The sequence below is a fragment of the Micromonospora sp. NPDC092111 genome, assembly GCF_044755745.1.
GTDB lineage: Bacteria > Actinomycetota > Actinomycetes > Mycobacteriales > Micromonosporaceae > Micromonospora.
The window spans coordinates 1-57,671 of record NZ_JBIVRQ010000009.1; the positions used below are offsets into that span (position 1 = coordinate 1).

Annotated in this window: 31 protein-coding genes and 2 pseudogenes (1 of these 33 running past the window's edge); 11 read left to right on the forward strand and 22 right to left on the reverse strand. The window is 74.5% G+C overall.

Annotation, left to right across the window (positions count from 1 at the left end):
- Positions 1–115: 115 nt before the first annotated feature.
- From ACIQG9_RS18685 to ACIQG9_RS18740, 12 genes and pseudogenes are all read right to left on the reverse strand, one after another.
- Positions 116–5,698, reverse strand: coding sequence for an amino acid adenylation domain-containing protein (locus ACIQG9_RS18685; protein WP_400403831.1), 5,583 nt, complete (start codon positions 5,696–5,698; stop codon positions 116–118).
- Complete coding sequence (locus ACIQG9_RS18690) at positions 5,695–8,814, reverse strand: amino acid adenylation domain-containing protein (protein ID WP_400403834.1); 3,120 nt, start codon at positions 8,812–8,814, stop codon at positions 5,695–5,697. The genes ACIQG9_RS18685 and ACIQG9_RS18690 overlap by 4 nt, the downstream gene beginning before the upstream one ends.
- Positions 8,811–8,999: an MbtH family protein gene (locus tag ACIQG9_RS18695; protein ID WP_400403837.1), complete on the reverse strand. Its 189-nt coding sequence runs from the start codon at positions 8,997–8,999 to the stop codon at positions 8,811–8,813. Before ACIQG9_RS18695 ends, ACIQG9_RS18690 begins: the two co-directional genes overlap by 4 nt.
- Entirely contained in the window at positions 8,999–9,952 is a 954-nt protein-coding gene (locus ACIQG9_RS18700; protein WP_400403840.1) for a TauD/TfdA family dioxygenase, read from the reverse strand. The genes ACIQG9_RS18695 and ACIQG9_RS18700 overlap by 1 nt, the downstream gene beginning before the upstream one ends.
- 26 nt (positions 9,953–9,978) lie before the next feature.
- On the reverse strand, positions 9,979–15,450 hold the full coding sequence (locus tag ACIQG9_RS18705) for an SDR family NAD(P)-dependent oxidoreductase (RefSeq protein WP_400403843.1): 5,472 nt from the start codon (positions 15,448–15,450) through the stop codon (positions 9,979–9,981).
- Between the two features lie 11 nt (positions 15,451–15,461).
- Entirely contained in the window at positions 15,462–18,983 is a 3,522-nt protein-coding gene (locus ACIQG9_RS18710; RefSeq protein WP_400403846.1) for an amino acid adenylation domain-containing protein, read from the reverse strand.
- Positions 18,980–21,280 (reverse strand): lantibiotic dehydratase, encoded by a 2,301-nt coding sequence (locus tag ACIQG9_RS18715; protein WP_400403849.1) that lies wholly within the window; start codon positions 21,278–21,280, stop codon positions 18,980–18,982. Before ACIQG9_RS18715 ends, ACIQG9_RS18710 begins: the two co-directional genes overlap by 4 nt.
- A complete protein-coding gene (locus tag ACIQG9_RS18720; RefSeq protein WP_400403852.1) occupies positions 21,277–24,369 on the reverse strand; it encodes a thioesterase domain-containing protein in 3,093 nt (1,030 codons plus the stop codon). The genes ACIQG9_RS18715 and ACIQG9_RS18720 overlap by 4 nt, the downstream gene beginning before the upstream one ends.
- Positions 24,366–27,845 (reverse strand): AMP-binding protein, encoded by a 3,480-nt coding sequence (locus ACIQG9_RS18725; protein WP_400403854.1) that lies wholly within the window; start codon positions 27,843–27,845, stop codon positions 24,366–24,368. The genes ACIQG9_RS18720 and ACIQG9_RS18725 overlap by 4 nt, the downstream gene beginning before the upstream one ends.
- A gap of 329 nt (positions 27,846–28,174) precedes the next feature.
- Positions 28,175–28,627: a DUF2267 domain-containing protein gene (locus tag ACIQG9_RS18730; RefSeq protein ID WP_400403857.1), complete on the reverse strand. Its 453-nt coding sequence runs from the start codon at positions 28,625–28,627 to the stop codon at positions 28,175–28,177.
- Positions 28,628–28,745: 118 nt separating this feature from the next.
- Positions 28,746–28,946 (reverse strand): annotated as a pseudogene (locus ACIQG9_RS18735) (MGH1-like glycoside hydrolase domain-containing protein); the annotation flags it as partial.
- 10 nt (positions 28,947–28,956) lie between these two features.
- Positions 28,957–29,775 (reverse strand): TIM barrel protein, encoded by an 819-nt coding sequence (locus ACIQG9_RS18740; protein WP_400403860.1) that lies wholly within the window; start codon positions 29,773–29,775, stop codon positions 28,957–28,959.
- 438 nt (positions 29,776–30,213) lie between these two features.
- Between ACIQG9_RS18740 and ACIQG9_RS18745 the strand changes: the two genes are divergently transcribed.
- Together ACIQG9_RS18745 and ACIQG9_RS18750 are read left to right on the forward strand one after the other, a co-directional pair.
- Positions 30,214–30,828: a methyltransferase domain-containing protein gene (locus ACIQG9_RS18745; protein WP_400403862.1), complete on the forward strand. Its 615-nt coding sequence runs from the start codon at positions 30,214–30,216 to the stop codon at positions 30,826–30,828.
- A gap of 40 nt (positions 30,829–30,868) precedes the next feature.
- The gene (locus ACIQG9_RS18750) at positions 30,869–31,474 is read left to right on the forward strand and encodes a class I SAM-dependent methyltransferase (protein ID WP_400403865.1); all 606 of its coding nucleotides are present in this window, start codon (positions 30,869–30,871) and stop codon (positions 31,472–31,474) included.
- A gap of 24 nt (positions 31,475–31,498) precedes the next feature.
- Here ACIQG9_RS18750 and ACIQG9_RS18755 read toward each other — a convergent pair whose 3' ends face one another.
- Together ACIQG9_RS18755 and eccB are read right to left on the reverse strand one after the other, a co-directional pair.
- A complete protein-coding gene (locus ACIQG9_RS18755) occupies positions 31,499–31,909 on the reverse strand; it encodes a hypothetical protein (RefSeq protein ID WP_400403867.1) in 411 nt (136 codons plus the stop codon).
- A gap of 286 nt (positions 31,910–32,195) precedes the next feature.
- The gene (gene eccB, locus ACIQG9_RS18760) at positions 32,196–33,581 is read right to left on the reverse strand and encodes a type VII secretion protein EccB (RefSeq protein ID WP_400403870.1); all 1,386 of its coding nucleotides are present in this window, start codon (positions 33,579–33,581) and stop codon (positions 32,196–32,198) included.
- 40 nt (positions 33,582–33,621) lie between these two features.
- Between eccB and ACIQG9_RS18765 the strand changes: the two are divergent.
- From ACIQG9_RS18765 to ACIQG9_RS18775, 3 genes and pseudogenes are all read left to right on the forward strand, one after another.
- Positions 33,622–33,966 (forward strand): annotated as a pseudogene (locus ACIQG9_RS18765) (response regulator transcription factor); the annotation flags it as partial.
- Positions 33,967–34,074: 108 nt separating this feature from the next.
- Complete coding sequence (locus ACIQG9_RS18770; RefSeq protein ID WP_400403872.1) at positions 34,075–34,788, forward strand: spermidine synthase; 714 nt, start codon at positions 34,075–34,077, stop codon at positions 34,786–34,788.
- Between the two features lie 125 nt (positions 34,789–34,913).
- Positions 34,914–35,093, forward strand: coding sequence for a hypothetical protein (locus ACIQG9_RS18775; protein WP_400403875.1), 180 nt, complete (start codon positions 34,914–34,916; stop codon positions 35,091–35,093).
- 42 nt (positions 35,094–35,135) lie between these two features.
- Here ACIQG9_RS18775 and ACIQG9_RS18780 read toward each other — a convergent pair whose 3' ends face one another.
- Complete coding sequence (locus ACIQG9_RS18780) at positions 35,136–35,456, reverse strand: DMT family transporter (RefSeq protein ID WP_400403878.1); 321 nt, start codon at positions 35,454–35,456, stop codon at positions 35,136–35,138.
- A 228-nt stretch (positions 35,457–35,684) separates the two neighbouring features.
- Here ACIQG9_RS18780 and ACIQG9_RS18785 point away from each other — a divergent pair, with 228 nt between their 5' ends.
- Positions 35,685–37,367, forward strand: coding sequence for a long-chain-fatty-acid--CoA ligase (locus ACIQG9_RS18785; RefSeq protein ID WP_400403880.1), 1,683 nt, complete (start codon positions 35,685–35,687; stop codon positions 37,365–37,367).
- A gap of 19 nt (positions 37,368–37,386) precedes the next feature.
- Here the strand turns inward: ACIQG9_RS18785 and ACIQG9_RS18790 are convergent, their stop codons facing one another.
- The 3 genes from ACIQG9_RS18790 to ACIQG9_RS18800 form a co-directional block, all read right to left on the reverse strand.
- On the reverse strand, positions 37,387–39,210 hold the full coding sequence (locus tag ACIQG9_RS18790) for an acyl-CoA dehydrogenase (protein ID WP_400403882.1): 1,824 nt from the start codon (positions 39,208–39,210) through the stop codon (positions 37,387–37,389).
- 162 nt (positions 39,211–39,372) lie between these two features.
- Positions 39,373–40,518, reverse strand: coding sequence for a fatty acid desaturase family protein (locus ACIQG9_RS18795; RefSeq protein ID WP_400403884.1), 1,146 nt, complete (start codon positions 40,516–40,518; stop codon positions 39,373–39,375).
- A gap of 14 nt (positions 40,519–40,532) precedes the next feature.
- Positions 40,533–41,624, reverse strand: a complete 1,092-nt coding sequence (locus tag ACIQG9_RS18800) for a ferredoxin reductase (RefSeq protein ID WP_400403887.1) — start codon at positions 41,622–41,624, stop codon at positions 40,533–40,535.
- 83 nt (positions 41,625–41,707) lie between these two features.
- Between ACIQG9_RS18800 and ACIQG9_RS18805 the strand changes: the two genes are divergently transcribed.
- Positions 41,708–42,931, forward strand: coding sequence for a PucR family transcriptional regulator (locus ACIQG9_RS18805; RefSeq protein WP_400403890.1), 1,224 nt, complete (start codon positions 41,708–41,710; stop codon positions 42,929–42,931).
- 108 nt (positions 42,932–43,039) lie between these two features.
- On the opposite strand, the gene ACIQG9_RS18810 is transcribed toward ACIQG9_RS18805, so the two are convergent.
- Positions 43,040–43,792, reverse strand: coding sequence for a dienelactone hydrolase family protein (locus tag ACIQG9_RS18810; RefSeq protein WP_400403893.1), 753 nt, complete (start codon positions 43,790–43,792; stop codon positions 43,040–43,042).
- A gap of 424 nt (positions 43,793–44,216) precedes the next feature.
- Here ACIQG9_RS18810 and ACIQG9_RS18815 point away from each other — a divergent pair, with 424 nt between their 5' ends.
- The 3 genes from ACIQG9_RS18815 (at position 44,217) to ACIQG9_RS18825 (ending at position 51,920) form a co-directional block, all read left to right on the forward strand.
- Entirely contained in the window at positions 44,217–46,529 is a 2,313-nt protein-coding gene (locus ACIQG9_RS18815) for an AbfB domain-containing protein (protein ID WP_400403895.1), read from the forward strand.
- Between the two features lie 429 nt (positions 46,530–46,958).
- Positions 46,959–48,344: a DUF1996 domain-containing protein gene (locus tag ACIQG9_RS18820; protein ID WP_400403898.1), complete on the forward strand. Its 1,386-nt coding sequence runs from the start codon at positions 46,959–46,961 to the stop codon at positions 48,342–48,344.
- A gap of 192 nt (positions 48,345–48,536) precedes the next feature.
- Entirely contained in the window at positions 48,537–51,920 is a 3,384-nt protein-coding gene (locus ACIQG9_RS18825) for a discoidin domain-containing protein (RefSeq protein ID WP_400403901.1), read from the forward strand.
- Positions 51,921–52,008: 88 nt separating this feature from the next.
- Here ACIQG9_RS18825 and ACIQG9_RS18830 read toward each other — a convergent pair whose 3' ends face one another.
- Complete coding sequence (locus ACIQG9_RS18830; RefSeq protein WP_400403904.1) at positions 52,009–53,418, reverse strand: GH1 family beta-glucosidase; 1,410 nt, start codon at positions 53,416–53,418, stop codon at positions 52,009–52,011.
- A gap of 196 nt (positions 53,419–53,614) precedes the next feature.
- Between ACIQG9_RS18830 and ACIQG9_RS18835 the strand changes: the two genes are divergently transcribed.
- Positions 53,615–54,712 carry a LacI family DNA-binding transcriptional regulator gene (locus ACIQG9_RS18835; protein WP_400403907.1) on the forward strand — a complete coding sequence of 366 codons (1,098 nt, stop codon included), beginning with the start codon at positions 53,615–53,617 and terminating at the stop codon, positions 54,710–54,712.
- A 101-nt stretch (positions 54,713–54,813) separates the two neighbouring features.
- Here the strand turns inward: ACIQG9_RS18835 and ACIQG9_RS18840 are convergent, their stop codons facing one another.
- Both ACIQG9_RS18840 and ACIQG9_RS18845 read right to left on the reverse strand, forming a co-directional pair.
- The gene (locus ACIQG9_RS18840; RefSeq protein ID WP_400404228.1) at positions 54,814–56,685 is read right to left on the reverse strand and encodes a transketolase; all 1,872 of its coding nucleotides are present in this window, start codon (positions 56,683–56,685) and stop codon (positions 54,814–54,816) included.
- Between the two features lie 179 nt (positions 56,686–56,864).
- Positions 56,865–57,671, reverse strand: partial view of a zinc-dependent alcohol dehydrogenase family protein gene (locus ACIQG9_RS18845; protein ID WP_400403910.1) — the 3' portion only. It continues 183 nt past the right edge of the window; only the last 807 of its 990 coding nucleotides appear in the window; the start codon falls outside the window, past its right edge — the gene reads right to left on this strand; it ends in the stop codon at positions 56,865–56,867.

A 57,671-nucleotide genomic window follows, 5' to 3' on the forward strand; every position in this document is an offset into this window, starting at 1 on the left:
GGGGCGGGGGGGGGGGGGGGGGGGGGGGGGGGGGGGGCCGGGGGGGGGGGGGGGGGGGGGGGGGGGGGGGGGGGGGGGGGGGGGCCGCCCCCCCCCCCCCCCCCCCGCCCCACACTCAGCCGGCGACCGGCTGCGGTTCCTTGCTCGCCGCCCGTTCGGCCAGCCGCCGCTGCCGCTCCTGCGCCCCGATCAGGTCGTCGGGGAGCGAGTCCGGCACCTCGATGTCGAACCGGCGCAGCATCCGGATCGCGAAGCCACCGAGGGTGATCAGCACCAGGGCCAGCCCGAAGCAGACGTACGCGAAGCCGATGCCCCGGCCCGGACCGGTGCCGATCACCGCGCCCACCGACTCGGCCAGCGCCCCGCCGGGGGCGAGCATCGGCTCGAACAGCGCGGTCGCGCCCGGGGCGAGCAGCGCGAACCCGATCGGCAGGGTCGACCAGGAGAGGGTCTGGTTCAGGCTGAACACCCGGCCGTGGAACCGCTGCGGCACCTTGACCTGGACGATCGTGGCGTAGATCGACTGGGCCGTGGTCATCGCCAGGGCCAGCCAGAACGCCCCGAAACAGATCATGGTCACCGAGGCGTCCAGGCCGATCAGCAGACAGCCGACCGCGGTGCCGAGGTTACCGACCAGCACCCCGATCATGCGCCGGTGCCGGGGCCCACCCCACAGCGACATCAGCACCCCACCGACCACCGCGCCGACCGCCTCGGCCAGCGCCACCTGCGCCACCTGGGTCGCCGTGCCGAACGACAGCACCAGCGGCGTGGTGAGCACCAGCGCCGGAGCCAGGAAGATGTTGCCCAGCGCGAAGTAGCCGAGCATCAACCGGAAGCCCCGGTGCTGCCAGGAGTAGCGCAGGCCGTTGGCGATGGCCACCAGCAGCCGCTCCCGGGGTCGCCAGCCGAGCAGATCGGGGAAGCGCACCACGGCCAGGGTCAGCACCGCCACCAGGTAACTCGCCACATCGATGATCAGGATGCCCTTCAGGTCGATCGCGGCGAGCAGACCCGCCGCGAAGACCGGCATCAGCAGCATGGCGAAGCCGCTGGAGAGCTGGGTGATGCCCATCGCGTGACCCAGGTAGCGCTTCGGCACGAGCTGCGGCACCGCCGACTGGAACGCGATCCGCTGGAACGACGAGGCCACCTGACTCAACGCCACCAGCCCGTAGATGTGCCACAGGGCGAGATTGTCGGTCCACAGCAGCGCGGCCAGGACCAACTGGATCGAACCGGAGACCGCGCTGGCGATCATCATGATCCGCCGCCGGCTGATCCGGTCGGTGATCGCCCCGGCCACCGGCAGCATCAGCACGCCGCAGATCAGCGCCAGCGCCCAGAGCATCCCCAGGTTGGCCACCGAACCGGTCCGGGTGAACAACCAGATCGGCAGGGCGAACGCGGTCAACGCCGAACCGGTGGTGGAGACCAACTGCCCGGCGGTGACCGCGACGAACCGGGCCATGCTCGGCTTGACCACCGTCCGCGCCGCGTCGGCCTCGACGCCGATCCGCTGCTGGTCGGCGACCACCCAGCCGGCGTCCTCGCCGCGCGCCGCCGCGTCCAGCGCGGAGATGTCCCCGGCCCGGACCGCCGGGTGGACCCGGGTGACGATCTCGGCCAGCTCCTCCGCCCGGTACTTGAGGAAGAAGTGGCCGGCCTGGTCCAGCACCACCAGCCCGAGGGTGTCGCTGAGGAACTGCCACTCCGCGTACCGCTCGGCGTGGTAGTCGGTCACCGGATCCTCGGAGCCGACCACCGAGACGATCGGCGCGCGCAGCTTCACCGCGCCCCGGTCGAGCAGCCCGGTGAAGTACTCCTCCGAGGCGCGGGAGTCGGCCCGCATGTTGCTGATGATCCGGTCGGCCTGCTCCGGCTCCAGCTCGTCGGTGTCCACCCCCATGCTCTTGAGCCAGCTCGCGTAGTGCCGGTTGCTGCTGAGCTGCTCCAGCCGGTTACGCACCGCCGCGAAGGCGCCCTTCGGACGGGCGAACGGGAACATCGCCCCGATGTAGACGACCTCCAGCTCCCGGCCGGCGGCCTCCACCTTGCGGGCCACCTCGGCGATGATCGCGCTGCCCACCCCGCAGTGGCCGTAGAGGGCCAGCGGACCCTCGATCCGTTCCACGATCTCGGCGGCCACCCGGCTGGTCAGCTCGTCGAACGGCACCGCGTCCTCGGTCAGGCCGACGTCGTGGCCGGGGATCGCCAGCGACCACAGGGCATGCCCGGCCGGCAGGGCGTCGGCCAACGGCTGGTAGACGATGGCGCTGCCGCCGCCGTACGGCACACAGACGTAGCTGAGCACCCGCCGGCCCGCCGGGATCGGCTTGGTCAGCTCGTAGAGCAGCCGGCGGGGACCGGCCGCCTCGGCGTCGCCGGTCATGAACGCGGCCAGCTCGCGGATGGTCCGCTGCTGGAACAGGTCCATCACGCCGACCGCGTGCCCGCCGTGCTCCGCCTTGCGGATCTTCGCGACCACCTGGGTGGCGAGCATCGAGTGCCCACCCAGGTCGAAGAAGTCGTCGTCGATGCCGAGCGTCGGCACGCCCAGCACCTCCGACCAGATCCCGGCGAGCAGCCGTTCGGTGTCGTCGCGCGGCTCCACCAGCGCCACCGACGCCTCCCGGCTGACCACCGGCGCGGGCAGCGCCCGGCGGTCGAGCTTGCCGTTCGGGGTCAACGGCAACGCGTCCAGGGTGACGAACGCCGCCGGCACCATGTACTCCGGCAGGGTCTCCTTCAGCGCCGCCTTCAACGCGGCGTGCTCGGCCCCACCCACCAGGTAGGCGGTGAGCCGCTTGTCCCCCGGGGTGTCCTCCCGGACGATCACCGCCGCCTCGGTCACCGCCGGCTGCTCACGCAGCGCGCTCTCGATCTCGCCCAGCTCGATCCGCAGGCCGCGCAGCTTCACCTGGTGGTCGATCCGGCCCAGGAACTCGATCACGCCGGCCGGGTCACCGCCGGCGTCCGCGCCGCGCCCGGCCACCGGGGCCGATGCGGTGGTCGACGGGTCGGCCGACCCGGTGGGTACGCCGGCAGCCGCCGGGTCGAGCACCCAACGGGCCAGGTCACCGGTGCGATACAACCGGGCGCCCGGCTCACCGGAGAACGGGTCCGGCACGAACCGCTCGGCGGTCAACGCCGGCCGGCGGTGGTAGCCCCGGGCCAGCCCGACGCCGCCGAGATGCAGCTCCCCGGCCACCCCGACCGGGCACTCCCGGCCGGCCGGATCGAGCACGTGCAGCCGCAGGTTGGCGATCGGCGCACCGATCGGCACGCCGGTCAGCCCGGCCAGCACCACGGGGTCGCACGGCCAGGCGGTGACGTCGATCGCCGCCTCGGTCGGCCCGTACAGGTTGTGCAGCCCGCACCAGGGCAGCCGGGCGGTGAACTCCACCGCCGAGGCCAGCGGCAGCTCCTCGCCGGAGCAGATCACCCGGCGCAGCGCCGCCGCCGCCTCCACGCCGTCCTCGGCCAGGAACACCGTCAGCATGGACGGCACGAAGTGGGCGGTGGTGACCCGCTCGGCGACCAGCAGGTCCCGCAGGTAGCCGGCGTCCTTGTGCCCGCCGGGCTTCGCCAGCACCAGCCGGGCACCCTCGCGCAGCGGCCAGAAGAACTCCCACACCGACACGTCGAAGCTGGCCGGGGTCTTCTGCAGCACCGCGTCGTCGGCCCCGAGCCGGTACGTCTTCTGCATCCAGTCGAGCCGGTTGACGATGCCCCGGTGGGTATTCGGCACCCCCTTCGGCCGGCCCGTCGACCCGGAGGTGTAGATGACGTACGCCAGGTGCGCCGGCCCGGCCAGCGGGGCCGGGTCGGTGTCGGGCTGGCCGGCCCAGACGTCCGCGTCGTCCAGGGCCAGCACGGTCGCCTCGACGGCCGGCAGCACGTCGCGCAGGTGCTCCTGCACCAGCACCACCGGAGCCGCCGCGTCGGCCAGCATGAAGGCGAGCCGGTCGGCCGGATACTCCGGATCCAGCGGCAGGTACGCGCCGCCGGCCTTGAGCACCCCGAGCAGCCCGGCGACCAGCTCCACCGAGCGTTCCGCGCAGACCCCGACCAGGGTCTCCGGCCCGACACCGGCCGCCCGCAGCCGGTGCGCCACCCGGTTCGCGGCGGCGTTCAGCTCGGCGTACGTCGCCGACCGGCCCTCGATGGTCACCGCCACCGCGTCCGGGGTGGCCCCGGCCCGCTCCTCGATCGGCCCGTGCAGGGTCTGGGTGGCCGGGAAGTCGGCGGCGGTGTCGTTCCAGGACGCCAGCAGCGCCCGCTCGTCGGCGGGGAGCAGCTCCAGCGCCGACACCCGGGTGTCCGGGGCGGCGACCACGGCGCGCAGCAGGGCACACCAGCGGCGGGCCATCCGCTGCACGGTGTCCCGGGTGAACAGGTCGGTGTTGAACACCAACTTGCCCCAGAGCCCGTCGGCCGTCTCCACCGCGTGCAGCTCGAAGTCGAACCGGGTGGCCCGCAGCTCCATCGGGGTCCAGTCGAACGTCACGTCGGTGGCGTCGGAGACCTCGGTGAACCGGCCCATCTCGTAGTTCTGCAACACGAACATGGCCTGGAACACCGGCGACCGGCTGACGTCGCGGGGCAGGCCCAGCTCGTGGACCACCTTCGCGAACGGCACCTCGGCGTGCTCGAAGCCGTCCAGCACACTGCGCCGGGTGCGCTCCAGCAGCTCGGTGAAGGTCGGGTCGCCGGCCAGCTCGGCGCGCAGCGGCAGCATGTTGATGAACATGCCGACCAGGTTCTCCAGCTCCGGGGCGGACCGGCCGGCCACCGAGGCGCCGACCGCGAAGTCCTCCTGACCGGCGTGCCGGGCCAGCAGCACCTGGTACGCCGCGAGCAGCGTCATGAACAGGGTGCCGCCGGCGGCCCGGGTCAGCGCGGTCAGCCGCTCGGTCTCCGCCGGGGTGAGCCGGAACTCGACGAAGTCGCCCCGGTAGGTCTGGGTGGCCGGGCGGGGCCGGTCCAGCGGCAGCTCCAGCGGGGTGATCCCGGCCAGCCGGGACTTCCACCAGTCCAGGTGGCCCAGGGCCGCCGGCCCGGCCAGCTCCCGGGCCTCCCAGACGGCGAAGTCGCCGTACTGCACCGGCAGGGTGGGCAGCTCACCGCCCCGGTAGAGGGTGATCAGGTCGCGCAGCAGCACGTCCACCGACCAGCCGTCGCCGACGATGTGGTGCTTGCTGAGGAACAGCACGTGGTCGTCGGGGGCGAGGCGGATCAGCAGGGCGCGCAGCAGCGGCCCCTCGGCCAGGTCGAACGGCTCGACCGAGGCCGCCTCCACCAACGCCTGCGCGGCAAGCTCGTCCGGGGCGTCCACGACGGTCAGCGGCACCTCGACGGAGTCGGCGAGGACCACCGTGGGCCGGCCGTCGGAGTCGGCCGGGAACCGGGTACGCAGCGACTCGTGCCGGGCGGTCAGCGCGGCGAGGGCGGCGCGCAGCGCCGTGCCGTCGAGCGGGCCACGCACCCGCAACGGCACCGCGATGTGGTACGCCGCCTCGCCCGGGGCGAGCTGGTCCATGAACCAGACCCGCTCCTGGGCGTACGACAGCGGCACCTCGGCGCCCTCGGGCCTCGGCGTGACGCGGGCGGCGGGGGTGGCCTGCCGTCGGCGCAGCCGTTGGGCGATCAACGCCGCCCGGGCGGCTTCCCGGGCGGGATCCTTCAGGTCCGTCATGCGGGGCTGTCCTTCTCCGTCGCCAGCAGGGCGGCGACCTCGGTCTCGGAAAGCTCGTCCAGCTCGGCGGCGATGTGCTGCTCGATCTGGGCGGCCAGGTCGGCCACCACGGGGCTGCTGAACAGCGCCCGCATCGGCAGGTCGACGTCCACCTCGGCGCGGATCCGGGCCATCGCCCGCATGCCGCGCAGCGAGTTGCCACCGAGGGCGAAGAAGTCGTCCAACGCGCCGACCTTCTCCACCTGGAGGATCTCGGCGTACACCTCGGCCACCAACGTCTCGGCGTCGGTGCGCGGGGGGACGTAACCATCCCCGGCGGTCGTCTCCGGCGGGGCGGGCAACGCCGCCCGGTCCAGCTTGCCGTTCGGGGTGAGCGGCAGCGCGTCGAGCCGCACGAACGTGGTCGGCACCAGGTGCGCCGGCAGCTCCCGGGCCAGTTCGGCGGCGAGGTGCGCCTCCTCGGCGGTGCCGACGTGGTAGCCGACCAGCGTCGGCTCCCCCGAGTCGGTGCGGACGGCCACCACCGCCTCGCGGACCTCCGGGTGCTCCCGCATCGCCGACTCGATCTCGCCCAGCTCGATCCGCATCCCGCGCACCTTGACCTGGTCGTCGCGGCGGCCCAGGTAGTCCAGCGTGCCGTCGGCCCGCCACCGGGCCAGGTCGCCGGTGCGGTACATCCGCCGCCCCGGCGGCCCGTACGGGCAGGGCAGGAACCGCTCGGCGGTCAGGCCGGGCCGGCCCAGGTAGCCCCGGGCGAGCTGGTCGCCGGCGACGTACAGCTCACCGACCACCCCCGGCGGCACCGGCTGGAACGCGGCGTCCAGCAGGTACACCCGGGCGGTGGCGGTGGGCCGGCCGATCCGCACCGGACCGGCCGGCACCGGCTGCCCCGGCCCGATCCGCTCGGCCACGCAGCCGACCGTCGCCTCGGTCGGGCCGTACTCGTTGACCACCGCCACGTCCGGGTGCGCGGCCCGCCAGTCGGCGAGCTGCTCGCCGGTGAGCGCCTCGCCGCCGATCACCAGGTCGGTGGTGGGCGACAGGTCCGCGTCGAGCAGCGGCAGGTGACTCGGGGTGACCTTGAGGAAGGTGGGCCGGCCCCCCACCCGGGCGGCCGGCTCGTCGATCCCGGCCAGCCGCACCGTGCCACCCGCGGTGAGCGGGCCGAGCAGCCCGGTCACCGTGAGGTCGAAGGAGACCGGGGAGTGCAGCAGCGCGGTGCCGGCCAACCCCGGGTAGGTGTCCCGAGCCCAGGCCAGGTACGCGGTGACCGCCCGGTGCTCCACCACCACGCCCTTGGGGCGACCGGTCGACCCGGAGGTGTACAGCACGTAGGCGGGATGCGCCGGGCCCAGCGGGGCGACCCGGTCGGCGTCGGTGAGGTCACCGTCGGCCTGGTCGGCGCCCAGCTCGCCGTCGAGCAGCAGCGCGCCCGCCGGCACCAGCGCGGCGGTCTGCGGCACGGCCAGCACCAGCGCCGGCGCGGCGTCGGCCAGCAGGTAGGCGATCCGGCCGGCCGGGTAGCCGGTGTCCACCGGGACGTACCCGGCGCCGGACTTGAGCACCGCGAGGATCGCCACCAGCAGCTCGGGGCCGCGCGGCAGGGCCAGCGCGACCCGGACCTCCGGGCCGGCCCCCCGGGCCACCAGCACCCGGGCCAGCCGGTTGGCGGCGGCGTTGAGCTGCCGGTACGACAGGCTGACGCCGTCGCAGACCAGGGCGGTGGCGTCCGGGGTGGCCGCCACCTGCCGCTGCACCTCGTCGACCACGGTGGACGCCGGCCCGGCCGCCACCGCACCGGCCCAGCCGCCCAGCACCAGGTCCCGTTCGGCGTCGTCGAGCAGCGGCAGCGCGGAGACCGGCAGCTCCGGCTCGGCCACCGCCGCGGTGAGCAGCCGCAGGTAACGGGCGACGACCGCCTCGGCGGTGGCCCGGTCGAACAGGTCGGTCCGGTAGACCAGCCGGCACTCGCCCACGGCGATGTCGAAGGCCAGGTCGTCCTTGGTGGTACCCAGCTCCACCGGGTCGAGCCCGGAGTCGGGGATGAAGTTCAGCGCGGTCTGGAAGATCGGCTGCACCGACGGGTCCCGGCCCGGGGCGACCGCCTCGACGATCCGCTGGAACGGGGTCTGCCCGTGCTCCAGGGCGTCGACCAGCCCGTCCCGGACCCGGCCGAGCAGCTCGGTGAACCGGGGGTCGCCCGACAGGTCGCAGCGCAGCGCCACCGGGTTGACGAACATGCCGATCAGCGGGGTCAGCTCGGCGGTGTCCCGGCCGGCGGTGGAGACCCCCACCACCACGTCGGTCTCGCCGGCGACCCGGGACAGCAGCGCCGCGAAGCCGGCCAGCAGCACCATGTACGGGGTGGCCGCCGACCCGGCGGCGAGCCGCCCGGCCCGGTCGAGCAGCCCGTCGGGCAGGTCGAAGCGAACCTCGTCGCCGGCGAAGCCGAGCTGGGCCGGGCGGGGCCGGTCCAGCGGCAGGCCGGTGACCGCCGGCGCGCCGGCCAGGTGCCCGGTCCAGAAGGCGAGCTGCCGGTCCAGCTCCGCGCCGACGAGCTGGCCACGCTGCCAGACCGCGAAGTCGGCGTACTGGATGGGCAGCTCGGGCACGGCGGCGGGCGCGCCGGTCAGCGCCGCCTCGGCGAACGCGGCGATCTCGGCGTTGAACAGCACCGCCGAGTGGCTGTCGAAGACGGCGTGGTGCACCACCAGCAGCAGCGTCCACGCCTCGCCGAGGCGGATCAGCCGGGCCCGCCACAACGGCGGCGCGTCCAACGGGATCGGGGTGCGGGCCAGCTCGGCCCGCAGCGCCGCGTGCCGCGCGGCGCGCTCCGGGGCGGGCAGGTCCCGCAGGTCGTCGACGGCGAGCCGGACCGGCTCGGCTTCCCGTACCACCTGCACCAGGGCCCCGTCGTCGACCCGCAGGTGGGTGCGGAGCGCCTCGTGCCGGGCGACGACCCGGTGGAACACCTCGGTCGCCGCGTCGGCGTCCAGGCCGGCCGGCAGGCGGCACGGGAGCGAGACGTTGTAGACCGGGGAGGCCGGGTCGAGCTGGTTGGCGATCCAGACCCGCTCCTGGGCGAAGGAGGCCGGGAAGGTCCACTCGCGGGTCATGACGCCTGCTCGCGTACCGAACGCGGACGCATGTCGGTCCACACCTCGTCGACGTGGGCCAGGCACTCCTCGCGGCTGCCGGCGAAGCCCGCGTCGTGCCAGCCGGCGGGCAGGTCGCGGTCGGCCGCCCAGATCGAGTACTGCTCCTCGTCGTTGCGCACGACCAGGAATCGGGGTTCGGCCATCAGTTCGCTCCAGCGGTCTCGGGGGTGTGCGGTTCGGCCATCGCGACAGCGATCTTGCGGGGGCCGGTGAACGGCTCCCGACCGTGCGCGGCGGTCATGTTGTCGACCACCAGCACGTCGTCGCGCTGGTAGTCGAAGCGGACGCTGGCCGCCCGGTACGCGGCCCGCAGGTGGTCCAGCACGTCGACGGGGATCTCCCCGCCGTCGCCGTAGTAGGTGTTCGCCGGCAGCCCCTCGGCGCCGAACATGGCGAGCAGCCCCTCCTGGTAATCCTTCGGCAGGGTGCTCACGTGGAAGAAGGTGGCGTGGTTGAACCAGCGCGGGACGTCCGAGCCGGGCCGGTGGTGCACCGCGTCCCGCACCGCACGGGTCCGCAGCCCGTCCTTGCCGACCCACTCCAGGTCGATCCGGTTCGCCGCCGCGTACGCCTGCACCTGCGTCCGGTCGTCGGTGCCGAAGACGTCCTGCCAGCGGGTGCCGAAGTCGGCGTGGAAGTTACGCACCAGCATCCAGCGCCGCCGGACGAACTCCTCCCGTACCGCCGGGTCGATCTCGGCGTACACCCGGCGCACGTCGGCCAGCGGGGTCGCGCCGAGGGTCTGCGGCGCGGTGATGCAGTAGAAGAACAACGTCAGCGGCCAGCGCGCCTGGTACGAGTTCTCGTTGTGCAGGAAGATCTCCTCGTCCGGCGGGTAGTCGGTCGAGGTGTAGACCTTCCCCTTGATGGCGTGCCGGGGTGAGGACCGCTCGGTGTAGGTCAGCGGTTCGCCGGACAACGCCCGGACGACTCCGTCGAAGCCGTCCACCCCGCCCACGTCGAAGCCGCGGAACAGCAGCCCGCCGTGTTCGACGAGGCTGGCGCGCAGCTCGGCCCGACGCCGGTCGATCAGCTCGGTCAGCGGTGTGCCGTCGTTCTCGACGACCACCGGCAGCATGGCGATCGTGTCGCTCATTGCGTGGTCACTCCTGTTTCTCGACGTCAGGCGCGGGGTAGCCGCGGGATGGCGGGGATGGTCGCCGGTGCGGCCGGCTCGTCGGCGGAGGCGGTGGCCCGCAACTCCTCGATGCGGGCCGCCAGGCCGGCGACGGTGGGGGTCTCGAAGAGGCTGCGCATCGGCAGCCGGACCCCGGTCGCCTTGCGCATCGAGGCGATCAACTGCACCGCCACCAGCGAGTTGCCGCCGAGGGCGAAGAAGTCGTCGTCCACGCCGACCTCGGCCACCCCCAGCCCGTCCCGCCAGACCCCGGCGATGGTGATCTCCAGTTCGGTGCGGGGCGCGGCGGAGCCGCCACCGCCGGTCGCCGCGGCGGCGGTCGCCGGCTCCGGGTCGTCGGCCAGCCGGTCCGTGGTGACCCGGGAGGCCCGCCGCCGGATGTCGGCCACCGTCCGGGTGGCGATGACGACCTGCGCGCCGAGGCCGGCGGTCAGGCTCCGGCGGAACGCCTCCGCGCCGTCGACCGGCCGGATGTCCTCGGTGACCGCGCCGGCCACCGGGGCGGCCGGCTCGGCGCTCGCCAGCCCACCGGTCACCGCGCCCTGGTCGACCCGGCGGAGCACGAAGTCGCCGACCGCGACGAGTTCCCGGCCGTCGGCGTCCACCAGGCTGAGGTCGGCGGCGACCACCTCGTCGGTGGTGCTGGGCCGGTGCCGCAGGTGGCTGTGGAACACCGCCGGCAGTGGCCCGCGCACCACGATCCGCCCGTACGACAGCGGCAGGTAGGTGCCGTCGCCCTGCCCCCGGCCGAACGCGGTGGCCACGTCCAGCAGCGCCGGGTGCAGCCCCCACGACGGCAGGTCGCCGACCACCTCGGCGGGCGCCTCGACCCGGGCCAGCTCCTCGCCGGCACCGAGCTGGTGCTCGGCCAGCGACGCCCACCTCGGCCCGAAGGTGAGCATGCTGGTGCGGCCCCGGCCGAACGAGGCGTCGTCGTCGACCCGCCGGCCGGCGACCGTCGGGACCCGCGCCGGCGGGGCGGGCTCGACCGTCCAGCCGGCGGAGCCGCGCACGTGGGTGCGCTCCTGCCCGGCGGCCAGGCTGCGCACCGCGAAGTCGGCGCCCTCGTCGGTGGGGGTCAGCTCCACCCGGTACTGCGCGACGGTGCCGTCCGGCACCGCGAACGGCTCCAGGAAGACCACGTCGCGCAGCTCCACCGCCGCCGCCCCGGCCGGGGCGGGCAGTGCGGCGACCACGGCGGCGCGCACCGACTCCAGGTGGGCGGTGCCGGGCACCACCGGCACCCCGCCGATGCGGTGCTCGTCGAGCAGCCAGTGGGTGGTGGCGGAGACCAGCCCGTGCAGCACGGTCGACTCCGGGCCGGTGACCTTCGTGGTGAGCACCGGGTGGTCCACCGGGCTGGTCGTGGTGTCCCGGCCGGCGGCCCGGAACCCGGCCGGGGCGGCCGTCTCCACCGCCATGCCGACCTCGGCCCAGCCACCCCAGTTCTGCGACAGCACCGGGGCCCGGAAGCCCGCGCCGGAGCGGGCGAACGCGTCGAGGAAGGCGTTCGCCGCGCAGTAGTCGACCTGGCCGAAGCCGCCGATCACCGCGGTGATCGACGAGCAGAGCACCACGAAGTCCAGCGGCAGGTCGCCGAAGACCTGGGCCAGGGCGAGGGTGCCGGTGAGTTTCGGGGCGAGCACCCGCTCCGCCTCGGCCCGTTCCTTGACCTCCGCCATCCCGCCGCCGGGCAGCCCGGCCGCGTGCACGATGCCGTCGATCCCGCCGAACTCGGCCTCGGCGGCGGCCCGCACCCGGCGCAGGTCGGCCGGGTCGGTGACGTCGGCGGCGAGGACCAGCACGGACGCGCCGGCCGCCTCCATCCGCCGGATCGCCGCGATGGCCCGGCCGGCGCGGTCCGCACCGCCGTGCACCGCCAGGTGGTCGTCCCACTGCTCGCGCGGCGGCAGCCCGGAGCGGGCCAGCAGCACCAGCTTCGCCCCCGCCCGCCGGGCGAAGTCCTCGGCGAGGGTGACGCCGATGCCACCGAGACCGCCGGTGACCAGGTACCGGCCGCCGTCACGCAGCACACCCGGGTCGGTCTCGCCGGCCACGGTGACCTGCTCGTAGTCGGTGATCCAGCGGCGCGGGCCCCGCAGGGTGACCTCGGCACGCGCCGGGTCGACCGGGCGGCGCAGCTCGGCGGCGAGCGCGTCGACGCCGGTGCCGGCCGGGTCGGCGTCGACCAGCCGGACGGTCAGCCCGGGCAGCTCCACCGGCAGCACCCGGGCCAGGCCGGCGAGGGTGGCGTGCTCGGGACGGACCAGGTCGGCACCGGTCACGTCGCCGACACCGGAGGTGACCAGGTCGAGGGTGAGTGCCCGGTCCTCGGCGGTCAGCCCCGCCCCGGCGAGCGCCTGTACCAGGTGCAGCGCGTCGAAGAAGCCGCGCTGCTGGGCGGCCCAGGCGGCGACGGGGTCGGTGCCGGCCGGTACGCCGTCCAGGGCGAAGGCGTGCACCAGGCGGGCCGGCAGCCCGTCGGCGGCCAGTGCCGCGACCAGCGCGTCGTGGTCCTCCCGGTGGCCGGGGCGCAGCCGGTAGCCACCGTCGACCGCCGCGAACGCGTCCCCGACACCGACCACGACCGGCTCGTCACCGGCCGCCCGCAGCGCCGCGACCAGGGCGTCGCCGCGCGGGCCGTCGGTGAGGACCAGGCAGCGGCCGGCCGGCGCGGACGTCGGGTCGGCGGCGGCCTGCCGCCACACCGGCACCGCGAACCACTCCGGCAGCGGGCGCGGGCCGGTCTCCACCGGCCCGGCGACCGCCTGCTCCACCGGGTCCGGGTCCACCCAGTAGCGGCGGCGTTCGAACGGATACGTCGGCAGCGGCACCCGCCGGGCCGCCGGGTCGGCGTCCAGCCGGACGCCGATCCCGGCGCACCACAACGCGGCGGCGCTGGTCAGCAGGGTGGACAGGTCACCGGTCGGCTCGCCGGGGCCGGGCAGGCTGCCCAGCGGGGCCAACGCCCGCTGCGCCGGGGAGCCCTTGGCGACCTGCATCCGGGCCAGGTTGGCGAGCTGCTTGCCGGGGCCGCACTCCAGCAGCGCCCAGGTGCCCTCGGCGAGCAGGGTCGCCACGCAGGCACCGAAACGCACCGGCTGGCGCAGGTGCGCCGCCCAGTACGCCGGGTCGGTGGCCTGCTCCGCGGTGATCCAGGTGCCGGTCACGTTGGACAGGAACGGGATGACCGGTGGCCGCAGCGGCACCGTCGCCATCAACGCGGTGAACTCGGCCAGGATCGGGTCCATCATCGGCGAGTGGAAGGCGTGCGAGGTGCGCAGGGCCTTGCTCTTGCCCTTGCCGCCCAGGCTCTCGGCGAACGCGGCGACGGCGTCGCTCTCGCCGGCCACCACGCAGGTGCCGGGACCGTTGACGGTGGCGATGGCGAGCCCCTCGGGCAGCCGGGCGGCGACCGCCGACTCGTCCAGCGACACGGCCAGCATCGACCCCGCCGGCATCGACTGCATCAGCCGGCCCCGGGCGGCGACCACCCGCAGCGCGTCCGGCAGGCTCAGCACCCCGGCCACGGTGGCCGCGACGTACTCGCCGATGGAGTGGCCGACCATCGCGGCGGGGCGGACCCCGGCCCGCTGCCAGAGCAGCGCCAGGGCGTACTCGACGACGAAGAGCGCCGGTTGGGTGTGCCGGGTCTCGGTGAGCTTCTCCGCCGCCTGCGGGTCGCGGCCCAGGATCAGGTCCCGCAGGTCCAGGCCCAACGCGGGGCGGAGCAGCTCGGCGCACTCGTCGACGGTGGCGGCGAAGGCCGGCTCCTCGGCGTAGAGCTGCGCGCCCATCCCGGCGTACTGGGAGCCCTGGCCGGAGAAGAGGAAGGCGGTGCGGGGCGCGGGACCGTCGACCACGCCGGACTGGCGGCGACGCGGGGTACGCAACGCGGTCACCGCGTCGGGCAGGTCGGTGGCGACCACGGCCGCCCGGTGCGGGTACTCCTGCCGGCCGACCCGCAGCGTGTGCGCGACGTCGGCGAGCAGCTCCGGCCCGCCGCCGGTGGCCGTCTCCAGGTGCGTGGCGAGCCGCGCCACCGCGCTGTCCAACGCGGTGGCGGTCTTCGCCGACACGTGCAGGAGCTGCGCCGGGCGGATCTTCCGGTCGCTCCGGTACGCCGACGGCGCCTCCTCCAGCACGACGTGGGCGTTGGTGCCGCCGATGCCGAAGGAGCTGACCCCGGCCCGGCGGGGCCCACCGTCGGTGTCCCACTTGGTGAGGGTGTTCGCCACGTAGAACGGGGTGTCGGCGAAGTCGATCGCCGGGTTGGGGGTCTCGTAGTTGATGGTCGGCGGGATCAGCCCGTGCTCCATCGCCAGCACCGTCTTGATCACGCTGACGATGCCGGAGGGCTGGCTCAGGTGGCCGATGTTGGACTTCACCGAGCCGATGCCGCACCAGCCCCGGTCGTCGGTCTCCCTGGTGTAGACGGCGGAGAGGGCGGCCACCTCGATCGGGTCGCCCATCGCGGTGCCGGTGCCGTGCGCCTCGACGTAGCTGATGCTGCGCGGGTCGATCCCCGCCATCCCGACGGCCTGGGCGATCGCCTCCATCTGGCCGTCGACGCTCGGTGCGGTGAAGCCGACCTTGCCGGCGCCGTCGTTGTTGATGGCGTTGCCGAGCACCACCGCCCGGATCGGGTCGCCGTCGGCGATCGCGTCGGAGAGCCGCTTGAGCAGGGTCACCCCGACGCCGCTGCCCCAGACGGTGCCGTTCGCGCCGGCGTCGAACGGCCGGCACCGGCCGTCGGGCGAGGTGAAACCGTCCATGCCGAGATAGCCGACGTGCGGCAGCTCGATGTTGACCCCGCCGGCCAGGGCCATGTCGCACTCGTGGTTGCGCAGCGCCTCGCAGGCCAGGTGGAAGGCGACCAGCGAGGTGGAGCAGGCGGTGTGCACGGTCAGGCTCGGCCCGCGCAGGTCCAGCCGGTACGACGCGGTGGTGGCCACGTAGTTCGGCGAGTTGCCGGTGGCGATGGAGACCGCACCGTGCGGGTTGCCGCCGACCCGCTTGTTCCGCAGCACGTACCGGTGCAGGTAGGTGTTGCCGCCGGTGCCGGCGTACACGCCGACCGCGCCGTCGTAGCGGGCCGGGTCGTAGCCGGCGTCCTGTAGGGCGGTGTAGCAGCTCTCCAGGAACAGCCGGTGCTGCGGGTCGGTCGTCTCCGCCTCGCGACTGGTCATCCCGAACAGCTCGGCGTCGAAGGTGTCGTAGCCGTCGACGAGCGGAGCCCGGCTGACCCAGCCCGGGTCGTCGACCTCCTCGGCGGTGGCGCCCCGGGCGATCTGCTCCTCCCGGCTCAGCTCGGTCACCGACTCGACGCCGTCGACCAGGTTGCGCCAGAACTCACCGACGTCGGCGGCCCCGGGCAGCCGCGCGGCGAGCCCGACGATGGCGATCGGCTCGATGCCGTCGTCGGCGGGGAGGTCGGAATCCATCGGGTTGTCCATGTGCGTGTCCTTCATTGCGCGGTGCCGCCGGGGCGGCGGGGAGGGGTGCGGCGGGTACGCCCACGCCGGGCGGCGGCCCGCAGCGCGGCGCGGGCGAGTTCGGGCCGGTCGGCGGCGCCGTCGAGGCTGGCCGCCAGCGCCCGGACGGTGGGATGCCGGAACAGGTCGAGCATGGTGATCGACCGGCCGGTGGCCGCGGTGAGCCGGGCGTGCACCGCGGCGAGGGCGAGCGAGTGGCCGCCGATGTCGAAGAAGTTGTCGGAGACGCCGACCCGGTCACGCGCCAGGACCTCCCGCCAGATCCCGGCGATCAGCTCCTCGGTGTCGGTCAGCGCGTCCGGGCCGGCCGGCACCGGGACGACCCGCGCCGGTTCGGTGGCGGCCACCGTCATCGCGCCGAGCGCCGCCACCCGCACGGTGGGCCGGGGCAGCGCGGCGGCGACCGTGTCGGCCGGGGCGTCCGGCTCGGCGGCCAGCGCGCCGACCAGGTCGGCCAGGTCGGCCAGCAGCGCGTCGACCCGGTCGGCGTCGAACAGGTCGGGGTTGTAGACCACGTCCACGCCGGAGCGGCCGTCCCGTTCCACCACGTAGACGGTGATGTCGAACGGGGAGCCGGGCTTGGGCACCGGGACCGGACGGCCGGTCAACCCGGTCAGCGCCAGCCGGGGCGGGGCGAAGTTGAGCACGTTGAACAACACCTGCACCAGCGGGGCCCGGGCGGTGTCCCGGCCGACGCCGAGCGCCTCCACGATCCGCTCCAGCGGCGCGCCCGGGTGGGCGGTCGCCTCGTGCAGCTCGGCGGCACACCGGTCGACCAGGTCGGCGAAGCTGGCCCCGCCGGTGCGCAGCCGCACCGGGACGGTGTCGATGAAGAAACCGACCACGTCGTCGAAGGCGGCCAGCCGGCGGTCCGCGACGATCGCCCCGACCACGTGGTCGTCGCCGCCGGTGAGCCGGCGCAGCAGCTCCCCGAAGCCGGCCAGCAGCACCGCCGCGACCGTACCGCCACGCCGGGCGGCGAGGTCGCGGACCGCCCGGTCGGCGGCGTCGGAGAGCGTCACCGCCGCCTCGGCGCCGGCGTAGGTCTGCACCGCCGGGCGGGGCCGGTCCCGGGGCAGGTCCAGCACGGTGGGCACGCCGCGCAGGTGCTCCGCCCACCAGGCCAGGTCGGCGGTGCCCCGGCGGCGGTCCCGCCCGTCCCGCCAGACGGCGTAGTCGGCGTACGAGGCGGCCAGTGGCGGCAGGGTCGGCGTGGTCCCGGCGACCGCCTGCCCGTACGCGGCGGCCAGGTCGTCGTAGAGGACCGCCTCGGACCAGCCGTCGAAGACCGCGTGGTGCATGGTCATCGCCAGCACGTGCTCGTCCGGGCCGAGCCGGTAGACGGTGACCTGCCAGGGCGGCCCGGTGGCCAGGTCGAAGGCGTGCCCGGCCCCGGTGGCGAGCATCCGGGCCAGCTCGTCCCCGACGTCGGCGCTCGCGGTCAGGTCCACCACCGGCACCGCCACGTCGGTCGGCTCCTCGCAGACCGCGTACGGCACCCCGGCGGTCTGCGGGATGCGCCAGCGCAGCACGTCGTGCCGCACCGCGACGGCCCGCAGCGCCGCGCCGAGCGCCGCCGTGTCCAGCGGGCCCCGCAGCCGGTGCGCGACGGCGATGTTGTACGGCGCGCTGGACGGGGCGAGCTGGTCGACGAACCAGAGCCGGCGCTGCGGCGGGGACAGGGTGGGCGGGTTGCCGGTGGTCAGCCCGTCGGCGTCGGCGGGCGCGGCGGCCCGCAACCGGGCGGCCAGCCCGGCCGGGGTACGCCCGGCGAGCACGTCCCGGGTCTCCACGTGCCGGCCCAGCTCGGCGCGGAGCGCGGCGACCAGCCGCATCGCGGCGATGGAGTTGCCGCCGACGGCGAGGAAGTCGGTGTCCGGGGCCGGGGCCGCGCCGAGCAGCCGGGCCCAGGCCCGCCGGACCGCCCGCTCGACCGGATCGGCGTCGTCCTCGACCTCCTCCTCGGCCGGCGCGGCGACCAGGGTGGCGACGGCCAGGTCACGCAGCGCCGACCGGTCCAGTTTGCCGGTGGTGACGCTGATCGGCAGGTCGTCGCGGCGCAGCACCCGGGCCGGCAGCATGGCGGCGGTCAACCGATCCCCCGCGTACGCCCGGACGGCGTCGTCGTCGGGCGCGTCGGCCGGGGTGAGGAAGGCCACCAGGATGGCGCCGGCCGGGCCGGGCACCACCTCGACGGCTGCCCGGTCGACGCCGGGCACCGCCGCGAGCACCGCCTCGACCTCGCCCAGCTCGATCCGCTGGCCCCGGATCTTGACCTGCCGGTCGGCCCGGCCCAGGTAGCCGATCCGGCCGTCGGCCCGCAGCCGGACCAGGTCACCGGTGCGGTAGAGCCGCTCGCCGGGCAGCCCGGAGAACGGGTCGGGGACGAACCGTTCGGCGGTGAGGCCGGGCCGGTTGAGGTACCCGTCGGCCAGCCCCGGCCCGCCGATCAGCAGCTCGCCGGTCTCCCCCGGCGGCACCGGCCGCAACGCGTCGTCCACCACGTAGGCGCGGTGGTTGGGCAGCGGCAACCCGATCGGCACCGGCTCGGTGTCGGCGCCGGTCAGGTCGCCGCAGACCGCCAGCACGGTGGACTCGGTGGGACCGTAGCCGTTGACCAGCCGCCGGCCCGGTGCCCAGCGGGCGGCCAGCTCGGCGGGGACCGCCTCGCCCCCGCAGAGCACCGTCCGCCAGCCGGGCACGTCCGCCGGGTCCAGCATGGACAACACGGTGGGGGTGATGAAACCCCAGTTGACCTCGTGCGCGGCGATGAACCGGGCCAGCCGGGCCGGGTCGGACCGGTCGTCGGTGCCGAGCAACTGGACGCTGCCGCCGAGCAGCAGCGGGATGAACAGGTCGATGGTGGCGGCGTCGAAGCCGAGCGAGGCGATGCCGAGGCTGCGCACGTCGGCGTCGGCGCCGCTGAACGCCGCGCAGCCGGTGACGAACGCGAGCACGTTGCGGTGGGTGGTCAGCACGCCCTTGGGCCGGCCGGTGGAGCCGGAGGTGAACAGCACGTACGCCAGATCGCCGGACCGGGCCGGGCTGGGGACGACCGGGGCCGGGCCGGGCTGGGCGACGACCTCGATGCCGGGGGTGCCGGCGAACTCGGTGGCCGCCGCGTCACCGACGACCAGCGTCACCCCGGCGTCGGCGGCGATCTCGCGCAGCCGCTGCCGGGGGCCGCCGGGCTCCAACGGCACGTAGCAGCCACCGGCGAGGAGCACGCCGAGCACGCTGACCACCAGCTCGGGGCGGCGCTCGGCGCACACCCCGACCCGGGTCTGCCGGCCCACGCCCCGGTCGCGCAGTGCGGCGGCCAGTCCGGCCGCCCGGCCGATCAGCTCCCGGTAGGTGAGCTTGTCGTCCCACTGACGGACGGCGACCGCGTCCGGGCACCGCGCCGCCCGCATCGCGATCAGGTCGGCCACCGTCCCGTCCGGCCAGGGCAGTTGCTCCCCGTCGACGGCGCTGATGGACAGGATGTCGGTCACTTCGCTCCCCGGTAGGTGGCGGGATCGGTGATCTGCAGGCGCAGCTCGCTGACGTAGCCCCGGCCCGACGCGTCCGGCACCCAGGCGTCGCCGGGGGCGGGCAGCAGCTCGCTGACCACTATCGGGACGTCCGGGCCGGTCCGGGCGGCGGCGTCGACCATGGCGCAGAGCGACTGGGCGTACAGCGGGCCGGTCAGATCGACGTAGCAGGGCTTGATCTCGGTGCCGACCTTCACGAAGACCCGCTCGGGTAGGCCGGTGGCCGCCCGCCAGCGGCGGACGGCGAGGTACCGGGCGGTCTCGTCGGCCTGCCCGGCGAGGCCGCTCTCCCCCACCGTGGTCCGCCAGGTACGCCGGGCCACCACCAGCCGGTCGATCACGATCCGGGGCATGTGCGGGGCCGGGTCGAGCAGCTTGAAGGTGTCCAGCAGCAGCGAGCCGAGCAGGTTGGCGAAGATCTCCACCAGCGGCCAGCGCTCCCCGTCGGGAAAGACCGCGGTCAGCTCGTCGCCGTCCCGCCGTACGGTGACGGCGGTGGCCGCCACCAGCCGGTCGACGTCCGCGCCGCGGGCGGTGTCGATGCCGAGCTGACGGTCGGCGGGCCCGGTCAGGGCGTACGTGGTGCGGGTGGTCCGGCGGGGGAAGTTCTCCGGCCAGAGCACCCGCAGCCGGGCCGGGCCGAGATCGACGTCGAGGGCCGCCCGCAGCACCGACGGGTCGGGGTGGAACGGGCTGAGCACCGCGCTGTCGAACGGGACGGTGGCCGGGTGCAGCTCACCGAGGACCAGCAGGAACTCGCCACGGTCCAGCGCCTCGGGCGAGGCGGCGCTGATCTGCACGTCCGGGTTGTGCAGCCGGGCCGACGGCCAGCCGGGACGCTCGGCGGGGAAGACGGTGGACACCCGGGCGGCCAGGTCCTCGGCGCGCAACCGCAGCTCGGCGCAGTCGGCCGGCAGGTCCCGCAGGCCGAACAGCCGGGCCCAGCGGTCGGTGAGGTCGGCCCCGGCGCGGACGAACGGGCCGTTCGGCGCGATCAGCGTCCCCTGGGCCAGCGACCAGATGTCGGCCAGCCGCACCGGCCCCTCGGCGGCCAGCTCGTCGTACAGCTCGGAGAGGAGTTCGGCGACGCTGACGCCGATCTCGGCGGTCAGCCAGCGGGCGGCCTGGAGCACCACCGCGAGCGGGGCGGCCAACGCGTCCAGGACGGTGGCGCCGAGGCTGAACTCCAGGTTCCGGGCGGAGTCCTCGTAACAGACGGTGCGGCCGACATACATCTGACCGCCGCTGCGGGTGGCGGACCGGCCGGTCGCGGCGGTGAACTCCTCGTTGAGGGCGGCGAGCGCGGCGGCGAGCCGGTCCGGGTCGCCGGCCGCGGCGGCGACCGCGTCCCGGGCGGCGCGGAGCCGGGCGAACCCGGCGGCGGCCGCGGCCCGGGCCGGCTCGTCGCCGATCGCGGCGATCCGCTCGGCGAGCACCCGCTCGGCGTCCGGGCTGACCGGCAGGTCCGCCCCCCAGGTGAGCTGCCCGCGCTCGACCCAGCGGTCCAGCAGCAGGTAGACGTCGTCGACCGCGTGCACCTGACCCTCGGCGTGCAGCCGGCGGGCCAGCTCGACCGCGGCGGTACGCCCGTCGCAGGCCGCCAGCAGCCGGGCCTCGGGGGCCGTCAACGGGGTCGGCGGGTGCAGCGGCCAGCGCAACTGGCGGCCCTCGACGGTCAGGTGCGGTTGTCGGGCGGGGGCCCACCAGCGGCGTACCGTGAGGTCGTCGGCGAGCCGTTCGGCGTACTCGATCAGGGCCCAGGCCTCGAAGAACACCTGCCGGCGGGTGACCAGCGTCGGGCCGGGTGCGAGCCGGGAGCCCGGCTGGTCAGGGTCGAACGTGCCCCAGCAGACCGGGCCGAAGAAGCCGATCGTCTCGGCCTTGCCGCAGTACCGCTGCCAGTAGCGCAGCAGGACGAGTTCGCGTTTGCGCCGTTTGCCGTTGCGTACCGCCGGGTCGGTCTTCAGCAGCCCGTCGAGCGCGACCAGCATGGCCGGGTTCTGCCAGGTGATCGCCTCCCGCAGCAGCGGGTCGGCGGCGAGTTCCCCGGCGACCGCGGAGGACCCGGCGAACGCCTCGGCCAACGCCTTGTCGAAGACCTCCGCCGGGCCCGCCCCGGTGAGCAGGGCGTCGGCGGCGGTGGCCGCCTCCGGGGCGGCGAACCGGTCGAGCCCGGCGGCGGGGAAGCCGGCACTGCGCAGCACCACGTCCCGCCACACCGACCAGCCGGTGTCGCCCAGCGGCAGCAGGTGGCTCACCGGCCGGACTTCCGCGTGGGGGCGTCCACGATCTGCAGCCGCAGTTCGCTGAAGTACCGGCGGCCGGCGGCGTCCGGCACCCACGCCTGGTCCGGGGTGGGCAGCATCTCGCTGACCACCAGGGAGACGTCGTCACCGCCGTCGACCCGGGCGGCCCGGATCATGGCGCAGAACATGTTCGTGAAGGCCGGGCTGCTCAGGTCCACGAAGCACGGCTTGGTCTCGGTGCCGAGCTTGACGTAGACCTGCTCCGGCAGGCCGAGCCGCCGCCGCCAGGCCCGGACGGCGAGGAAGCGGCCCCGCTCCCCGCGCGCGTCGGCGAGGCCGCTGTCCCCGACGGTGGTCCGCCAGGTCTGCCGGGCCACCACCAGACCGTCCAGGCTGATCCGTGGCGCGTAGGGCCCGGCGGCGACCAGCTTGAACCCGTCGACGGCGTGCGCGCTGAGCAGTTCGGCGAACACCTCGGTGAGCGGCCACCGCTGGCCGTCGTGGGCGGTGGCGACCAGCCGGCCGTCCTCGTCGGTCACGGTGAGGTCCACCGTGGGCAGCACCCGCGCCGGGTCGCCGCCCGGCGCCGGCTGGAACGCCAGGTGCCGATCGGTCGGGCCGGTCAACGACTCGGCGGTACGGCTGGTCCGGCGGGGCCAGTCGGTCGGGAAGAGCAACCGGATCCGCCGCTCGCCCAGGTCCTCGGCGAGCGCCGCGCGGAGCCGCTCCACGTCCGGGTGCGCCGGGGTGAACACCGCGCAGTCGAACGACGACCAGGCCGCGTGCAGCTCACCGAGCACCACGGTGTACTCGCCCCGGCGCAGCGCGTCGACGTCGGTCGCGCAGATCTGCAGGTCGGGGCTGTGCATCACGCCGTTGGACCACTCCGGGCGGGTGCCGGGGAAGACCTCGTCGATCCGGTCGGCGATGTCGGCGACCCGCAGCCGGACCTCGCTGGTGTGGGCGGGCAGGGTGTCCAGCCCGAACAGCCCGGCCCAGCGCGCCGCGAACTCGGCGGCCACCGCGTCGACCGGCCGTTCGCCGCCGCCCCAGAACAGGCCCTGGGCCAGGAACCACAGGTCGGACAGGGCGACCGGGCCGTCCCCGGCCTCGGCGCGCAGCTCCTCGTAGAGGGTCCGGAACACCGCGTCGTACGCCTCGGCGAGCGCGTCGACCATCCAGCGGGCGGCGCGCAGCAGCACGTCGAGCGGGGCGGCGAGGTCGGCCAGCAGCGGCGCGCCGAAGACCACGTCGAGGTCGCGGCTGGTGTCCTCGTAGCAGATCGTCCGGCCGGCGTACATCTGGCCCTCCCGGCGGCGGGGTTCGGCCCCGGTCAGCTCGGTGAAGGTGTCGTCGAGCTGGTCGAGGGCGACGCGCAACCGGTCCGGGTCGCCGGCCACCGCGGCGACCGCGTCGCGCGCCGCGCGCAGCCGGTCCCAGCCGGCCCGCGCGGCCACCCGGACCGGCTCGTCGCCGATCCCGTCGATCCGGGCGGAGAGCACCTGCTCGGCCTCCGGGCTGACCGGCAGGGCGGCGTCCCAGGTGATGAGTTCCCGCTCGACCAGCCGGTCCAGCAACGCGTAGCCGTCCTCGGGCCGGCGCAGCCCGACGGCCGGGTCGGCCACCAGCTCGTACGCCGGGCGGTGGCCGTCGACGGTGGCGAGCAGCGCCGCCTCCACCGGGGACAGCGCGACGGGCGGCCGACCGGGACGCAGCAGGCTGCGCCCGCGCACCGTGAGGTGGGCGCAGAGCACGGGCGGCCACCAGCGGCGGACTGCCAGGTCCGCGCCGATCCGGTCGGCGTAGGCGGACAACGCCCAGGACTCGAACCAGACCCACCGGCGGCGGGTCAGCCCCGGTCCGTGGCTGACCCGGGCGACCTCCGGCTGCTCCGGGTCCAGGGTGACCCAGCAGCTCGGCCCGAAGAAGCCGACCGTCTCGTTCTTGCCCGCGTACCGCTGCCAGTACTTGAGCAGGGCCCGCTCCCGATCCCGGCGGCGCACGTTGCGGGCCGCGTCGCCGCCACCTCGGGCCAGGCCGTCCAGGGCGACCAGCGCGCCCCGGTTCTGCCAGGTGATCGCCTCGCGCAGCAGCGGCTGGCCGGCCAGCTCGCTGAACCGGTGCGACGCGACCCGGACGGCGTCGTCGAACTCCTTGTCGAACCGCTCCGGGTCGACCCCGCCGGCGAGCATCTCGTCGGCCGCCGCGGCGGCGCGCGGCGCGGCGAACAGGGTCAGCCCGTCGGCCGGGAAGCCGGTGCCGCGCAGGATGGCGTCCCGCCACACCGACCAGCCGGTGTCGCCGAGCGGCACCCGGTAGGCGCCGGCCCGGTCCGGCCCGGTCACCGGGGCGGACGCCGGCACCGGCGCGGTGCCGGCGGCGGCCAGGTCGGCCCGGATCACGGCGAGCAGCTCGGGCAGCCGGTCGTGGAGGAAGAAGTGCCCGCCGTCGAGCTCGTGCAGGGTGAATCCGGCGGCGGTGTGCTCCGCCCAGCCGGCGCTGTGCTCCCGGGTGACCGCCCGGTCGTCCCGGCCGCTGAACGCCACGACCGGCACCGGCAGCGGCTCGCCGGCCAGGTAGCGGTAGCCGTCGACCCGGCCGAAGTCGGCGCGCAGCAGCGGCAGCACCAGCTCCACCAGCTCGGGGTGGTCCAGCAGCCCGGCGGGGAGGCCGCCGCCCTCACCGAGTCGGCGCAGCAGCTCGTCGTCGTCCACCCGGGACAGCCCGTCGAAGACGCTGAGGGCGTCGACGTGCGGGGCGCGGGCGCCGCCGACGTAGAGCCGCAGCGGCAGCTCCCGGCCGGTACGCCGCAGCTCCCGCACCACCTCGAAGCCGACCCGGCCACCCATCGAGTGGCCGTAGATGGCGTACGGGCGGTCGGCCCGCTCGACGATGGCGGTGGCCACGTCGGCGACGGTGAAGTGCGGATTGTCACCGATCCGGTTCTCCCGGCCGGGTAGCTGCACCGGCAGCACCTCGACGTCCGCGCCGATCTCCTGCTGCCAGCGGCGGAAGGCGCTGGCACCGCCTCCGGCGTAGGGCAGGCAGAACAACTGCACCGGGGCCTGGGGTCGGCTGCCGGGCGAGACGAACCAGTTCACCGTGCGCCTTTCTGCGGTGGGTCGATCCAGTGCCGCCGGCGCTGGAAGGGGTAGCCGGGCAGCCCGGTACGCCGGACGGCGCCCTCGGGGTGCAGCGCGGCCCAGTCGACGTCCCGGCCGGCCACCCAGCCGGCGGCCAGGTCGCGCAGCGCGCCGGGCTCGCCGGCCACGGTGGCGCCGGTGTCGAGGAGTTCGTCCAGCGCGGCGAGGGCGCCGGCCAGGTCGGACGCGACGACGGCGGCCCGCCGGCCGAAGGTGCGCCGGCCCAGCGCCAGGGTGGCGGCCACCTGCGGCAGCTCCGGCGCGGCTCCGGCCAGGTGCGCCCGCAGCCGGGTCAGCGCGTCGCGCAGCGCCTGCGGGGTACGCGCCGAGACCGGCAGCAGCCAGGCCCGGGCCGTCGGCGGGTCGACCGGCTCGGCCGGCGGTGGCTGCTCCACCACCACGTGCGCGTTGGTGCCGCCGAGGCCGAACGAGCTGACCCCGGCCACCCGGCGCGGGCCGTCGGGCCAGTCCCGGGCCTTGGTCGGCACGTAGAACGGGCCGCCGGCCAGGTCGATCTCGGGGTGTGGGCGGGTGAAGTGCAGGTTCGGCGGGATCACCCCGTGCTGGACGGCGAGCACCGTCTTGATCAGCCCGGCGATGCCGGCCCCGGCGTCGAGGTGACCGATGTTGGTCTTGACCGAGCCGAGCGCGCAGGACTCGGCGGGGGCCGCCCCGCCGTACACCTCGTGCAGCGCGGCGACCTCGATGGCGTCGCCCAGCGGCGTACCGCTGCCGTGGGCCTCGATGAACCGGACCTCGCCGGGGGCGACCTCGGCGGCGGCGAGGGCGTTGGCGACGGCGGCGGCCTGTCCGGCGGGGCCGGGCACGGCGAAGCCGGCCCGGTCGGGGCCGTCGTTGGTGACCGCCCAGCCGGGCAGGACGGCGTAGATCCGGTCCCCGTCGGCCTGGGCGTCGGCGAGCCGGCGCAGGGCGACGACCCCGACGCCGGAGCCGAAGCCGGCGCCCTCGGCGGCCTCGTCGAAGGCGCGGCAGCGGCCGTCCGGGGAGGCCAGCCCGCCGGGGGTGGCCCGGTAGCGGGGCCAGGTGACGTTGACCCCGCCGGCGAGGGCGATGTCGCACTGGTAGTCGGCGAGGCTCTGGGCGGCGAGGCAGACCGCGACCAGCGAGCTGGAGCAGGCGCTCTGCACGGCCAGGGCCGGCCCGGTCAGCCCCAGCCGGTACGCCACCTGCCCGGGGAGGTGGTCGGTGAACTGCCGGCCGATGAGCCGGGCCTCCCAGTCGTCGGGGTCGACGTCGCCCACCACGGCCGGGTTGTCCATCAGGTGGAAGAGGAAGTAACGGTTGGTGGAGGTGGCCGAGTAGACGCCGACCAGGCCGGGGAAGCGGATCGGGTCGTGCCCGGCGTCCTCCAGCGCCTCCCACGCGGCCTCCAGGAAGAGCCGGTGCTGCGGGTCGGTCCGGGCGGCCTCCTCGTCGGACATCGCGAAGAACTCGGCGTCGAAGTCGGTGACCCCGTCGAGCTTCCCGGCGGCCCGCACGTGCCGGGGGTCGGCGCGCAGACCCGCCCCGATGCCGAGCGCGGCCAGCTCGGCGTCGGAGTGGTCGTGGACGGAGTCGACGCCGGCGCAGACGTTCCACCAGAAGGTGGACACGTCGGGGGCGCCGGGGAAGCGGCCGGCCAGCCCGACCACGGCGATCTCGTCGCCGGTGTACTCGCGGGCGGCGACCGGCGGCGGGGCCGGGGCGGGCAGGGTGGGCGCGGGGGCCGGGGCGGCGGGGGCCGCCGGGTCCAGCAGCCGGGCCTGGGCGGCGACGGTGGGGTGGGCGAAGAGCCGGACCATCGGCAGCGCCACCCCGAACCGGTCGGCGAGGCGCTGCTGCACCTGGCCGAGCAGCAAGGACTGGCCGCCGGCGTCGAAGAAGCTCTCCTGCCGGCCGACGGCGTCCCGGCCGAGCACGGCGCACCAGATGTCGTGCACGGCCCGCTCGGTGTCGGTGGCCGGTTCCTGGCCGGCCGGGACCGCGCGGGGCGGGTCGGGCAGCGCCCGCTCGTCGACCTTGCCGGTGACGGTGAGCGGGAGGGCGTCGAGCACCAGCACGGCGCGGGGCAGCGCGTACTCCGGCAGCCGCCGGGCCAGGCCGGCGCGCAGGACCGCCGGGTCGAGGGAACCGCCGGCCGGGGTCGCGTACGCCAGCAGCTCGCCGTCGCGGGCGATGGCGCGGACGGCGGCGACGCCGGGCTGGTCGGCGAGGGCCGCCTCGACCTCGGTCAGCTCGATCCGGAACCCGCGGACCTTGACCTGCCGGTCGAGCCGGCCGAGGCAGACCAGCTCGCCGGTGGGCAGCCGGGCCCCGAGGTCGCCGGTGGCGTAGGTGGGCACCCCGTCGGGGTCGCGGCCGAACCGGTCGCTGGGCTGGCCGAGGTAGTTGGGGGCGAGGTGCCGGCTGCGCACCACGATCTCGCCGGAGTCGGCCAGCCGCAGCTCGTACCCGGGCAGCGCGGCGCCGATCGGCAGCGGGCCGGTGGCGGCCGGGTCGGCGGCGGCGAGCGGCAGGGCGTGCCGGGCGGCGAAGGTCATCTCGGTGGCGCCGTAGCCGTTGACCAGGACGCAGTCCGGGGCGAACCGGTCCCGGCCGCGGACGGCGTCGGCGTGGGTGGCCTGTTCGCCGCCGAGCAGCACCACCCGGACGGCGTCGAGCCGCCGGTCGCCGAGGGCGTCGAGCAGGAACCGGTAGACGGTCGGGGTGGAGTGGTAGATCGTCACCCGTTGCCGGGCCAGCCGCTCGACGGCGTGGGCCAGGCCGTGCCGGCGCAGGTCGACCGGGACGACGGCGGCGCCGGTGAGCAGCGCGGGGTAGAGGTCGGGGATGGCCGCGTCGAAGCTGAACGAGGCGAGCAGGCTGAGCCGGTCGGCCGGGCCGACGGCCAGGGTGTGGATCTGGTTGTCGACGACGTGCCGCAGGTTGCGGTGGGTCTGCGCGACGGCCTTGGGCGTGCCGGTGGAGCCGGAGGTGAACAGCACGTAGGCCGGGGCGTCGGGGTCGACCGGGATCGGGCGCAGCGGCGCGGTGGCGGTCTCGTCGAGGACGAGCACGTCGGTGCCGGGCCGGTCGGCGCGCAGCGTGTCGGCCAGTTCCCGGTGCGCGGCGGTGCAGGCGATGACGCGGACGTCGGCGGCGGCGAGCATGTGCCGGAGCCGGTCGGCCGGGAAGCCGGGGTCCAGCGGCACGTACGCGCACCCGGCGGCGAGCGTGCCGAGGAGGGCGGCGACGGTGGGTGCGCCATGCTCGGTGAGCAGGGCGACCCGGTCGCCGGCGCGGATCCCGGTCGCGGTGAGCGCGGCGGCGTGCCCGCCGGCCGTCCCGGCCAGTGCGGCGTAACTGACCTCGTGGGTCTCGCCGAGGATCGCCGGCCGGTCGGGGCGGGTGGCCGCGACGTGGGCGAACTGCTGGATGATTGTCGGTTGCGCCATCTCAGGAGACCGACTCGGCTCCACTTTGGACAGGCGCGCAGGCGTAGACAATTGTGATCACGATCCCCCCCAGGACTTCACAATGGAAGCAGGATAAGGCTCGATGCCTCGGGGTAAAGCTGATCGATCAGAGTCCGCCCGAAGGGCCTACCAGGGCGTGAAGATCGGACGGCGAAATTCGGCCGATCATCCCCCTAGCGCGAAGAGGAGTTTCAGCCTAGGCGCCTACCAGCAAGTAAATTTGCGGAAAAAGAGCCTGCAAACCGGCGATTTTCCACCACGGTCGGGCCCTAACGGCAGCTCAACGGGGCTGTGACCAGCCCGTCCCGTCAGCCATCGTACGGCCCGCGCGGGGGCGGATCGATGTCCGGGCCGAAACTTTTCGGCAACTGGGCGAGGAGATCCTGGAACTCACCGACGGTCACCGCGTCCCGCAGGGTGGCGAAGACCGCGCGCACCCCGGCCTGGGCGGTGGCCGGCTCGACCCCGGCCCGCTCGGCCACCCGACGCAGGAACTCGACCGGCCCGAAGCCCGCCGGGCCGGACTCCCCCGGCCGGTCGGACGAGGCCGGGTCGGCCCCGCCGGGCCCGCCCTCCCCCGGTGGGGGGCCGGTGAGATAGCTGCCCACCTCGTCCGGGAGCTGGGTGGCCGGGTCGCCGGACTCGCCCGCGTCGGCCCGTTCCGCCAACGTGACCAGCACGGCACGGGCGATCGCGGCGGCCCGCTCCGACGGCAGTTCGGCCCGCCGGGCCACCGCGTCGACGAAGATCGGGAAGCGCATCCGCCCCCTCCTGTCCCGGCTGGCCCGGGTGCTCTCCGGGCCGGACGCGGATACCCCCGGGCGCGGTCGGCAAACGGGCGAGCCCGGCCGCCGACCACCCTCGCCCGGCGGGCCGGGCTCACCGCTCGGCGAGGGCGTCGAGCAGCAGGGCGGCCGTCCAGCTCAACGATGCCGAGCCGAGCCCCTGCTGGGCGACCAGCCTCGGGTAGAGCCAGCGCAACGCCCGCACCGACGCCTCCGACGGGGCACGTCGGTGCACCGCCCAGGCGGCCTGGGCGTGCACCGGCGGCTGGACGATGCCGGAGGTGGCGGCGGCGTCGTACCGGCGCTCACGCCGCCGCCGGCCGGGGTGCGGCGTGCCGCAGCACCGTGGCCGCCAACTGCAGGGCGCGGACCGGGTCGCCGCGGAGCCGGCAGTCCAGGGCCAACCAGCCCGGGTAGCCGACGTCGCGCAGGGTACGCAGCAGCGCCGGCCAGTCCAGGTGCCCGGCACCGGGCTGGCAGCGGTTGGAGTCGCTGACCTGCACGTGCCCGAGATAGGGGGCGGCGGTACGCAGCGCGGCGTGCACGTCGTCCTCCTCGATGTTCATGTGGAAGGTGTCGGCGACCACCCGCACGGACGGCAGGCCGACGGCCGCGCAGAGCGCCACCGCGTCGTCGAGCCGGTTGACCATGTGATCCTCGTACCGGTTGAGCGGTTCCAGGAAGAGGGTGACCCCCTCGGCCCGGGCGTGCGCGCCGAGGGCGCCCAGGGCGTCGACGAGGACCTGCCGGTCGCCGGCCGGCGGGCGGGGCGGCTCGAACGGCGGCAGCCGCCGGGAGAACATCCCCCAGGCGGCCGGGGTCATCGCGCCGACGCCACCCAACTCGGCGATGACGGTGAGCTGGGAGCGCAGGTTGACCACCGCGTCCCGGGACCGGTCCGGGTCGAAGTCGCCGATGAAGTGGTCCATCGCCACGCAGACGGTCGGCATCACCACGCCCCGGGCGCGGGCCCGGCGCAGCTCCGGCAGCCGGCCGGCGAGGGCGAGGTCACCCCGCCCGCGCAGCTCGATGCCGTCGTAGCCGAGCGCGGTCGCGAGGGCGAACTTCTGGGCCAGGTCGGCACCCGGGAGCAGGTGCTCCTGGCAGGCGAGTGGGAACGACATCAGAACCTCGGCCAGCACTGGTGGGGCCGCACCCGCACCGTGGTCGAGCAGTGCCGGCGCGTAGGCCCGGCCAGCGAGACAACCCAGTCACCCATGGCGTCACTCCCGGGGGAATACCGGGCTCGATCGTACCAAAAAATCGCCATATGTCTTGTTATTGATCAATGGTGGCGGTCGCCGGCCCGGCCCTGGTGTCGCCGGCCCGGCGCCCTCGCCCGCGAACCGGGTCCGGACCACCACCCGACATTCCGGTCACCCTCCGTCGCACCGGCCGACACGGGGCGACACCGCCGGTCGCGGGGGCTGACGATGCCCCTCGGGGTCCGTAGCATCTGTCGGGTGTCCCGCATCGGTGCGGGCACCCGACGGCCGATGGCGTGCCCCCACGTACGCCCGCCGGCTGGCGACGGTTTTCCGCGACGGGCAGAAGGGCCGGCGATGAGTCGAGCAGAGCAGGACACCGCGGCGGGCACCGAGGGTGAGGACTACACCCAGCGGTTGCAGCGTCTCGGTGGCGCGCGCTGGAAGCAGGTGCTCGACGTGCAGGCGCCCTACCGGTGGAACCTCCAGCGGCTCGACCTGGGCCGCACCCTGGACGTCGGCTGCGGGCTCGGCCGCAACCTGGCCAACCTGGGCGAGGGCGCGGTCGGCGTCGACCACAACCCGACCTCCGTCGCGCACGCCCGGGCCTCGGGGCTGGAGGCGTACACGGTGGAGGAGTTCCACCAGTCCCCGCACGCCCGGCCCGCCGCCTTCGACGCGCTGCTCGCCGCCCACCTGCTGGAGCACCTCCCCGCCGAGCAGGCCCTGGAGGTCATCTCCGGCTACCTGCCGTTCCTGCGTCCCGGCGGCACCGCGGTCTTCATCACCCCGCAGGAGCGCGGGTACGCCAGCGACGCCACCCATGTCCGCTTCGTCGGGTTCGACGAGGCCGCGGAGGCGGCCCGTGACCTCGGCATGACGGTGGTCAAGCAGTACTCGTTCCCGTTCCCCCGGTCGATGGGCAAGGTGTTCACCTACAACGAGTTCGTCACGGTGGCCCGGCTGCCCTGAGCCCCGCGACGACCCCGGCGCGGCCGGTTACCGTGGCGGCATGACCAACCCGACCCGCTGGGCGACCGAGACCGGTCCCGGGCACTCGCAGTGGTACATCGACCGGTTCCGTCGGCTCGCCTCGGAAGGAGCCGACCTGGCCGGCGAGGCCCGCCTGGTCGACGCGGTGGTGGCACCCGGCTCCCGGATCCTGGACGCCGGGTGCGGCACCGGACGGGTCGGCGCCGCGCTCGCCGCCCGGGGCCACCGGGTGGTCGGGGTGGACGCCGACCCGGCGCTGGTCGAGGCGGCCCGCGCCGACCACCCCGGGCCGCGCTGGCTGGTCGGCGACCTCGCCGAGCTGGACCTCGCCGGGGCCGGCGAACCGGAGCCCTTCGACGCCGCCGTGGTCGCCGGCAACGTGATGGCCTTCGTCGCACCCGGCACCGAACCGGACGTGCTGGCCCGGATCGCCGGCCACCTGCGCCCCGACGGCGTGGTGCTGGTCGGCTTCGGCCTCGACCGGGGCTACCGGATCGACCACTTCGACACCGACACCGCCGAGGCCGGCCTCCGCCTCGAACAACGCTTCGCCACCTGGGACCTGCGCCCGTGGCGGGAGGAGGCGGACTTCGCGGTCAGCCTGCTCCGCCGCCCGGCCGGCTGAACCGACCGCCGGTATCCGCCCCGTTCAACGGGTCGCCTGCCGCAGCCCGGTCACCGCCACGGCGACCGGCAACAGCACCGCCGTCGCCGCGCCGACCAGCGCCGGGGCCGGGCCGGCGGGCTGACCGTCGACCCGGACCGCGCCGGTGACGTCCAGCGCGCCGACCCCGTTCACCGCCACGTACCACAGGGCCAGCCAGCGGACCTGGAACAGCCGGGCGGTACGGCCGAGCACCCCGAGGGCCAGCGCCAGCGCCGGCAGGAACAGCACCGCGCCGACCCAGGCGACCAGCAGCATCCCCCCGGTGGCGACCCGCTCCGGTGCCGCCGCCGCGGCCAGCGCCACCGCCGCCGGCCCACCACCAGCGGGACACCCCCGGACCAGCACCCGCGCCTCCCCGACGAGCAGCCGTCCGGCGGCGACGCCGGCCCGCACCGGGGTACCCGGCCGGGTGGGGCCGCCCCGCCCCGCCGCAGCGGCCAACGGGACCGGCCGGGCCGGCGTGCACGGGACCGGCCGGGCCGGCGAACGCCCGGCCCCGGGCCGGGTCGAAGCGGCCGAACCAGAGCGCCGGCAGCAGCGCGATCCCACCGGCCAGCAGACACAGCAGCACCCGGCCGGTGACGAACCCCGCGTCCGGGGCCAGCCCCGACCAGTCGAAGGTCCGCAACGGCACGTCCCGGTAGGTGAGGCCGAGGCTGAACTCCGCCCCGCCCAACGGTCAGGCCGGGGCGGCGACCGCCCGGGCGGCGGCCGGGTCGAGGGTGCCACCGGCGGGAACCAGGCTGACCAGGCCGGCGGGGAGCCGCACCGGGGTGACCCCGCGGTAGCCGAGCATGCCGAGCACGTCGCCGTCGGCGAGCACGTACCGGCGGCCCAGGTCGGTGACGACGGATACCGCGCCGCCGCCGGCACCGGGCGCCGCCACCGACTCGACCACCGCACCCCGGCCCGGTTCGACCAGCACGTGGTCGGCCAGCACCCCGCCCCGGCGGTCGGCGGTGCGGGCGGCGCCGGTGACGTCCGGCACGGCAGTCCCGACCCGCACGTCGCGAACCGCGCCGTCGTCGCCGACCCGGGTGCACAGCGCGCCACCGTCCGCCCCGGCCAGCCGGGGCGGGGCGGGCGGCGGCGCGGTCGGCCCGGTCGGCACCAGGTCGGGCAGCTTGGGCAGCGCGGCGAACCGGCCCAGGGTGATCGGCTCCGGCTCACCCTGCCCGGTGCGGGCCATCAGCAGCGCCGCCTGGAGTTCGGTGATGCCGGCCAGGCCGTCCCGCGCGGCGACCGCGTACTGCCGGCCGCCGCTGGAGTTGCGGACCAGGTAGACGTCACCGACGGCGGCTCCGGCGACCTCCGGCGAGGACTCGCCGAGACCGGCCAGCGGGGGCGGGGCCAGGTCGACGCCGGCCGGCAGGGTGTTGAGCAGGGCCGGGGCGACCGGTACGGCCCGTTCCCGGGTGGCGGCCAGCGCCGCGAGCACCCGGGCGGTGTCCCGGAGCAGGTGACGGCGCTGGTGCCAGACCAGGTAGAGGGTCCCGTCCGGGTGCCGGACCAGCACCCCCTCCTCGGCGAGCCGGCGCCCGCCGGTGGCGTCCCGGCCGATCAGCAGCACCGATCGGGGGACGGTGCCGCCGGCCTCGGCCGGATCCAGCGAGCAGACCGTCCACGGGGCGGTGGAGAGCCGCCCGGACGCGGGCAGCGAGTCCGGCGCGTCGGCGATGCCCAGCGGCAGCCCGCGCGGCACCCCCTCGATGGACCGGCGGGACACCAGGACGGTGCGGGACCGCTCCGCCCCGACGATCAGCAGCGCCGAGGCGTAGTTGAGCACCGGGTGCAGCTTGCCGTCACGGTAGACGAACCGGGCACCGGACTCCTTCTCCACCACCACCGCGCCGGCGTCCCGCCACGTCGAACCGCCCCCGGCGAACAGGCCGTAGAGGGCGAACCCACCCAGCCCGATCACCGCCACCAGGACGCTGGCCAGCCCGGCCCCGGCCAGCCGGCGAAACGGCGAACGGGCCGGATCGGTCTCCCGCATGACCAGGGCGGCGACCGCGCGCTGCACGGTGAACTGGTACGAGTGGAGCTGGTCCTGCCGCGACGGCATGGTGTCCCTTCCGGCGAGTCCTCCCGGCGGACAGGATAAGCGTTCCGTCGATGTCCCGGAGACCCTGCGTCGCGCCGCCGGCCCGCCGCACTACGGTGGTCCGGTGCCGCGCGGCACGGTGGTCGACCCCGAGGTGGTCCGCCAGTTGCTGCGCCGCCGCCGTGACCAGCTCGACCGGCTCTCCGCCCGGGAACGGGAGGTGCTCGGGCTGGTCGCCGAGGGCCGGTCCAACGCGGCGATCGCCCGGACGTTGACCGTGTCGGAGGCGGCCGTCGGCAAGCACGTCGGCAACATCCTGGCCAAACTCGACCTGCCACCGACCGAGGACGCGAACCGCCGGGTGCTGGCCGTACTGGCCTACCTGCGCGGCGGGGACGGGGGCTGAGCCGTGGCCCGCCCGCCAGTCGCCCCGGCGGGACGCGCGCCGCGCACGGGGAATCGCCGGCCGCGCCGGTAGCATCCCGGCACGGACGACGAGGTGGAAGGCGGCCGGGTGGGCGCGCGATTCGAGGAACTGGCCTGGCGGGAGACCCCGATCGGCGCCATCAGCCTGCGTCGACGGCGGGATCCCGCCCTCGACGTCGACGTGTACGAGGTGAAGCTCGACGACGAGTTCCTGATGTCCAGCCTCTTCCCGGTCGCGGAGATCGAGCTGGCTCGGCTCGGGCTCGCGCCGCTCGACGGCGACGGTCTCGACGTGGCGGTCGGCGGCCTCGGTCTCGGCTACACCGCCCGTACCGCGCTGGAGGACCCCCGGGTCCGCTCGGTGGTGGTGGTCGAGGCGATCGAGGACGTCATCGACTGGCACCGCCGCCAGTTGCTGCCGTTCGCCGCCGGGCTGGCCGTCGATCCGCGCACCCGGTTCGTCCGGGCCGACTTCTTCGCCACGGTGGCCGCCGGCGGGGGTCTCGATCCGACCACGCCGGACCGGCGCTTCCACGCGGTGCTGCTGGACGTCGACCACTCGCCCCGCAACGTCCTGCACCCGAGTCACGCCGCCTTCTACACCGCCGCCGGGCTGCGCCGGGTGGCCGACCTGCTGCACCCGCGCGGGGTCTTCGCGCTCTGGTCGGACGACCCGCCGGACGAGGACTTCGGCCGGGTGCTGGCCGAGGTGTTCCCGACCTCGCAGGCCCACGTCGTCCGGTTTCCCAACCCGCTCACCGGCGGCGAGTCGGCCAACACGGTGTACGTCGCCCGCCGCTGACCCCGACCGGGCGCTCCGCCGCGTCGGTGGGCCGGGCCTGCCGCCGGCCGGGTTTGCCGGCCCGTCGGGGCATGCCGGCGGGCGGAACGGGATGACCGGGGCAACTGCTGTCGGGGGAGGTGGACATGCGGGCTGTGCTCTGGATCGTCGGTGCCGTCGGTGGTGCGCTCATCCTGCTCGGGCTGCTGCTGGAAGCGGTCCGCTGGCTGGTGGTCATCGGGGTGATCGCGCTGCTCGCGGTCATCGTGCTGGCCTTCGTCAAGGGCCGGCAGTCGGTGCCCCGGCACTCCGCCGGACCACGTTGACCGGTGCCGGAGCCGGCCGCACCCGCACCCGGGGCGGCCGGCTCAGTGCGCCCCGCCGAGGTTGAGCACGACCACTCCCCCGATGATCAGGCCCACTCCCACCACCTTCGGCACGCTCAGCGGCTCACCGAGGAAGACCGCGCCCACGGCGACGATCGCGGCGGTGCCGAGCCCGGACCACATCGCGTACGCCACCCCGACCGGGATGTCCCGGACCGCCAGCGCGAGCATCCCGAAGGCCAGCAGGTAGGCGGCGGCCAGGCCGAGCGTGGGCCAGAGCCGGGTGAACCCCTCGGTGGCCTTGAGCAGGCTGGTGCCGGCCACTTCGGCGGTGATCGCGATCAGCAGGAACAGGTAGGCCATGACATCCCCCTCCGGTGGGTCCCCACATGATCTCCCACCGGCGACCGGCCGCGGCGTCCACCGCGGCCCCGGTGGTCGGCGACCCTCCCGAGGAGGGTGACGCCGCCCCCCGTGCGGCGGGATCCGCGTACCGGGGCGACGACGGTGGTCGACCCTGGGGTGGGAACGGTGCGGCCCGTCACCACCGGCGACGATCCGGCCGACCGACACGACCAGCGAGGGAGACCGATGGACCCGACCACCGAACGACCCTGGCTGCGCAGCTACGCCCCGGACGTGCCGGCCACCATCGCCCCGTCGGACGAGTCGCTGGTGGACCTGCTCGGCGCGGCGGCCCGCCGGTTCGACTCCCGGGTCGCCCTGGACTTCTACGGCGCCACCACCACGTACGCCGAGCTGGCCGACCAGGTGGCCCGGGCGGCGGAGGCGCTGCGCCGGCTCGGTGTCGGGGCCGGTGACCGAGTGGCGCTGGTACTGCCGAACTGCCCGCAGCACGTGGTCGCCTTCTACGCGGTGCTGCGCCTCGGCGCGGTGGCGGTCGAGCACAACCCGCTCTACACCCGGCAGGAACTCGACCACCAGCTCACCGACCACCGCGCCGGGGTCGCGGTGGTCTGGGACAAGATGGCCCCGAGGGTGGCCGGGGCGGGCGCGGTGCGGCACGTGGTCGCGGTCGACCTGACCCGGGCGCTGCCCCGGTCCCGGCGGTGGGCGCTGCGGCTGCCGCTGCCGGCGGCCCGCGCCACCCGCGCCGCGCTCACCGGGCCGGCACCCGGCGCGCTGCGCTGGGACGACCTGCTCGCCGCCGCCGGCCCGCTCGCCGCCGACCACCCGATGCCCGCAGCGGACGACACCGCGCTGCTCCAGTACACCGGCGGCACCACCGGCGCCCCGAAGGGCGCCATCCTGACCCATCGCAACCTGCGGGCCAACGCCGCGCAGGGCCGCGCCTGGATACCGGGGCTGCGCGACGGCGAGGAGACGGTGTACGCCGTGCTGCCGCTGTTCCACGCGTACGGGCTGACGCTCTGCCTGACCTTCTCGGTGGGCATCGGCGCCACGCTGGTGCTCTTCCCCCGCTTCGACCTCGACCAGACCCTGGCGGCGACCCGCCGACGCCCGCCGACGTTCCTGCCGGCGGTGCCGCCGATCTACGAGCAGCTCGCCACGGCGGCCCGCGACCGCGGCGTCGACCTGACCTCCGTCCGGTACGCGATCTCCGGGGCGATGGCACTGCCGCCGGCCACCGTCGAGTTGTGGGAGTCGGTCACCGGTGGCCTGCTCGTCGAGGGGTACGGGATGACCGAGACCTCACCGGTCACGCTGGGCAACCCGGTCGCGTCGACCCGCCGGCCCGGCACGGTGGGGGTGCCCTTCCCGTCCACCGAGGTACGCATCGTGGACCCGGCGGACCCCACCCGGGACCGTGCCACCGGCGAGGCCGGCGAACTGCTGGTCCGTGGGCCACAGGTCTTCGCCGGCTACTGGCAGCGCCCGGCGGACACGGCGGCGGTGCTGCTGCCGGACGGGTGGCTGCGTACCGGCGACGTGGTGGTGATGGACCCGGACGGCTTCGTCTCGGTGGTCGACCGGATCAAGGAACTGATCATCACCGGTGGCTTCAACGTCTACCCGTCGGAGGTGGAGGAGGCGCTGCGCGGGGTCCCCGGGGTCCGCGACGCCGCGGTGGTGGGCCTGCCCAGCGGCCAGGGCGGCGAGGACGTCGTCGCCGCGGTGGTGCTGGACGAGGGGTCCACGACCGACCCGAAGGCGATCCGCACCGCCGTCCGGGAGCACCTGACCGCGTACAAGGTGCCGCGCCGGGTGGTGGTGGTCGACGACCTGCCCCGGTCGCAGCTCGGCAAGGTGCTGCGCCGGGAGGTCCGCGACCGGCTGCTCGCCGACGGCTGACCAGGGCCGACGGGCCCGGTCAGAACCACTCGTCGCGCATCTCCAGGGTGGTCCGGTCGAGGCTGTCCAGCAGGTCGAACCAGGCGGTGGTGCGGGGCAGCTCGTACCGGAAGAAGTACCGGGCGGCCTGCCGCTTGCCGGCGTGGAATCCGGTGTCCGCGTCCCGGGTCGCCGGGTCGACCGCCGCCGCGTCCACGGCGAGCAGTTGCTCCAGCCACATCCAGGCGACCACCACGTGGCCGACGGCCTCCAGGTAGCCGCTGGCGTTGGCCAGGGCGAGCGCCGGGTCGCCGGTGCCCCAGAGCCGGCGGGTGGTGGCGGCGATCCGGTCCACCGCGCGGGCGAGCGGGGCGGCCAGCTCGGCGGCCTCGCCGTCGGACTTCCAGGCCCGGGCCACCGTGGCGCCGATCGTCTCCAGCAGCAGCGCCAGCCCGGCCCCGCCGCGCATGGTGACCTTCCGGCCGAGCAGGTCCAACGCCTGGATGCCGTGGGTGCCCTCGTGGATCGGGTTGAGCCGGTTGTCCCGCCAGTGCTGCTCCACGTCGTAGTCGCGGGTGTAGCCGTAGCCGCCGTGCACCTGGATGGCCAGGTCGTTGGCGGCCAGGCACCACTGCGACGGCCAGCTCTTGGCGATCGGGGTGAGCAGGTCCAGCAGCAGGTGCGCGCGTTCCCGGTCCGCCTCGGCGGGTGCGGTCTGCTGCTCGTCGAGCAGCCGGCCGCAGTAGAGCACCAGCGCCAGGGCGCCCTCCACGTAGCTCTTCTGGGCCAGCAGCATCCGCCGTACGTCGGGGTGGGCGATGATCGGCACCTGCGGGGCGGTCGGGTCCTTGTCGGCCACCGGACGGCCCTGCGGGCGCTGCCGGGCGTACGCCAGGGCCTTCAGGTAGCCGGTGTAGCCGAGCGCGGTGGCGCTCGCGCCCACCCCGATCCGCGCCTCGTTCATCATGTGGAACATCTGGGCCAGGCCCTGGTGCGGCTCCCCCACCAGGTGGCCGACGGCGCCGGGACGGCCGTCCGGGCGGTGCACGCCCTCGCCGAAGTTGAGCAGGGTGTTGGTGGTGCCCCGGTAGCCCATCTTGTGGTTGAGGCCGACCAGCACCACGTCGTTGCGGGCACCGAGCGTGCCGTCCGGGCCGACCAGCACCTTGGGGACGACGAACAGCGAGATCCCCCGGACCCCGGGCGGGCCGCCGGGGATCTTGGCCAGGACCAGGTGGACGATGTTGTCGGCCAGTTCGTGGTCCCCGCCGGAGATCCACATCTTGGTGCCGAAGAGCCGGTAGCTGCCGTCGTCCTGCGGTTCGGCACGGGTGGTGAGGTCGGCCAGTGAGCTGCCGGCCTGCGGCTCGGACAGGCACATGGTGCCGAAGAACCGGCCCTCGACCATCGGACGGACGTAGGTGTCGACCTGTTCGGGGCTGCCGTGGGCGAGCAGCAGGTTGGCGTTGCCCAGGGTGAGGAACGGGTACGCCGAGGTGGCCACGTTCGCGGCCTGGAGGTAGGCGAAGCAGGCGGCGGAGACGACGTGCGGTAGCTGCATCCCGCCGACCGAGGAGTCCAGGCTGGCGGCCAGCAGACCGGTGTCGGCGAACACCTCCAGGGCCCGCTTGACCTGCGGGATGGTCCGGACCCGGCCGTCGACCAGGGTGGGTTCGCTGGTGTCGGCGGCCCGGTTGTGCGGGGCGAAGTGCCCGGCGGCGACCCGCTCGGCCAGGTCGAGCGCGTCGTCGAAGGTCTCCCGGGAGTGCTCGGCGTAGCGGGGGCGCTCGGTCAGCCGGCCGACGTCGAGCCACTCGTGCAGCAGGAAGCGCAGGTCACGACGGGACAGCAGGGTGGACGACACGGGTCTCCTTCCGGCGTGCCGTCTCAGCCACGGCGCAGCCCGGCGACGGCCCTCGCAGGTCATCCTGGCTGATCGGGCCGGCCGGCGCACCCTCGCCGGGCGCGCCCGGTACGCCGACCGCCCGCCCGGCGCGGCGCGGGGCGGGCGGGCGGGCGGCGTGGGTCAGACCCCGGAGGTGGCGAGGGCGCGGGCGGGCCGCTCGTCGACGGCCGGGGCGGCGGCGTCCCGGTTGGGCAGGGACAGCCGGATGACCTTCCACCAGGCGGAGGCGACCTGCTTGGGCAGCGGGCCGGTGGTGTACCTCAGCCCGTACCGGTCGAACAGCGCCCGGACCTGCGGGGCGACCTCCTGGTAGCGCCTGCTGGGCAGGTCGGGGAAGAGGTGGTGCTCGATCTGGAAGGACAGGTTGCCGGTCATGATGTGCATCAGCCTGCTGCCGCTGATGTTGGCCGAGCCGAGCATCTGCCGCAGGTACCACTCGCCCCGGGTCTCGCCCTCGATGGAGTTCTTCGCGAAGGTCTCCACCCCGCTCGGGAAGTGTCCGCACATGATCACCGAGTGGCTCCACAGGTTGCGGATCAGGTTCGCGGTGAAGGTGGCGGCCAGCGTGGTGAGGAAGGACGGGCCGGACAGCAGCGGATGGATCACGTAGTCCTTGAGCACCTGGCGGCGGATCTTGCGGCCCACCGCGCGGGCCCGGGCCCGGAACTCCGGGGCCCTGTGCCGGCCCTTGCGCAGGTTTCGGCCCAGTTCCAGGTCGTACGCGGCGATACCGTACTCGAAGAAGCAGGCGTTGAGCAGGTTCCACAGCGGCTGGCCGAGGTGCATCGGGTACCACTTCTGGTCCTCGTCGACCCGCATGATGCCGTAGCCGAGGTCGTTGTCCTTGCCCAGCACGTTGGTGTACGTGTGGTGCAGCTCGTTGTGCGAGTGCTTCCACTGGTCGGCCGGGGAGACGTGGTCCCACTCCCAGGTGGTGGAGTGGATCTTCGGGTCGCGCATGAAGTCGTACTGGCCGTGCAGGATGTTGTGGCCGATCTCCATGTTCTCCAGGATCTTGGCCACCGCGAGGCCGGCGGTGCCGACCACCCAGGCCGGCGGGAACAGCGAGAAGAGCAGCACCGCCCGGCTGCTCACCTCCAGCGTCCGCTGGGTCTTGATGACCTTGCGGATGTACCTCGCGTCCGACTCGCCGCGCTCGGCGATCACCCGGTCCCGGATGGCGTCGAGTTCCTTGCCGATGATCTCGATGTCCTCGGCGCTCAGGTGCGCGATCGGGTTGTCGGGCTTCTTCTGGATGACGGTCACGTCCGGCCTCCCGGCTACAGGTCGATGTCGCAGGTACCGGCCGCCGCCGACACGCAGGTCTGGATGAGCACGCCGTCACCGGGTACGGCGGTGGTGATCTCCCCGTTGCGCAGGTCCCGCACCGCGCCCTGGCGCAGCGGCAGGACGCAGCCGTAGCAAATGCCCATCCGGCAGCCGGACGGCATCAGCGCGCCGGCGGCCTCGCCGGCGTCGAGGATCGGGGTGGCGCCGTCGGCGGCGACGGTCAGGCCGGCCCGGGTGAAGGTGACGGTGCCGCCCTCGCCGGGTGAGATGACCGTCGGCCGGAACCGCTCGGTGTGCAGCCGGTCGGCGACGCCGGCCGCCGCCCAGTGCTCCTGCACCGCGTCGAGCATGCCGACCGGCCCGCAGGCCCAGGTCTGGCGCTCCAGGTGGTCCGGCACCAGCCCGGCCAGGTCGTCGACCCCGAGCAGGCCGTGCCGGTCGGTGTGCCGCTCGACCAGGCGGATCTCGCCGCGCTCGGCCAGCGCCCGCAACTCGGTGCCGAAGACCACGTCGGCCGGGGTGGGCGCGGAGTGCACCACGAGCACGTCGGCGCGGGTGGGCACGCCGGCGCGCAGCATGCCCATCACCGGGGTGATGCCGCTGCCGGCGGTGAGGTAGAGGATCCGGGCCGGGGTCGGGTCGGGCAGGACGAAGTCCCCCTGCGCCTGGTCGAGCTGGACGATGGTGCCCGGCCGGGTCCGGCGGACCAGGTGGTTGCTGACCCGGCCGTCCGGGATGGCCTTGACGGTGACGCTGATCCGGCCGTCCGGCCGCCCGGGCGGGGAGGTCACCGAGTACGCCCGCCACTGCCGTACCCCGTCGACGTCGACGCCGAGGCGGACGTACTGGCCGGGGGTGTGGCCGCGCCAGGCGCGGCCGGGCTGGATGGTCAGGGTGGCCGCGTCCCGGGTCTCCAGGTCGACGGCGACGATCCGCCCGCGCAGGGCGGCTCCGGCGCGCAACGGCGCGACCAGGTCGAGGTAGTCCTCCGGCAGCAGCGGGGTGGTGACCGTCTCGGCCAGCCGGAGGAACCGGTCCCGGACGGATTTCTTCGCCGGGGGACGCGGGACGGTGGTGGTCATGGGACCAGACTGCTCGCCCGTTCGCATAACATCTTGACCTACGAAGGTGAATTGGACACGGAATCTTGTTCGAGGGGAACAACATGTCGGAGTCTGGGGCCACCAGCCACCTGGGCGGCCGGCTGACGCTGGACGCCCAGGTGGCCGACCGGCTGCGCGGCCGGCTGCCGGTGGTCGCCGAGCGCACCGTCACCGCCATCACCGCCGAGGTGCCCGCCTACTCCGGCACCCTCACCGGCCAGATGCGCGAGAAGATCGAGAACGCGGTACGGATCGCGCTGGGCACCTTCCTGCAACTCATCGAACGGGCCGGGGCATCCGACCCGAGCACCCCGCTGAGCCGGGCGCTGGAGGCCGCGTACGCGCTCGGCGCCGGGGAGGCCCGCTCCGGGCGGAGCATGGACGCGCTGCTGGCCGCGTACCGGGTGGGGGCGCGGGTGGCCTGGCGGGAGGTGTCCGCCACCACCGTACGCAACGGGCTCTCCGCCGAGACGGTCGCCGAGTTCGCCGAGCTGATGTTCGCGTACATCGACGAACTCTCCGCCGCCAGCGTGGCCGGGCACTCCGACGAACTGGCCACCGTCGGCCGGGTCCGCCGCCGCGACCTGGACCGGCTCACCCAGCAACTGCTCGCCGGCGATCCGGAGGAGGTGCTGCGGCGCAGCGCCGAACGGGCCGAGTGGCCCCCGCCGCAGACCCTGACCGTGGCGGTGCTGCCCCGGAGCAACCTGCGCGGCGTGCTCGCCGTGCTCAGCCCGCACACCCTGGAGAGCGGCGAGGAGCTGCCCGGGGTGGAGTGGGCCGAGGAGGCGGCGCTGCTGCTCGTACCGGACATGCACGGCGGCCGACGCCGTCAGCTCGCCACGGCGCTGCACGGGCACCGGGCGGTGCTCGGGCCGGCCCGGCCGTGGACCGGGGTGGCCCGGTCGTACCAGCGGGTGCTGAAGGCCCTGGCCGTCGGCCTGGACCGGCCGGCGGACGGCGCCGCCCTGGACACCGAGCGGCACCTCGCCCGGCTGGTGCTCCACACCGACCCGGAGGCCCTGGCCGACCTGCGCGCCCAGGTGCTGGAGCCGCTGTCCGCGCTGTCCCCGGCGACCGCCCAGCGACTCGCCGAGACGATGCGGTCCTGGCTGCTGCACCAGGGACGCCGCGACGACGTCGCCGCCGACCTGTACGTGCACCCGCAGACGGTCCGCTACCGGATGGGCCGGCTGCGCGAGCTGTACGGCGACCGGCTCAGCGAACCCGCCACGGTGCTCGACCTGACCATCGCGCTGGCCTTCCTCCCGCTCGCCGAGGAGTGACCCGCGCCCGCCGGACCGGACCGGGTCGGGTGGATACGGCAAACGGCGGTATCCCAGCGACCGGGATACCGCCGTTTCCGCGAAACGACGTGGATCGGACGCCCCGGATCACCGTCCGAACGTGCGGTCCAGCAGGTCGAACAGGGCGGCCCAGTGGCGCTCGGTGGCCCGCTCGTCGTACGCGGCGGTGTCGGCCATCGTGAAGCCGTGCCTGGCCCCGGCGTACAGCTCCGAGCGGTAGGTCACCCCGGCGGCGTCGAGCGCCTGCTCCAGCGCCGCGATCTGCGCGGCGGTCATCGATTCGTCCTGGTCGGCGTGGCCGAAGTACAGCTCCCCGGTGATCGCGCCGACGCCCCGGTGCGGGCTGTCCGGCGCGTCGGTGACCACCCGGCCGGCGTGGAAGCTGGCCACCGCCGCGATCCGGTCCGGGTACGCCTCGATCGCGCGCAGCGCGGTGGTGCCGCCCATGCAGTAGCCGGTGATCGCCACCGGACCGGACGCCACGTCGTCCTGGGCGGCCAGGAAGTCCAGGTACGCCCCGGCGTCGCGGGCCACCACCTCCGGCGTGAGCGCCTCGACCAGCGGTCTGATCTGCGCGAAGGCGGCGCTGCGCCGCTGCGGGTCGGCGAGCCCGGCCAGGTCGAACAACGGTGCCCGGCCGGCCCGGTAGAACAGGTTCGGCATCAGCACCAGGTGACCGCGCTCAGCGATCCGCTCGGCCATCTCCACCAGTCGGGGACGCGGCCCGAAGGCGTCCATGTAGAGCAGCACCGCCGGGAACGGCCCGTCTCCGTCCGGCCGGACCAGGCACGCGTCCGCCACGCCGTCGCTCGTCGGGATGTCCACCGATGTCGTGCCCACCGCGTCTCCTCCTCGCCCGGACGCCGTCGCGCCCACGGCGGGAACGCTACCCGGCGGCGGACCGGCCATCCTGCCGGACCGGCCCGCCACCGGCGCGGGGCGGGTGGCTCAGAGGCCGTAGCGGCTCTTGAGGTGACGCCACCAGTCGCGGACCGGCCCAGCCGACCGGTGGCGTCGGCGGCCGAGCGCGCCGCCAGGGTGTCCATGGCACGACGGGAGGCGGTAGTGTAGCGACGTATATCAATACGATTGCGGTCAGTCGGAGGGAAGACCCGGCCGGCGACCGCGACCCGTGTACGCCCGCGCGGGCGACCGCCCGACGTCCACCGCCAGCGCCCGTCGGGCGCAGCCCCTCCGCCGGGCGACTCGTTCCCTCGGAGACGGCATGACACGTCAGAATCCCGTCCGCCCCACGGTCCCCCTGATGCTCGTCCTCGCCCTGGTCGCGAGCCTGCTCGCAGCGACCTCCGGCGCGCAGGCCGCGCCCGCCAGGACACCTCCCCTGACCACCCCGTGGACCGACCAGGCGCTGGTCGGCACCCCGTTGCCGGAGTACCCGCGCCCGCAGATGACCCGCCCGGACTGGCTCAACCTCAACGGGGAGTGGCAACTGCGGCAGTCCGCCACCGACGACGCCCCGCAGTTCGGCACCGACCTGCCCGAGCGGGTCAACGTGCCGTTCCCGGTCGAGAGCGCCCTCTCCGGCGTACAGCGCGCCGCGAACGACAACCGCAACTACCTGTTCTACCGGCGTACCGTGACCGTGCCGGCGAACTGGTCCGGACGACGCGTCCTGCTGCACTTCGGCGCGGTCGACTGGCAGGCCACAGTGTGGGTCAACGGCACCCAGGCGGGCCGGCACTCCGGGGGGTACGACGCCTTCACCTTCGACGTCACCCCGTACCTCGACGGGGGATCCAACGAGATCGTCGTCAAGGTGTGGGACCCCACCGACACCCGGCAGAACGGCAGCCTGCCGCCCATCGGCAAGCAGACCAAGCAGCCCGGTGGCATCTTCTACACCCCCAGCTCCGGGATCTGGCAGACCGTCTGGCTGGAGCCGGTGCCGACCGCCTCGATCAGCAGCGTGGACGTCTACCCGAACCTGTCCGGCAACACGCTGCGGGTCCGGGTGTTCACCCGGGGGGACGTCACCGGCCACAGCGTGCTCGCCGAGGCCCTGACCGGCGCCACCGTGGTCGGGTCGGCCACCGGCGGCTTCACCGAATTCAGCGTGCCGGTGCCCAACGCCCGCCGCTGGTCCCCCGACGACCCGTTCCTCTACGACCTGCGGGTCACCCTCCGCAACGCCGGCGGCGCGCAGGTCGACCGGACCACCCACTACTTCGGCATGCGGGAGATCACCACGGGGGTGGTCAACGGGGTGCTGCGACCGAAGCTCAACGGCCAGTTCGTCTTCCAGGTCGGCACCCTCGACCAGGGCTTCTGGCCGGACGGGCTCTACACCGCGCCGACCGACGCCGCACTCGCCTTCGACCTGCGGAAGCACAAGGACCTCGGCTTCAACATGGTGCGCAAGCACATCAAGGTCGAGCCGCAGCGCTGGTTCTACCACGCCGACCGGCTCGGCCTCCTCGTCTGGCAGGACATCCCCTCGATGACCGCCCAGGACATCAACGCCACCGACGCCCAGCAGACGCAGTTCGAGACCGAGGCGCGGGAGATCGTCGACGAGCACCGCAGCTCTCCCGCCGTGGTGGCCTACACCGCGTACAACGAGGGCTGGGGGGAGCGCGCCCTCGCCGACACCCGTCGGGTCGGACAGCGCCTCAAGGACCAGGACCCGACCCGGCTGGTGAACACCCACAGCGGCCACAACTGCTGCCAGTCCCTCGGCGACCCCGGCAACGGCGACCTCGACGACTGGCACGTCTACCTCGGACCGGACTCGCCGTCACCGTCCGGCGGCCGGGTGGCCGTGCTGGGCGAGTTCGGTGGCCTGGGCCTGCACACCCCGGGCCACGAGTACAGCCCGAACGGCGACTTCTTCGCCTACGAGTGGCAGCCGAACCCGACCGCGCTGACCGACCGGTACGTCGGACTGGTGCAGGGCACGCAGAACCTCATGCTCGGCAAGGGGCTCAGCGCCTCGGTGTACACCGAGATCACCGACCTGGAGGGTGAGCTGAACGGCTTCCTGACCTACGACCGCCGGGTGGTGAAGATGGACGAGGCCCGGGTCCGCGCCGCCAACACCGCCCTGATCAGTGCCTCCCGGACGGTGGGCAGCTCCGCGCCGGTCGCCCTGCCGCTCGACACCCGCCGGTCGTGGCAGGTCACCACGCCGGGATACACCGACCGGTACCTGCGGCACCGGGACAGCCTGGCCTACACCGAGGTGGTCGACGCCGGCAGCCCGGCGCTGTTGAAGAACGACGCGACCTACACCGTCCGGGCCGGACTGGCCGACGCCTCCTGCTACTCGTTCGAGTCGGTCAACTTCCCGGGCCAGTACCTCCGGCACGCCGACTCCCGGGTCCGCAACTCACCGAACGACGGCACCGCGCTGATGCGGGCCGACGCCACCTGGTGCGCCCGGGTCGGGCTCACCGGCTCCGGGGTGTCGCTGGAGTCCTACAACTATCGGGGCCGGTACCTGCGCCACTTCGACTCCCAGGTGTGGCTGAGCAACGGCACCGGCGGACAGGCGTGGAACACCCCCACCCTCTGGGCCGCGGACAGCACCTGGAACGTCACCGCCCCCTGGGCGCCCTGACCGGGACGCGGAGCAGGTGGGCGACCGGAGCGGCGGGACGTGACGAGCTCGGCGACCGTCAGGCGCGGTCGCCGAGCGTGGCGGGATGTCATCGGCGGTCTCCTCGGATCGCCTCCGGTGGCTGGTCGACGGGTTCGGGCAGCCGACCCGGTGGGGTGAACCGGCGGAGGCTGGAGAGCGCTCTCCCCGGCCTGATAGTGCGCGGGGATCCGGTCCGCGTCAACGGTGCGCGACCCGCCGATCCGGGACAGGGCGACCCAATCCATTGACGTTTCTGAAACCGAGGCGCAACACTTGGAGAGCGCTCTCCGAGTTTCCCGCCCGGCCCACCGGCCGGACCGGGGGCACGGACGGGCGCGGTCCCGACGGCCGGACATCTCCGCCGTCCTTTACCGGGGAGGACCCGTGACGAGAATCGGAAGACAACGAGTGAGGAGCCGCACCGCGGCGACGGCCGCCCTGGTGTTGCTGGCGTCACTGCTGGCGGGCGGCGTCGGGTCGGCACAGGCCGCGGAGACCCTGCTGTCGCAGGGGCGGCCGGCGCTGGCCTCGTCGGTGGAGAACGGCGAAGCCCCGGCCGTGGCGGCCGTGGACGGCCGGACAGACACCCGCTGGGGCAGCCAGTGGAGTGATCCACAGTGGCTCCGGGTCGACCTGGGCGCCACCTCCAACATCAGCCGGGTGGTGCTCCGGTGGGAGACCGCCTACGCCCGCGCGTACCAGATCCAGACCTCGGCCGACGGGGCCGCCTGGACCACCATCTACAGCACCACCACCGGGGCCGGCGGCACCGAGACCGTCACGGTGACGGGCAGCGGCCGGTACGTGCGGATGTACGGCACCCAGCGCGGCACCACCTACGGCTACTCGCTGTACGAGTTCCAGGTCTACGGCGCGGCCGGGACGACCCCGCCGCCCACCGGCGGTCCGGGCTACGTGCCGGCGAACCCGCCGGTGACCGGGGTGGTCCCGTCCACGGCCACCCCACCGGCGACCAACCCGCCGACCACCCACCACGAGTTCCAGGCGAACTGCTCGGTGAGCCGGTCCAACCTGCCGGACGACCCGATCGTCTTCCCGAACCTGCCGGGCGCCTCGCACTCACACACCTTCATGGGCAACACCACCACCAACGCCAACACCACCCTGGCCTCCCTACAGGCCGGCAGCACCTCCTGCATCACCCCCGGCGACAAGACCGGCTACTGGATGCCGACCCTGTACCGGGGCGACACCGCCGTCCAGCCGGTCGGCCGCCAGGTCATCTACTACAAGAGCGGGGTCATCGACTACCGCAGCGTCCGTCCCGCCCCGCCGGGACTGCGCTACGTCGTCGGCAGCCCGTCGGCCACCCTGGAGGAGTTCCGCAACTCCCCCGGCGCGGTCGAGGGCTGGGAGTGCGGCGACAGCGTCCGCAACTGGGACTTCCCGGCGTCCTGCCCGGCCGGTAGCCAGCTCAACATCCGGTTCCAGGCGCCGAGTTGCTGGGACGGCCGCTACCTGGACACCCCCGACCACAAGAGCCACATGGCGTACCCGGTCATCGGGGTCTGCCCGACCAGCCACCCGGTCGCCGTGCCGATGATCGAGTTCAAGATGGCCTTCCCGGTCAGCGGCGACATGACGACGGTCCGGCTCGCCAGTGGTCGCGCCTACTCCTTCCACTACGACTTCTACAACGCCTGGGACGCGCCCACGCTGGCCGCCCTGGTCGGCCACTGCATCAACGGTGGCCTCCAGTGCGACCCGCGCGGCTTCGACCAGTACAAGCCCGAGCGCGGCGCGGCGCTCAACCAGAACTACGAACTGCCGTGACCGGGGGCCGGTGACCGGGCGTCGCGCCGCGCGCCCGGTCACCGGCGTCCGCCTGAGCAGCCCCCGTCCGCACCACTCACCGTCCCCGCAACGACAGGCAGGACCATGACCGATCCGTTCCCCGTCCCACCACACCGGACACCGTCGCCGCACCGTGCGGCACTGCTCCTCGGCGCCGTCCTCACACTGGTCATGGCCTATCTCGTGGTCACGCCGCCAGGGGCCCGGGCGGCCGACACCCTACTGTCGCAGGGTCAGCCGGCGCTCGCCTCGTCACAGGAGGGCGCCGACGTCGCGGCGGCCTACGCCGTCGACGGCAACCCCGGCACCCGCTGGTCGAGCCAGTTCAGCGACCCGCAGTGGCTCCGGGTCGACCTCGGCGCCACGGCCACCATCAGCAGCGTGGTGCTCCAGTGGGAGGGCGCGTACGCCCGGACGTACGAGATCCAGACCTCACCCGACGGCACCACCTGGACCACCATCCACCGCACCACCACCGGAACCGGCGGCACGGAGACGCTCACCATCACCGGCACCGGACGCTACCTACGGATGTACGGCACCGTCCGGGCCAGCGGCTACGGCTACTCCCTCTGGGAGTTGAAGGTGTACGGCAGCCTGGGCGGCTCGCCGCCCCCGGGCTGCGGCACCGCCAACGCCGCGCAGGGCCGCCCGGTGCTCGCCTCGTCCGAGCAGGGCGCCGACGTCGCGGCGGCCTACGCCGTCGACGGCAACCCGGGCACCCGCTGGTCGAGCCAGTTCAGCGACCCGCAGTGGCTCCGGGTCGACCTCGGCACGACGCAGACCATCTGCGGTGTGGTGCTCCAGTGGGAGGGCGCGTACGCCCGGACGTACGAGATCCAGACCTCACCCGACGGCACCACCTGGACCACCATCCACCGCACCACCACCGGAACCGGCGGCACGGAGACGCTCACCATCACCGGCACCGGACGCTACCTCCGGATGTACGGCACCGTCCGGGCCAGCGGCTACGGCTACTCCCTCTGGGAGCTGGCCGTCCGCACCAGCACGTCCGGCCCGACCACCCCGCCGCCGACCACCCCACCGCCGACCGGCGAGCCCACCACCATCCCGGGCTCCTGGCAGACCGTCTGGTCCGACGACTTCACCGGCCCGGCCGGGACCCTTCCGGCGGCGGCGAACTGGCTGCTGCGCACCGGCACCAGCTACCCCGGCGGGGCCGCCAACTGGGGCACCGGTGAGGTCGAGACCGCGACCGCGTCCACCACTAACGTCCAGCTCGACGGGGCCGGCCGGCTGGCCATCAAGGCCGTCCGCGACGGCGCCGGGGCCTGGACCTCGGGCCGGCTGGAGACCCAGCGCGGCGACTTCAGCCCGGCCGCCGGGGAACTGCTGCGGTTCAGCGCCGTGCTGCGCCAGCCGGACGTCGCCAACGGCCTGGGCTACTGGCCCGGTTTCCGGGCCACCGGCGTCGGGTTCCGGGGCAACTACACCAACTGGCCGGGCATCGGCGAGACCGACATCATGACCGACGTCAACGGCCGCAGCCAGCTCGCGCAGACCCTGCACTGCGGCACCGCGCCCGACGGGGTCTGCGCCGAGTACACCGGCCGGTCCAGCGGCCTGGCGAGCTGTGCCGGCTGCCAGACCGGCTACCACGAGTACACCCAGGTGATCGACCGGACCAAGACCGACGAGGAGATCCGCTTCTACCTCGACGGCCGGCAGACCTGGGTGGTGCGCCAGTCGCAGGTCGGCGTGGCGGCCTGGGCGGCGGCCGTGCACCACGGCTTCTTCCTCCGGCTGGACCTGGCCGTCGGCGGATCGCTGCCGAACGCCATCGCGGGTCGCACCACCCCCACCGCGGAGACCACCTCCGGGGGCGTGCTCAGCGTCGACTCGGTCACCGTGTCCCGGGCCACCGGGACCACGCCCACGCCGATGACCGACCCGGCCACCCCGGCCGGACCCAGCACCGTCCGGGTGACCGGCACCCAGGGCAACTGGCAGCTCCAGGTCAACGGCGCGCCGTACGAGGTGCGGGGGCTGACCTACGGGCCGCCGCAGGCCGCCGCCGACGGGTACCTGCGCGACCTGCGGAACATGGGGGTGAACACGATCCGGATCTGGGGCGTGGACGACACCTGGACGCCGGTCCTGCTCGACCGGGCCGCCCAGCAGGGCATCAAGGTCGTCGTCGGGCACTGGCTCAACCAGGGCGCCGACTACGTCAACGACACCGCCTACAAGAACAGCGTCAAGGCCGAGATCGTCGCCCGGGTCAACGCGCTGAAGAACCGGCAGGGCGTGCTGCTGTGGGACGTGGGCAACGAGGTCATCCTGACCATGCAGGACCACGGGCTGGCCCCGGACGTGGTGGAGGCCCGGCGGGTGGCGTACGCGAAGTTCGTCAACGAGGTCACCGACGCGATCCACGCCGCCGACCCGAACCACCCGGTCACCTCCACCGACGCCTACACCCAGGCGTGGACGTACTACCAGCGGTACTCCCCCGCGCTCGACCTGTTGGCGGTCAACTCCTACGGCGCGGTGAGCCGGGTCAAGACGGACTGGATCGCCGGCGGCTACACCAAGCCGTACCTGCTCACCGAGGGTGGCCCGGACGGCGAGTGGGAGGTGCCCAACGACGTCAACGGCGTGCCGAACGAGCCGGGCGACCTGGCGAAGCGGGACGGCTACACGGCGAGCTGGAACGCGATCAAGAGCCACCCGGGGGTGGCGCTGGGCGCCACCGAGTTCCACTACGGGCTGGAGAACGACTTCGGCGGCGTGTGGCTCAACACCACCACCGGCGGCTGGCGGCGGCACGGGTACCACGCGCTGCGGCGGGCCTACACCGGGCAGGCGTCGGCGAACACCCCGCCGGAGATCACCGCGATGACGGTGACCCCGCAGACCGCCGTGCCGGCCGGGGGCACGTTCACCGTCGCGGCCTCCGTCACCGACCCGCAGGGCGACCTCATCCGGTACAACCTGATGGCCAGCGACAAGCACATCACCGGCAACCGGGGGCTGACCAACCTGACCTTCACCCAGACCGGGAACGGGCAGTTCACCGTACGGGCCCCCGAGCGGCTCGGGGTGTGGAAGGTGTACGTGTACGCCTTCGACGGATTCGGCAACGTCGGCATCGAGCAGCGGTCGTTCCGGGTGGTGCCGCCGACCGTCCCCGGCACCAACCTGGCCCGGAGCCGGCCGGTGACCGCGTCGTCGTACCAGCCCACCGGCAGCAACGGGCCGCAGCTACCCGGCTACGCGGTGGACGGCGACTACGGCACCCGGTGGGCCAGTGAGTGGGTCGGCACCGCCTGGCTCCAGGTCGACCTGGGGTCCGTGCAGACCTTCGACCACGTCCTGCTGGCCTGGGAGGCGGCCTACGCCACCGGGTACTCGGTGCAGGTCTCCACCGACGGGGTCGGCTGGACGACGGTCTACTCCACCACCGGCGGCGACGGGGGCTTCGACAACCTGGCCGTCGCCGGCACCGGCCGCTACGTCCGGGTGAACGGGACCGCCCGGGCCACCGAGTACGGCTACTCGCTGTGGGAGTTCGGCGTCTACCGCACCTGACACCGGTACGCCGGACGGGTCACGGACACCACCTGGTGTTCGTGACCCGTCCGGGTGTTCGAGGTGCTTCCGGTCAGCGCGGGGCCGGTCAGCGGGGCCGGTCGACGCCGCCCCGGGCGATCGCCCGGCCGTACCACCGTCCGCTGTCCTTCACCGTCCGCCGTTGGGTGCGGTAGTCGACGTGGATGAGGCCGAACCGCTTGTCGTAGCCGTAGGCCCACTCGAAGTTGTCCAGCAGCGACCAGACGAAGTAGCCGCGCAGGTCGACGCCGGCGGTGATGGCGTCGTGCGCGGCGGCCAGGTGGCGGTGCAGGTAGTCGAGCCGTTCGACGTCGCGGACCCGACCGTCCGGGGTGACCTCGTCCGGGTAGGCGGCCCCGTTCTCGGCGACGTACAGCGGCGGGACGTCGTAGTCACGGGTCAGCCGCAGCAGCAGGTCGCGCAGCCCGGTCGGGTCGATGGACCAGCCCATCGCGGTGACCGGGCCGGGGGTGGGGTGGAAGCGGACCCCCTCCGCGCCCGGGTAGGGGGTGCCCGGGTCGTGGTGGTCACCGGGGTCGCTGACCAGGTCGGGCTGGTAGTAGTTGACGCAGAGCGCGTCCAGCCGCGCGGCGATCAGGGCGAGGTCACCGTCGCGTACGAACGACCAGTCGGTCAGCGCGGCGGTGTCGGCCAGCACGTCGGCGGGGTACGCCCCGCGCAGCAGCGGATCCAGGAAGATCCGGTTGAGCAGGCCGTCGATCCGGCGGGCGGCGGCCCGGTCGGCCGGGGTGTCGCGGCGGGGGCGCACGGTGCCGCCGTTGAGGGCCAGCGAGACGCCCCCGGTCACCCCGGCGGCCCGCAGCGCGGCGGTGCCGTGGCCGTGGGCCAGCAGGAGGTGGTGTACGGCCCGGAGCGCCGCCGCCTGGTCGCGCCGGCCCGGTGCGTGCACCCCGATGCCGTAGCCCAGGAAGGCCGAGCACCAGGGCTCGTTGAGGGTGTTCCACATCCGGACCCGGTCGCCCAGTCGGGCGGCGACGACGGCGGCGTACTCGCCGAAGCGGGCGGCGGTGTCGCGGTGGGTCCAGCCCCCGGCGTCCTCCAACTCCTGGGGGAGGTCCCAGTGGTAGAGGGTGGCCACCGGCTGGATGTCGGCCGCCAGCAGGTCGTCGACGAGCCGGTCGTAGAAGGCCAGCCCCGCCTGGTTGACGCCGCCGGTGCCGGTGCGCACCCGGGGCCAGGCCACCGAGAAACGGTATGCGGTGAGCCCGAGCTCGGCCATCAGGTCGACGTCGTGCCGGTGGCGGTGGTAGTGGTCGGTGGCGTGTTCGCCGGTGTCCCCGCCGGCGACCCGACCGGGCGCCGCGCTGAACGTGTCCCAGATGGACGGAGCACGGCCGGCGGCGCGGACCGCGCCCTCGATCTGGTACGCGGCGGTGGCCGCACCCCACCAGAAGTTCTTGGGGAAACGCAGCTCGACCGGTGTTCCGGTCGAGGTCTGTGCGGCCGGCCCTGCCATCCGATCACCACTTCCCGCCCGGGGCGCCCCCGTCGCGGGGGCTTGGAGAGCGCTCTCCATTACGTGATCATTCTCGGGTCGGCGGTCACCGACTGTCAAGGGAACGGTCGCACAACGAAGCGTGGCCGGGGCGGCCGACGGGTGCCGGCGGCGACGATGTGAGAGCGCTCTCCCAGCCCCGTGCTATAACTGCCCCATGGCGGAAGTGTCCCAGGAGGCGCCGCGTCTGCCGCGCGAGGACCGCAGCGACGGGGCGGCGGCCGGTGCCACCCGGCTGCCCACCCTGGAGGATGTGGCCAGGGCGGCGGGGGTCTCGCGGGCCACCGTGTCCCGGGTCATCAACGGCGTGCGCAACGTGGACCCCGGCCTGCACGCCGTGGTCTGGTCCGCCGTCGACCAGACCGGGTACGTGCCCAACCGGGCCGCCCGGTCGCTGGTGACCCGCCGGGCCGGCAGCATCACCCTGGTGGTCTCCGACAGCGAGGACCACGACGACGACCCGTTCCTCAGCAGGTTCTTCGCCGATCCGTTCTTCGGCCGGGTGGTCGGCGGCGCGCTGAGCGTCCTGCGGCCGGCCGGCGTGCAGCTCGCGCTGAACCTGGTGGGCAGCGAGGCCGCCCGCGCCGGGCTGGTCGGCGACCTGCGCCAGGGGCAGGCGGACGGGGTGCTCCTGCTGTCGCTGCACCCCGCCGACACGTTGCCCGCGCGGCTGGTCGACGCCGGCATCCCGGCGGTGCTGGTGGGCCGTCCGGCGCGTCCGTTGCCGATCAGCTACGTCGACGTCGCCAACGAGGTCGGCGCCGATCTCGCCGTGGCGCACCTGCTGGCCCGTGGCTGCCGGCAGGTGGCCCTGATCTGCGGCCCGGAGGACGTCCCGGCCAGCCAGGACCGGGCCGCCGGGTTCCGGCAGGCGATGGCGAGGCGGGGGCACGCCTGGTCCCCCTGCGAGTCGGGCAACTTCACCCGGGAGAGCGGCGAGGCCGCGATGTGCCGGCTCCTCGACGCCCACCCCGACGTCGACGGCGTCTTCGTCGCCAACGACCTGATGGCACAGGGGGTCCTCGGCGCGCTGCGCGACGCGGGCCGGCACGTCCCCACGGACGTCGCCGTGGTCGGCTTCGACGACAGCAGTGCGGCGCTGTCGGCCCAGCCGCCGCTGACCACCGTCCGGCACCCGCTGGAGAACATGGCCGCGGAGGCCACCCGGATGCTGCTCGCCCGGGTCGACGCCCCGGGGCTGGGCAGCATGTCGGTCATCTTCGACCCCGAACTGGTGGTACGCGAGTCGGGCTGACCGGCGCACCGCGATCCGGTTGTCGGCGTGGGACCGGTCGCCGCCCGCGCTGCCGGTGACCGGGCCGGTGGCGGGTCAGACGGCGGCGCAGGACGGCCGGCTCAGCGGCTCGGGGCCACCGAGGCGCGGGCCGCCGCGACGATCGCGCTCACCCCGATCCCGGCCTGGTCCATCAGCTCGGTCGGCGTACCGGAGGTGGGCAGGCCGCGAACCGCCAGGTGCGCCACCCGCACCGGCTCGGCCAGGTCGGCCAGCGCCTCGAGCACCGCCGACCCGAGGCCGCCCTCCGGGTAGTGGTCCTCGACCACCACCAGCCGGCCGTCGGTGCCCCGGACGGCGTCCAGCAGCCGCTCCCGGTCCAGCGGCTTGACCGAGTAGAGATCGACGACCCGGGCGCGGATCCCCTCGCGCGCCAGCTCGTCGGCGGCGGCGAGGCAGTTGTGCACCGTCACCCCAACGCCGATCAGCGCGACCCGGTCGTCGTCGCCGCCACGGAGCAGTTTGCTGCCGCCGATCGGGAAGGCGTCGTCGTTGTCGTAGAGGACGGGGTACGCCCCCCGCATCGTGCGCAGATACGTGACGCCCCCGCGGTCGGCCAGTTGCCCGACGAGGGCGGCGCAGGACACCGCGTCGCTGGGACAGAGCACGGTCGACCCCTGCACCGCGCGCATCGCCGCCAGGTCCTCCAGCCCCATCTGCGAGGGACCGTCCGGCCCGATCTCCACTCCCGCGTGCGACCCGGCCAGGGTGATGTCGGCCCGGGAGACGGCCGCCATCCGGACGAAGTCGTAGGCGCGGGAGAAGAACGCCGCGAAGGTCGAGGCGAACGGCCGGTAGCCGCGGACCTGCAACCCGACCGCCGCGGCGACCAACTGCTGTTCCGCGATGAACATCTCGAAGTACCGGTCGGCGTACGCCTCGGCGAACCGGTCGGCCCGGGTGGAGTCGCTGACCTCGCCGTCCAGGGCGACCACGTCGGGGCGGGAGCCCAGCGCGCGCAGCGCGTCACCGTACGCGTTGCGGGTGGCCACCTTCGCCCCCTTGTCGTACCGGGGCAGCACGGGTGGCTGGCCGGTGCGGGCGGGGGCGGGCGGCGCGGGCTCGGGGCGCGGCGACGCGACGCGGAGCTGGCGGACCCCACCGAGCGCGGCGACGGCACGCTCGGCCAGCTCCGGTTTCAGCGGCTTGCCGTGCCAGCCCGGCTTGTTCTCGACCTCCGGCACCCCCTTGCCCTTGACCGTGCGGGCGAGCACCACGGTGGGACCCGTCGACCGCCGGGCACGACCCAGCGCCTCGTCGATGGCGGCCAGGTCGTGGCCGTCGACGACGAGCGCCTGGCAGCCGAACGCCTCGGCCCGCCGCCGGTAGGTGTCCAGGTCCCATTCCAACTCGGTCGGGCCGCGCTGCCCGAACCGGTTCACGTCGACGATCGCGGTGAGGTTGTGCAGTCCGTAGTGGCTGGCCTTGTCCAGCGCCTCCCAGATGGAGCCCTCGGCCATCTCGCTGTCGCCGCACAACGCCCACACGTGGTACGGCAGGTGGTCGAGGTACCGGCCGGCGAGCGCGATCCCGACGCCGACCGGCAGTCCCTGACCGAGCGAACCGGTGGCGACGTCGACCCAGGGCAGGACCGGCGTGGGGTGTCCCTGCAGGCGCGACCCGAACTGGCGGTAGGTGTCGACCAGCTCCTGGTCGGTGATCACGCCGACGGCCTTGAAGACCGCGTACAGCAGTGGCGAGGCGTGGCCCTTGGAGAAGATCAGATGGTCGTTGGCGCGACCCCGGGGGTCCGCCCAGTCGTAGCGCAGGTGCCGGGAGATCAGCACCGCGAGCAGGTCGGCCGCGGACAGGCTGGAGGTCGGGTGCCCGGACCCGGCCCTGGTGCTGCACCGGATGGCGTCCACCCGGAGCTGGGCGGCGAGTTCACCCAGCCGGGTGAGTTCCTCCTCGCGCAGGGTGCGTTCCGCTTCCATCGTCACCGGCATCGCCTTCCGCGACAGGCCCGTCCCGGCCGGCCCCGCACGGGCCGGCCGGTTTCCCGACCGGGGCGGCCTCCGCTGACCGCCTCCGCAGACAACGTAGCCAGGAAAGCGGCGTATCGTCCGGTAACTACTGATTCTGCCGGCCGTCGCCCGGTGGCCGGGTCGCCCGCTCAGGCCGCGATCTGGATCTTGCGACCGACCCCGGCGCGGAACTGGGCCATCGCCTCGGCGTACCGGTCGAGCGGGAAGCGGTGACTGATGAAGACCTCGGGGTCCAGGACACCCGCGGCGAACAGCTCGCCGGCCCGTTCGAAGCTGTGCAGCACCGCCATCGAACCGGTGATGGTGATCTCCTGGTTGTAGATCCGGTACGGCTCGATCATCGCCCGGGTGCGGTACTCGGAGACGCCGAACTGCAGGAAGGTCCCGGCCGGGGCGACCCGGCGGAGCCCGTCGTCGATCGCCGCCCGCACCCCGGTGCAGTCGATCACCACGTCCCAGCCCCGGGGCCGGGTCAGCTCGTCGGCGCCGCCGCCGCTGGCCGAGCAGCCCAGCCGCACCGCCGTGGCCAGCCGGTCGGCGTTCGGGTCCAGCACGCTGACGCTCGCCGCGCCGCACCGCTTCGCCAACTCCAGCATCATCAGGCCCATCGTGCCGGCCCCGTAGATCAGGTAGTGGTCGCCGAGCCGGCGGGGCAGCACGTCGAAGCCGCGCACCGCGCAGGACAGCGGCTCGATCAGCGCGGCGTCGGCCGGGGCGACGCCCTCGGGCAGCGGGAAACAGTTCTTCACCGGCGCCACCGCGTACTCGGCCGCGCCGCCGGAGACGGTGACCCCGATGGCCGCCCAGCGTTCGCAGAGGTTGCCCCGGGCGCGGCGACACTGGTAGCACTCCCCGCAGTGCAGCGACGGGTCGACGGCGACGGCGTCGCCGACCCGCACCTCGGTGACGTCCCGGCCGACCGCGACCACCGTGCC

Coding starts and splice junctions, on each gene's coding strand:
- ACIQG9_RS18815 (WP_400403895.1), top strand. CDS start 44,217: ATGCTCGTCCTCGCCCTGGTCGCGAGCCTGCTCGCAGCGACCTCCGGC.
- ACIQG9_RS18840 (WP_400404228.1), bottom strand. CDS start 56,685: ATGGAAGCGGAACGCACCCTGCGCGAGGAGGAACTCACCCGGCTGGGT.
- ACIQG9_RS18825 (WP_400403901.1), top strand. CDS start 48,537: ATGGCCTATCTCGTGGTCACGCCGCCAGGGGCCCGGGCGGCCGACACC.
- ACIQG9_RS18705 (WP_400403843.1), bottom strand. CDS start 15,450: ATGGACAACCCGATGGATTCCGACCTCCCCGCCGACGACGGCATCGAG.
- ACIQG9_RS18800 (WP_400403887.1), bottom strand. CDS start 41,624: ATGACCACCACCGTCCCGCGTCCCCCGGCGAAGAAATCCGTCCGGGAC.
- eccB (WP_400403870.1), bottom strand. CDS start 33,581: ATGCCGTCGCGGCAGGACCAGCTCCACTCGTACCAGTTCACCGTGCAG.
- ACIQG9_RS18740 (WP_400403860.1), bottom strand. CDS start 29,775: ATGTCGTTCCCACTCGCCTGCCAGGAGCACCTGCTCCCGGGTGCCGAC.
- ACIQG9_RS18725 (WP_400403854.1), bottom strand. CDS start 27,845: ATGGCGCAACCGACAATCATCCAGCAGTTCGCCCACGTCGCGGCCACC.
- ACIQG9_RS18700 (WP_400403840.1), bottom strand. CDS start 9,952: ATGAGCGACACGATCGCCATGCTGCCGGTGGTCGTCGAGAACGACGGC.
- ACIQG9_RS18835 (WP_400403907.1), top strand. CDS start 53,615: ATGGCGGAAGTGTCCCAGGAGGCGCCGCGTCTGCCGCGCGAGGACCGC.
- ACIQG9_RS18690 (WP_400403834.1), bottom strand. CDS start 8,814: ATGACCCGCGAGTGGACCTTCCCGGCCTCCTTCGCCCAGGAGCGGGTC.
- ACIQG9_RS18805 (WP_400403890.1), top strand. CDS start 41,708: ATGTCGGAGTCTGGGGCCACCAGCCACCTGGGCGGCCGGCTGACGCTG.
- ACIQG9_RS18695 (WP_400403837.1), bottom strand. CDS start 8,999: ATGGCCGAACCCCGATTCCTGGTCGTGCGCAACGACGAGGAGCAGTAC.
- ACIQG9_RS18730 (WP_400403857.1), bottom strand. CDS start 28,627: ATGCGCTTCCCGATCTTCGTCGACGCGGTGGCCCGGCGGGCCGAACTG.
- ACIQG9_RS18780 (WP_400403878.1), bottom strand. CDS start 35,456: ATGGCCTACCTGTTCCTGCTGATCGCGATCACCGCCGAAGTGGCCGGC.
- ACIQG9_RS18750 (WP_400403865.1), top strand. CDS start 30,869: ATGACCAACCCGACCCGCTGGGCGACCGAGACCGGTCCCGGGCACTCG.
- ACIQG9_RS18775 (WP_400403875.1), top strand. CDS start 34,914: ATGCGGGCTGTGCTCTGGATCGTCGGTGCCGTCGGTGGTGCGCTCATC.
- ACIQG9_RS18685 (WP_400403831.1), bottom strand. CDS start 5,698: ATGACGGACCTGAAGGATCCCGCCCGGGAAGCCGCCCGGGCGGCGTTG.
- ACIQG9_RS18745 (WP_400403862.1), top strand. CDS start 30,214: ATGAGTCGAGCAGAGCAGGACACCGCGGCGGGCACCGAGGGTGAGGAC.
- ACIQG9_RS18785 (WP_400403880.1), top strand. CDS start 35,685: ATGGACCCGACCACCGAACGACCCTGGCTGCGCAGCTACGCCCCGGAC.
- ACIQG9_RS18830 (WP_400403904.1), bottom strand. CDS start 53,418: ATGGCAGGGCCGGCCGCACAGACCTCGACCGGAACACCGGTCGAGCTG.